Genomic DNA, 57671 nt, shown 5'->3' on the forward strand with positions numbered 1-57671 from the left:
CAGCATAAATGTCGGTACAAAAATAGGTGCAACAAGAGACCACAGTGCAGATCCACTGATTATAAATAAACTTAAAATAGCTACTAGCAATACAAATAAAACAACCGCAAAGACATTTGTTAGTTTAATAGCCGTTAATATATCTGCTAAATGTACTGCCATCCAAGTAGCAATATTTGTCCAGTTAAAATATCCGATAAACTGACCAATAATGAAGATCAATACAATATAGCTCGATAAATCACGAATAGCCTCAGCCATAATATTTGGAACGTCAGCTACCTGAGTAATTTTCTTAACCGAAACACCATATGTAATCCCTACTACCAAAAAGAAAGCAAATAGAATCGGTACTATACCAGATAAAAATGGTGAACGTAAAATTGTCCCATCGTCATTAAGTAGAGGAGAATTTGGAATAAACATTAGAACAAGTATCGCACCGACAAAGAGGATTGTTGCAATACCAGTATTACGTAAAGCACGGTTCTCTAAAGGTGATAATTCATGCAAATCTGCCTTCTTCTCACCGTTGTATGGCCCTAATCGCGGTTCTACGATTTTGTCGGTAACAAGTGCTCCTAGAAATGCTAGTAAAAACGTTGAAGCACTCATAAAGAACCAGTTATCTAATGGTGACACAATCATTGTTTCATCAATTGTTTTTGCAATTTCCGTTGTAATTCCAGATAATAACGCATCTGTACCTGCTACTAGAATATTAGCTGTAAAGCCTATACCAGCACCAGCTAGTCCAGCAGCTAAACCGGCAAGAGGATGTCTGCCCAAGGATAGAAATACTAATGCTGCTAAAGGAGGAATAACTACAAAAGCTGCATCTGAAGCAATATTTCCTAAAATTCCAATGAAAACGACCATAAATGTAACGATTCGTTTAGGTGTTTTAACAATCGCCTTTGTCATTAAAGCCGAAAACAGTCCTACCTTTTCAGATAAGCCAATACCTAGCATCATTGTTAGTACTAAGCCTAATGGTGCAAAGCCAGTAAAGTTTGTCAAAGTATTAGCCAAAATGTAGCGAATACCATCTTTTGAAAGTAAATTATTAACTGTTACTGTTTCTCCTGTATTAGGATGAATAACAGAAGCTTGCATAGTACCTAAAATAAATGAAATTACTACCAAAATCAGTGTAAGATACAAAAAGAGCATAAATGGATGTGGCAGCTTATTACCGATTTTTTCAACGGTATTTAGAAATTTGTTGAAAGCTCCATTGTTTTCAACTTCAATTTCGGGATTATTTTTCATAATCTATATTTCCCCCTTTATTATTTTCGGACAATTTATTACAATGTCTTAAAATAAATATTAAAAAATTAAGAAAATTTACACAATGGTAAATAAGGAGGGTTTTATATGTATAAAATTTGCGTCTTTTCAACTAATCTATCTTTTCAATGGGTAAAAAACTGTGAAAATATTAAAATTGATAATATTAATCTGCAAATCTTCATTTATGAGGACCTAAGACATTTAGAGAAACTATTTCTAGACAATATAAAAACTTATGATGGTGTTATATTCAGTGGACAGATTCCTTACCTACATATTCAAAAACATTTAAGTGAATATTTCACGTCAATTCCTTGTGCTTTTTTTGATATTACCGAACGAGATTTTTACTATAAAATAGCAGAGCTACAATATAAGCACCCAGATTTCTCGTTCAAGCATTGTATGATTGACTTTCTTTATAAAGAAAATAACTATTTAAGCCTGGAAGAACTGCTTTTACCAGAGGATTTTCCCCATCTTCTAAGTGAGAGCATTGAAGTTTTTGGGTTACCAAATGCTTATGACGTTGTCTATAATGCCCATGCAAAGCTATGGAAGGAACAAAAAATTCGGTTCTCACTTACTCGTTTAACCAATTTGTATACGTATTTTGAAGATGAAACTATTCAGCCTATACTAGTAACCCCTACTGTAGACAGCATGGAGATTACCATTTTAGAGGTAATGAAGGAGATTGAAGTGGCTAACCTATTAAATAGCCAGGCTGTTGCTGGTTATCTTGAATTTTCGATGTCTCAAAATGATCCAGCTGAAATTGAATATCGACAAATTGCCCTTTATAAATCAATTTTAGATTTTAACCGAAAGCTAGGGACATCGTTAATAACATATAGAAGTGCTATTCACTACGAGCTAATAACGAATTATAGTGATTTTCTGATGATTACAAATAACCAAGAAAAATGTTCTTTAGTTGAGTTTTTAAGAGATGAGCTTTCTTTTAAGGTGAAAATTGGATGGGGTATCGGAAAAACATTACAAGAGGCTAGGTTCCAGGCAGAGAAGGCCGCAGCCTACTGTACAGGCTCTTTAACAGAATCCTATATTTTAACAAAGGAAAATCACTTAATTGGGCCATTGGATGGTAATTCTTCTATATCGGTAAAAGAATTTCAAAATGATAAGCTGATAACCATTGCTAATGAAACGAATATTTCCTTGCTTCATTTACAGAAGATTTATGGGTTAATATACAAACTAAAAAAGGATACATTAACCGCCGAGGAGCTAAGTATTCACCTATCGATATCTGTACGTACAGCAAGCAGAATACTAAAACGGCTAGAAGAATTTAATTATGCCTCCTCCCTTTTAAACAAAGTGACAAAAGCTAAAGGTCGTCCAAGTAAATCCTACAAATTAGAACTCTAACATTAGTAAGTGCTAGGTAACATCGATTTGCTAACTCCGTAAAACAATAAACCCTAAACAAAGAAGTTTTTCGCTTTCTGTTTAGGGTTTTTTATTATTATGTAAAACGTACTTTGTTAATGTGTTCTTTTGTAAGAAAACTTTTATATTTTGTTATTCTATGCTCTGCCTTCTCTTTCAGCCTTCAGCTGCTCTAAAAATCCTACCATGAATGTGTGACGTTTTTCAGCCATTTCCTTCCCTTTTTCAGTTGTCATTAAATTCTTTAATAATAGAAGCTTTTCATAGAAATGCGTCACAGAAGCTGTACTTTTCGAACGGTAGTCATCTTCAGACATTTCAAATCTTACTTCCTCATTATCATCATAGAGCTTACGACCCTTAGCCCCACCATAAGCAAATGTACGAGCGATACCTACCGCACCGATGGCATCCAAACGATCGGCATCACGAACAATTTTCGCTTCAATCGATTTAGCTGCAACTTCATTTCCCCCGTTGAACGACACACTTTCAATAATCTCCTTGATATGCTGCTTTTGATTAGCTGAAAGGTTTAACGAGTTAAGTAGCGTTTCTTCATTTTCTTTAGAATCAGTATATTTTTTATCGCTTACATCATGTAAAAGTACCGCAATTCGAACAATTTCCGGATCTGCTTTTGGCTCTGTTTCTAAAATACTCTCTGCATTTTGAAGAACCCTTTCAATATGCTGAAAATCATGACTCGCATCAAACTGATCATAGATTTTCTGTACTGCTTCTTTAAGTTGATTAATCATATTCATCACTCCTATTTCTTCTATTATAAATAGATTGAATTGAAGTTGCGAGTTTTGGGTTTGCTTGCGAGTTTTGTACATTTACTTGCGACTTCACTACACTTACTTGCGACTTTCACAACTTTACACTACACTCACTTACGACTCGCCATTTCACTTTCCAAAACTATTTCATCTGAACGAGTATTATATTGGGACGAGCCACAATATGATAGTAAAAAGGAGTTTTAAAGGGGAGATTATGTATGTATAAGAATGAAGTTGGTGGATTTGTGCTGAGGCTTGTTTTAGGTGGGATTTTTTTACTCCACGGCATTGTGAAATTTAAGGAGGGTATCTCTGAAACCATTACTAGATTTCATGAATATGGAATACCCTACGCAGAAATCGTAGGATTTGGGGTAGCCGGCATAGAAGTGCTCGGGGGCTTCTTTTTGATAATCGGCTTTTCGGTTCGATTTGTTTCCTTCCTATTAATTTCTGTCATGGCGGGGGCAATTGTATTTGTTCACTTTGAAGATGGCTTTTTAAATGGCTATGAGTTTAATGTCGCATTAATTGCAATGGCACTTTACTTACTATTTGCTGGAAGTAATATGATGTCACTGGATCAGCTATTTAATGCAAGTGAAAAGAGCTCGAAAGGGAAAATTCAATTCCGCGGCTAATATAAATTGGAGAATTAGCCGTCCGAATTGTACCGACATAAAGAATGCGACCTCGCAACCAAATATAACAAACAAAAAACTGCAGCTCTAATTGTATGGAACAATTAAACTGCAGTTCTTTTATTATTTAACTAGCTCTAATTCAACAGGAACAAATTCCTCTACTGTTTCACCATTTAAATAGGCAACAGCTGTATCGATTGCTGCTTTCCCGATTTCATCTGGCTTTTGAGCAACTGTTGCCGCTAGTTTGCCTTCTTCTACCTTAGCTAGAGCATCGTCGGTTGCATCAAAACCAATGACCTTGATATTCTTACCGCTAGCTTCAATTGCTTCTAACGCACCTAACGCCATCTCGTCATTTTGTGCAAATACACCTTGAATTTGTGGATTGGCCTGAAGCATATTTTCCATTACTGTTAAGCCTTCTCCTCGGTCAAAGTTTGCTGTTAAGCTTGAAACGATTTCCACTTTGCCATCGACTGCCGTCAAGAAGCCTTCCCCACGATCACGTGCTGCTGAAGAGCCTGCAACCCCTTCTAGCATTGCCACTTTAGCACCTTCACCTACTAATTCAAGTAGATATTCTCCAGCTAAAACGCCACCTGCTACATTATCTGAAGCAATATGTGAGACTACTTCACCACTTTCAGCAGAACGGTCAACTGTAATTACAGGGATCCCAGCTGAGTTTGCCGCCTCAACGGCAGAACCAACTGCTGAAGAGTCTACAGGATTTATAAGAATCAAATCGACACCCTGTTGGATTAAATCCTCTATGTCAGAGGCTTGTTTTGATGCATCATCCTGGGCATCTACGATTGAAATCCCTACACCTTGCTCCTGTGCATTCGTTTTTGCGCCCTCACTTAATGTTACAAAGAATGGATTGTTTAATGTAGAAATCGAAAAACCAATTTTAAATGACACTTTTTCATTTGCAGCATCATCCTTTGCATTTTCTAAAAATGGAGATTCCATAGAACATGCGGAAAGGACTAACGCGACAAGTGCAACAAATAATATCGTAAGCTTTTTCATATTTTGTACTCCTTAAGCAGTTTTTTTGCGATCCATCAAGACAGCGATTAAAATAACAATCCCTTTTACAACCTGTTGCCAGAATGAAGAAACTCCTATTAAGTTCATTCCGTTATTTAAAACACCAATGATTAACGCACCGATTAATGTTCCAATAATCCAACCCTTACCACCATTCAAGCTAGTACCACCTAACACAACAGCAGCAATAGCGTCTAATTCATAAGACTGTCCTGCTGTAGGTTGAGCTGAATTTAGTCGAGAAGTTAAGATTAAGGCTGCAAGAGAAGCTAGTAACCCTGTAATTGCATAAACAGCAATCTTAACTCGATCTGTATTAATGCCTGAAAGCTTTGCTGCTTCTTCATTTCCACCGACCGCGTAAACACGGCGACCAAATGTTGTTTTTTGTAGGATGAAATACAAAACGATAAACGCAATGACCATTGTCACAACTGGTACTGGGAACCCAAGGAAGTAACCCTTACCAAATAATTGGAATGAGTAATGATTCCCAAGATCAGAAATTGGTCGACCGTCGGTAAACACTAAAGTCAAACCTCGATAAATTGTCATTGTTGCAAGTGTAGCAATAAATGGAGCTACCTTACCTTTTGTAATAATTACACCATTAATAGCACCTAAAATTAAACCGATGATTAATGAAATCCCTATTGTTAAGAATGGGTCCATTCCACTTGAAAGTAAGCTTGCTGCAATAGCACCAGTTAAAGCTAGTGTTGAACCGACGGATAAATCAATTCCACCTGTTAAGATAACAAACGTCATACCAAAGGCAATAATTGCACTAATGGAAACCTGGCGTAAGACATTGAATATATTTGCGATTGATAAAAAACTTGGATTTAATATGGATACGATAATGATTAATAAAATTAAACCGAATAGTGGTCCAAGCTTAGAGACTAATTCCTTTGATTTATAATTAGACAACTTGTTCTCCCCCTGTTGCATATTGCATAATGACTTCCTGTGTCATATGCTCTTTGTTTACTTCGCCTGTTAATTTTCCTTCTTGCATAACAATTACACGGTCTGCCATGCCAATTACTTCAGGTAACTCTGAAGAAATCATCAATATTGCCACTCCCGATTCAGCTAATTGGTTAATAATATGATAGATTTCTTTCTTAGCGCCGATATCCACTCCACGAGTTGGTTCATCCAAGATCAAAATCTCCGGTTCTGTGCCAAGCCATTTGGCGATAACTACCTTTTGTTGATTCCCACCACTTAAGGATTTTGCGCTTTGCTCCGGACCAGAAGTTCGTATCTTTAGGTCTTTAATATATTTTGCAACCATCGAATTCTCGTGTTCCTTCTTCATAATTCCAGAAGACGAACATTTTTCAAGGTTGGCAAGTGAAATATTATCTTTAATAGAGAAATCAAGAACCAACCCTTCAGTTTTACGATCTTCTGTGACAAAGCCGATTCCGTGCTTCATAGCATCAATTGGTGACTTAACGTTAATCTTCTTGCCATCTATGAAAATCTCACCATTGCTTAGCTTTCGATAGCCAAAAATTGTTTGAGCAACCTCAGTTCGTCCTGAACCCATTAAACCAGCTACACCAAGAACCTCTCCTTTTTTCAGCTTAAAAGAGATGTCTTGGAACAAACCGTTCACTGTCAGGTTCCTAACTTCTAATTTCGTCTCGCCAATTTTACAGTTTCTTTCTGGGAAGCGTTCCCCTAGCTCACGTCCAACCATCATCGCTACGATTTCATCAAAATTCGTTTCAGGAATATTACGTACGCCCACATATTGACCATCTCTTAAAATTGTAATGCGGTCACAAATTGCAAAGATTTCTTCCATTCTATGTGAGATATAAACAAAGGAAATCCCCTTTGCTTTTAGCTCATTTACTGTTTTAAATAACGTTTCGATTTCTCGATCCGTTAAAGCGGCTGTCGGTTCATCCATTACGATATATTTCGCATCACTTGCTATAGCTTTAGCAATCTCGATAATTTGCTGTTTACCAACTGATAGGTCACCCGTACGCGTTCGTGGATTAATAGTAAGACCTAATTTCGATAGAAGCTTTATTGCTTCCTTTTCCATTTGACGCGTTTTTAATATCCCTGTCTTGCCATATGTAAGTTCTTTGCCAAGAAATAAATTTTGTGCAACTGTTAAATCTGGTAGCATATTTAGCTCCTGATGGATAACAACAATACCGAGCTTTTCTGCATCCTTTGGTGATTTAAATTGAACTGTTTCTCCATCTACCATGATTTCTCCAGCATCCTTAGTATAAATACCGCTTAGAATTTTCATCATTGTAGATTTACCTGCACCATTTTCGCCCATTAGCGCATGGATTTCACCCTTTGCTAATTCAAACTGAACATTTTCTAGTACGACGTTTCCATTAAATGCTTTAGATATGCCTGACATTTGAATCATGCAACTTCACCTACTTTTATAGTTTCTAAAAAATGACACCACTTTGTAAAATCACGTTTGCATATGGTGTAGTTTCACCAGTACGGATAATAAGCTTTGTTTGCTTTGTAAGCTCTTTAAATTCTTCATGAGTGACATACTTGATATTTGGTAAGCTCTCTTTTAATTTATAGGCAACCTGATCATTCTTTGTTTCTATTTCTTCAGCTATTACAGCTGCCTCTACAACTAAATCCTCTAAAACTACCTCTAGAATGGATATAAATGATGGTTCACCTAGCTTATATGCAAGGTCAATACATGGAATTCCATCTGGGATTGGTAGACCACAATCTGCAATGACAATTCGATCAGTATGACCTAATTTCGCAAAACGTCCTGCTAATTCCCGATTTAAAATACCATGCTTTTTCATTTCAAGCCCTCCAAGCGTTCATTCACTTTTTCAATTTGTGGCATGCCACCTTGAGCACCAAATTTCTCTACTGATAGAGAGGCTGCGATATTCGCAAATTGAACAGCTGCTTCAATTGTTTTACCAGCAGTAATTGCATGAGCAAAAGCACCGTTAAACGTATCACCAGCACCTGTTGTATCCAATGCTTTTGTCTTATAGCCAGGAACATTTACTAGTTTTGTACCATCAAAGTAAGCTGCCCCTTCACCACCAAGTGTTACAATAAGCTTATTTGGATATTGTTTTAATACCGTCTCATAATCTGTGCCAAAGATTTGTTCACATTCCGTTTCATTAGGCGTTAAGTATGTCACTTTTTCAATCCACTCAGGCTTATAATTTGCTGCTGGAGCTGGGTTTAATAAAACAGGAATCGATAATTTTACACAAACATCCAAAACAAAATCGATCGTTTCGACGGGTATTTCTAGTTGGAGTATTACTAAGCTACTTTGCTTGATTAAGTCCATATGGCGTTCAATCATTTGTTGATCTAAATCGAAGTTTGCACCTGGTACCACAATAATTCGATTATCATTATCGTGTAATAGAATATTAGCTATCCCTGTAGAATTGTTTGTTTTCTCAATGCCACCTACATTGATATTTTCATTTTTCAAATTAAAATATAACTCATTTCCAAAGGCATCTTGGCCGACTGCACCAACCATTTGAACCTGACTGCCAAGCCTTGCTGCTGCTACTGCCTGATTTGCCCCTTTACCTCCTGGAATCGTAGTAAATAGGTTGCCTAGTACTGTTTCCCCTTGCTTTGGAAAAACATCTGTGCGAATCGCTATATCCATGTTAATACTGCCAATTACAGTAATCATTCACTTCTTTCCTTTCTTGTCGTTTCTCTTATTATGAGCTCAGGATCAATACAAATAGATTCTTGGGCTAATTTTTGACCTTCAATTTGTTTAATCAGTAGCTCTGCTGCCGTCTGCCCTAATAAATAAATGTTTTGTGCAACGGTCGTCAAACTTGGCGTCACTACATTACCGACTTGTATTCCATCAAACCCTACTATTTGTATGTCCTCTGGAATACGAAGTTTTAAACGATGGGCTGCTTTTAATGCACCTATTGCAGAAGCATCACTACAAGCAAATATCCCATCTATAGAAGGATTCGCCTTTAAGTAGTCATATAATATCTTTTCAGCTATTTCAAAATCATATGGACTTTCTATAATGTGGGCATCTACTCCATTTCGGTGGAGAGCTGCTTTGAAGCCTTCAATTCTCGTTTGAGAGGATGTCATGTTTTTAGGTCCACTTATACATAGTAGATTTTTTGCTCCACATTCCAGCAAATAACTTGTTGCAAGTTCTGCACCCTTCTGATTGTTCGTTGTCACTGTTGCGACTTTCGAATCGATTGGTCTATCCAATGCAACAATCGGTAATTTTACATTTTGCCAATGATTTTCTTGTTCAATAATGGAGGTTAAAATAATTCCCGCTACATACTTTTTTGTGAGCTTTTCTAAATAATGTTTTTCTTTCATTGCATTTTCATCTGAATTACAAAGAATAACGGTATATCCGTATTCAAAGGCTGTGTCCTCCACTGCTCTTGCTAATTCAGGAAAGAATGGGTTTTTAATATCAGGAATAATTAGACCAATAATATCCGACTGTTTTGTTGAAAGGGAGCGCGCTACCTCACTCGGAACATAATTTAATTCTTTTATAGCATTCTCAATTGATTCTCGTGATTTCGTTCCTACATACCCGCTATCATTTAGAAATCTAGATACTGTAGCAACAGATACTTTAGCTAATTTTGCAACATCACTAATTGTAGCCATCGATTTCTCACTTTCAAAAAATAATTAGTCATTGTGGTATCGGTTACACATTGCTTAAAAAATAAAAAACGCTATATGTAATCGGTTCCACATTTCTCGTAATTTATATTATAAATAACTTATTAATACCTACTATTTGCGTTTCTACTTCTTATTTACCCAAAAGCTATGAAATTACTCAATTATGTTTTACTTAAACAAACAATAGCTTTCAAAACTTTTTATAGTATGTCACATTTTATTTAATTAAGCTATACTTAAATTGCAATTTCGATATAAATTCACAAATTCCATATAAAAATATTGATAGATTAGCATATCTTTCTATTTTTAATCGAAAGTAGTGCTAAAGTGATAGACATTATGCCATACTGCTGTGCTATAATCATAGTTACAAAGTAGTGATAATCTATTATTTTTTGGATTTTTAGGAATGAAAGGAGATGTTAATGTGAAGAAAATTTTCAAACTATTCAAATTAGATTCAATTCGCAAAAAAATATTAGTAAGCTTTGCTATAATTGTTTCCTTTACAGCAATTTATGGTGTTTTATCTTACATAATTAATACCTCCTTGATGAACTCATCTAAAGAGATTATTGAAGAAAAGCTGGTTATATTAAATGCCGAAAATGCACTTGCTGAATCTATAAATGTTCGTGCATCTGCAGCCAGAGCCTACGTTTTAAAGGGTGATGAAGCCTATAAGGACATGTATTACGAATACAGTAAACAGGCCGATGAAAGCATGGCAATTATTGAGAAAAGTGGACATTTCGGTTTGCTACAAAATGCTAACTTTACTGCAGCAAACTGGAGCAAATTTATCGAAGAACGCGTCTTTGCAGAGTATGATGCGGGAAATATTGAAGACGCTAGATTCAATATAACAATGAGAGATTCAGATGTTGAAAGTATTCGCTCACAATTTGAAGCAGTCGCACAACAAACAGAAAATCAGATTATCGAAATTGGACATATGATGATTGAGGATACAGAAAATGCAAAATTATTACTTATAATTATGTCAGTAATAATTATCGTCGTTGCCATTATCACACAAGTCGTTCTTTCCTCACTGGTCTCAAAACCAGTTGTACGATTAATGAAGCAAATGCATAGAATTTCAGGTGGGCAATTGGATGTCGAACCCTTGCCGATAAAAACTAAGGACGAATTTGGAAAACTTGCTGAATCAACAAATAATATGACAGATCAGTTAAAAGCGATCATTGGTCAAATACAGCAGGTTTCTTCGAATGTTGAGAATAGTAGTATGAGTTTAAAATTATCAGCGGCTGAGGTTACTGAAGGAACTCATCAAACAGCCGTTACTGTTAGTCAAATTGCTGAAGGCACAGAAGAACAAGCGTCGAGTACGATGGAGCTTAGAAGTACTATGACAGCCTTCTCTGGTCAAATTGAAGAAGCAAATAATAATAGTCAACAGGTTTATCAGCATTCTGAGGTTGTAAGAGATATGACGGAAAATGGTCGTCAGCTTATGACTGATACAACCACTCAAATTGAAAGAATTAATGCTATCGTTAAAACAGCCGTAACAAAAGTAGAAAACTTAAATAATCAATCAAAGCAAATTACAAATCTTGTAAAAGTAATTACTGATATTGCTGATCAGACTAATTTATTGGCTTTAAATGCTGCGATTGAAGCTGCAAGAGCCGGCGAGCATGGGAAAAGCTTTGCAGTAGTGGCTGACGAGGTGAGAAAATTGGCTGAGCAAGTTTCTTTAAGTGTTTCAAATATCTCAACTATTGTAACGAGTATCCAAAAAGAAACAAATGAAGTTACAACCTCTTTAATGGCTGGTTATAACGAGGTTATAAAAGGCTCTGAACAAACTAATCTATCAAAGGAAACCTTTGAAAAAATATCGCTGGCGATTACTGATATGGTATCAAATATTCAAACGGTAGCCTTAAACCTGACAAATATATCACAACAAACACAAAGTATTGATACGTCAATTGAAACAATTGCTAGTGTTTCCGAGCAATCTGCTGCAAGCTCTGAAGAAGCAGCTGCCACGGTTGAAGAAGTCGCCTCCTCTATGGAGCAAGTCTCTTCTAATGCTGATGAGCTAGCAGCTAATGCTGAACAGCTAAATGACCTTGTAAAGCAATTTAAAATTTAGTTTCAAGGTATATTATTATGTAAACAAAAATTAGTCCCCTCTTAAAAAACCTGTAGATGAAACACTTTTATAGTGCCGATTCTACAGGTTTATTTTATTGCTTTCTTGTTTTGTATTATTTACTAGAACTCTTTTTAACTAGCATATAACTTACTAGAATAATAAGAACTACTACAATCGCAAAAATTGAAATGGGTATCGTCATTGACTGATCACGAAGGGCATTTCCGCCTTTTATCTCCTCCCCCTTACCGACTTCTACAGAAGGCTTTTGTCCCTCCCCTAATGAATTCAAATCAGCTGCTTCACTCAATAAAGTCGTCTTCGAACAAAGACTAGCTCTCTTTTTTCCACCCTCATTATTGCCATAAACTAAAAATTCTTCATCTATCGTAAAATTAAATCCACAGCTTGCCGATTCACGCTCGGTAAAAATTAGAGCTTCTGTTTCACTTAAACCCTTCCAAGTATTCGAAACCTCAAAGCGTATTTCTAGTAAATCCGCTGAAGACTGCAAAAATAGACTCTTATTGTTATCCTTGATATCTAAAACCTTACCCGAAAATACAAAGTCACTTCTATTCATTTCTTCCTCTGCACTTCCTGGTTGACTACAAGAGCATGCAAAGCTGGAAGTCGTAGAAAGATTCACTACAAAAGGAAATATTAAAAGAAAAGCTATTAACAATTTTATTTTCATGATGTAATCCTCCTTTATTTATTCGACTAAAAAATGGAAATAAAGTTACATTTGAAATTGGGTAATTATAAAAAAAGAAACTACCCAATTGGATAGTTTTAAATAAAATATGCTTATTATTTGTTAGATAGATATAATTTTAGAATTTGACAATCATTCTTTTTGTCAACTGACGGATGAGCCATAAACAGATAGAAAGTATTAGCAGAATCGCTACAATTGAAATGACAATCGGGATTTCAATTTCGTCGACAAAACCTGGAACATTCAAGCCTAGGCTTATGGATAGTAAAATATCTTCTACTTGAACTACAATAAATCCAAGAATAATGAATAATAACCCTACAATCACACCGAATCGACTAAATGCAGCACCAATTAACCAACCAACAACGTAATAAGTAAAGATATTTATAGCAAAAACTAAAATTGCAGCTATCCAGTTCGAGCTCAGCTCAATATATGGTGTAAAGATAACAGAAGTAATTATATCCGCTACAATATGATTATCTGCCTCATGAAGTGGATTTTCAAAAGACTCTAGATTAATAAGTAAATTGAACAAATTAATGACCAATTGTATAGCTCCTGTAATAACTGCGCTTATTATTGGTAAAACCAGGGCAAGCCCGATTGTTCCAATAATTGTACCTTTGAAATAATCCTTTCTTGTTATACCATTGCTCACATAATGTGGTATAAATCCAACAGCTGAAATGATTCCAATAACAAGCATGAAGATATTAGATGCTATAAAAGTAGCTGTAAAAAAAGTGTTAACCTCATTCCCATTGAAATAGGACGTTATCATCTTTATAATTTGAACAATTAGCATGACGCCTAAAAAACCTGACGCCCATGTCCCTTGTAAAAAAAACATATCACTTGCAACTTTTGGATAATTTCTTGGTTGCTTCATTTTATTCCTCCCCCTCTGTTAAATGGATGAACAATTCTTGTAAAGAAATGGGACCAACTTCAAGCCCTTTAGCCTGTGCAGCTTTTCGCTCAGCATCGCTTAGTTCCCCATATATCATGACTGATTTTGTATTTCCTAATTGTTTTGTATTGAGCTGGTTCATCGATTGTACAAATGAATCTACATCCTCTGCTGGACCCGTAATAGATGCCCCTTTGGTAACAAGTGATTCGTATTCTTCTTGAAGAACAAGCTCACCTATATTTACAATCAATACTTCATCAAACAAATAATCCATTTCGGATACAAGGTGAGTTGACATAATAATAATACGGGGATGTTCAGACTGGTCTTCTAGTAGCTCTTGATAAAAAATTTCTCTTGTAGGTGCATCCATCCCATTATAGGCCTCATCGAAAATAGTAATTGGTGCGCGGCTCGCCAAGCCAATCGTTACACTTACTGCGGACTGCATTCCTTTTGAAAATTGCTTTAATGGTTTATCCATCGGTAGTTTGAATCTTTGGATTAGATGGTTGGCATAATCGAAATCAAAATACGGACGATATCTGTTCACATTTTCCAAAGTATTTTTAAGGTTATCTGTTTCATCCTTATAATCCTTGTTGAACACAAAGTTGACATGCTGCATCAGCTTTGCATTTTCAAAGGGATCTTCTCCCTCAATGGAAATAGAACCACTAGAGGGCTCACGGAATGAGGCCAATAGAGATAATAAGGTTGTTTTCCCTGCACCGTTTCTCCCTAATAATCCATAGATTTTGTTTTCATTTATAGTAAAAGTAATATCCTTTAAGGCATATCGGTTTTTAAATTTAACGGACACGTTATTCACTTCTATACGCAACGTTATACACTTCCTTTACATTTTTTGATTAGTTCAAATAGCTCTTGGTCGGTAATCCCCAACTTATTCGCTTCCTGTACAAGTCCCACTACGAAGTTTTCCAGAAAAGTATCTTTTCGATTTTGAATTAGCCTCTCTCTTGCCCCTTCTGCCACAAACATTCCAATTCCTCTTCTCTTAAAAAGGATTCCTTCTTCTACCAATTGATTGACGCCTTTTGAAACGGTTGCATGATTGATTTTATAAAAATTCACAAGCTGTGTTGTTGAGGGTGCTTGCTCCCCTTCTTTTAACTGATTGTCTACAATTTGATCTTCAATTCTTTCGCGAATTTGAAGATAAATCGGTTTATCCTGCTCAAACAAATTACTCAATCGTATCACCACTTTTCGATTTGTACTTTCATGGTTTTATAGTTAAACGGTTATACACTTATGTATATAACCATAACAGCATATGCTGTACTCGTCAATTAATGACCAAGAATTTGTATAAAAAAATGCCCTAAAAAGCTGCAATGCAGCCTTTTAAGGCATTTAAATTTTATGTTAAGTTAATTGCTGTTCAGCATATTTTCGATATAAATCGTGGGATTCCGTTAATTCAGCATGAGTTCCCATTCCAGTAATTTGTCCTTTTTCTATAAAGATGATTTTGTCCGCATCCACAATTGTAGAAAGTCTGTGGGCAATGACAAATGTTGTGCGTCCCTCCATTAACCGAGATAGTGCTTGCTGGACAACACTTTCTGATTGACTGTCCAGACTTGCAGTTGCTTCATCCATTAGAAGAATTTTAGGATCCCGTAAGAAGGCACGTGCTATAGCAATTCTTTGCTTTTGACCGCCTGAGAGCTTAACACCGCGTTCCCCCACTTCAGTATCAAGATCGTTCGCGAAGGAGCGAATAAATTCATCTGCATATGCCATTTTGGCAACTTCCCATAGGCGTTCATCAGAAATCTCTTCACTTAAGCCATAGCACAGATTGTCGCGAATCGTTCCAGACATCATGGCACTTTCCTGTGATACATAACCAATTTGACTTCTCCATGAAGATAAGGAAATTTCATTGATAGGTGTATCCCCAACCTTTATAACTCCCTCTGATGGAATATAATAACGTTCAAGCATAGCAAATAAGGTAGTTTTCCCTCCTCCACTAGGACCTGCAAAGGCTATCATCTCACCTGGTTTAGCTTCAAAGGATACATTTTTAATAACAGGTTCGTCTTCGTTGTAGGCATAAGATACATTCATAACCCGAATTATTTCGTTTTTAATATCCTTTTCGATTCCCTCTTGCCCATCCTCTAGAGGCATTTCTAAAATATTAATAATTCGCTCTGTTGCCCCTTTCGCTTTTTGGAGCTGTGTAAAGAACATTGCAAAGGATGTTATTGGGAAAATAATTTGGAACAGATATAATAGGAAGGCAACAAGGGATCCAGTGGACATCGTACCTTCTGCTACACGTATACCGCCATAGCCAATGATCATTACAATTACAAACATGACTACTGTATACATAAAGGGTCCGATTAAAGCAAAAATCTTCGCTTCCTTAAGACCAAACTTTAAGAGCGAGCTGATGCCCGTCTTCCCTTTTTGTTCTTCAAACTTTTCTGCATTAGATGATTTCATCAGTCTAATTTCACTAATTGTTTGTTGAATATTACCCGAAAATGTAGCTGTTTCATCCTGCAAACCTTTTGAAATTTTCGCCATTTTTGAGCCAAGTGGAACCATAATAACTACAGTAACCGGCACAGATATAAGCATGATTAAAGTCATTTTCCAATCCATGATAAATAAGATAATGACTGCCCCAATAATTGAAATTAGCCCTGAGATAAATTGCGGGAAATGCTGTGAGATTAAATCTTTCACAATTCCTGTATCATTGACAACGCGGCTAACCGATTCTCCACTTTGCTGAGTATCAAAATACGAAACTGGCAATCTAATCATTTTAAGCCACATTTTTTCACGCATATTAGCTACTACCTTTTGTCCTACAAAGGCTAGTAAATATGTAGAAACACCATCGATGACAGCCTGTAAGATGAAGACTCCTACGATAAGAATGATTAATGTAGTGCTAACAGTTGAAAGCGAAAATCCATCGACAAAATCTCTTGTCAATATAGGAATAGTTAGACCGACAATTGTTGTAATGAGGCTAAATATTAACCCAAAAGTAAGTGCAACTTTAGGAATGCCGATAGAAAATATCAAAGATAAAAATGGTTTAAGACTATTATTTTGTTTGTCCATTTTTTAATGCTCCTAAATTTATATTTTGGTATCTTTATACAGGAAAAACTTTCATTTCTATCATACAACATAAATAGGTATTTCTTATCAGAATTACTCCACTAAAATTTTCTCTTATAATAATAAAACGAACTCCCTCTTAACTTTTAGTATCTTAAGAGGGAGTTCTAAAGTTTTTTAGATTCTATTTAGAATAATCCGAGTGCTTGTCCATCTTCTGTTACGTCCATACGTAGAGCTGCTGGTTCCTTTGGTAAGCCTGGCATTGTCATAATGTCACCAGTCAAACAAACAAGGAAGCCTGCACCTAATTTAGGAATCACTTCTCGTACAATGATTGTAAATCCTTGCGGGCGACCTAACTGCTTTGGATTGTCTGATAATGAATATTGGGTTTTAGCCATACAAATCGGTAAATCATCCCAATCGAATTGCTCGATTTGAGCCATCTGTTTTTTCGCTTGATCTGTAAATTGTACTCCTTCACCACCATAGACCCTTTGAACAACTGCATTAATTTTTTCTTCAATAGAGTCAGTCGTCTTATATAATGGCGCGAAGTTTTGCGGCTCCTCGAGTATCTCAAGCACCTGTTGAGCAAGCTCAAGCCCTCCTTTACCGCCTTCCTCCCATACATTTGTACGTGAAATTCTTACATTATTTGCATGAGCCCAGTTTAAAATAGTAATCAGCTCTGCTTCTGAATCCGTAACAAAACGGTTCAATGCAACGACAGGTTCGATTCCAAATTCACGTATCGTCTGAATATGTTTTTCTAGATTCGGAATTCCATTTATTAAAGCCTCAACGTTTTCTTCGGATAAATTAGTCTTTGTTACGCCACCGTGCATTTTTAGCGCACGAATCGTTGTAACAACAACTACAGCATCCGGTGCAAAACCACCCTGACGTGCCTTAATATTCATAAATTTCTCTGCACCTAAATCCGCCCCAAAACCAGCTTCAGTAACAACGATATCAGCTAGGTTTCGTGCAGTTTGTGTTGCAATAATAGAGTTACAGCCATGAGCTATGTTAGCAAATGGTCCTCCATGAATAAGAGCTGGTGTACCTTCTATTGTTTGTACTAAATTTGGTTTAAAAGCATCCTTTAGCAATAAAGTTAGAGCTCCTTCAACCTTTAAATCACGAACAAATACAGGCTCCTTCATGTAGGTGTAACCAATTACGATATTTGCAAGACGTTCTTTCAGGTTTTCAAGGCTTGTCGCTAAACAGAAAATTGCCATAATTTCAGAGGCTACTGTAATATCAAATCCATCTTCTCTTGGTACCCCCTGCATAGGTCCACCTAACCCTACTACAATGTTACGAAGAGAACGGTCGTTTATATCTAATACGCGTTTCCATATAATTCTTCTTGGGTCAATTTGGAGCTCATTGCCCTGATGTATATGATTGTCGATAAGAGCTGCTAGTGCATTATTTGCAGAAGTAATTGCATGTAAATCACCAGTAAAATGCAGGTTTATTTCCTCCATAGGGACTACCTGTGAATACCCTCCACCTGTTGCACCGCCCTTAACGCCCATTACCGGTCCTAATGAAGGCTCACGTAATGCCACAATTACTTTCTGGTCGAGTTGCTTTAACGCATCAGACAACCCAACTGTAATAGTTGACTTTCCTTCACCTGCTGGAGTGGGACTTGTAGCTGTAACAAGCACGACTTTTCCTAATGCACTTCCGGAAATTTTAGTTGTATCAATTTTGGCTTTATATCTGCCATATTGTTCAATTGCATCAAGTGGAATTTGAGCAGACTCTGCAATTTCCGTAATTAGCTTCATCTCTGCTTGACTCGCAATTTGTAAATCCGTTAATTTTTTAGTCGTTGTCATATTCGCTGCCTACTTTCTCTCTACGTCTAAATTTATTATAAACTTTTTATGACAAACAAAAAGGGCTGTTATACTTGCAGAAATGTCAAAATGTTGACACTATTATTACAATCATGTATATTTTAATTCGTAATAGCTCCATATTAATAAATGCCATACTAACGATATAGGAGGAGAACGCCTCTATGCACCAAGGAAAAGTGAAATGGTTCAATAATGAAAAGGGCTATGGTTTTATTGAATGCAACGACGGTGAAGATGTTTTCGTTCACTTCACTGGCATACAAGAAGAAGGATTTCGTACGTTAGATGAGGGACAAGATGTATCATTTGATATTGTCGAAGGTAATCGCGGTCCCCAAGCGTCAAATGTTGTTAAACTATAAGTTGGTGCCAGTCAGACAAGCAAGTAAGACTGGTTTTTTTATTTAAATTTTCGTAATAATAATGACAGCAATGAAGTATCGAAAAGCCGATACTTCATTTTTATATTTATGCTGTAAAAATTGCTGGTAAATGAGGGCTTGGCAATAGCATGTACATAAACAGATACATTTGTGGTCAAATTACATTTTTCTAATCATTCACTGGGACATAACCTGCTTTTTCAACTAATTCTTGTCCTTGGGGTGATACTATCCAGTCGATTAGTTTTTCTACATTTGGATTTTTTGAACCCGCTGTCACTATATAGAATTCCGAAGCAATTGGATAGCTATTATTACGAATATTTTCCTTAGTGGGAGCAACCCCATCAATTTCAAGTAATTTGATCTTGTTATTTTGGACCATTTCAGTTGAATAAAATCTAAAAGTATAGCCTATTGCATTCTTAAAATTTTTATACTGAGAGACCTCACTAATGATACCCCCCATTGCAGATGCGATATCGTCTGTAGGTGCTTCCATTATTGGCGTTTCTCCCATAAAGGACTGTAAAGCTGACTGTGAACCACTATCCTCCGGTCTTTGAAAAGCACGAATACTATCGTTCCCGCCTCCAACCTCATTCCAATTAGTGATTTCACCGGAATATATTCCTTTTAACTGCTCACTTGATAATCCCTCGATATCATTCTTTTTATTCACAAAAAATACGAAGGCTTCCCTACCAATTGGAGTCAGCTTCAAATCTAACCCTAGTGATTCCGCTCGATTCAATTGTGATTTAGATGGTGCTGCGACGAAAATCATATCCACCTTTCCTTCGAATAAATTGGTGTAAGCATTAGGAGTTGTCGTGACAATGATTTCACTGCTATGTAAATCGTATTCTTTTTCTGGATAAGTAGCCTGTGCAATTGCTGAATACAAAGGGTACAAGGCAGTTGCACCATCAATTCTAGGCAAATTTTCTTTCATGGTGAATGTAGAAGGCTCACTTAAGGTAGCAGCCTTTGAATCCTTTGAAAATGGCATATAATCATAAATATCAACCTCGGAATCTACTGTTGCTAATAGCTTTGTATACCCCACTTCTATTGGTTTAATAGATGTAATACCAATTGCAGCAAAGGCGACTATGAAGAAAACTAGCTTACCTTTTTTCTTTTTGAATAAGTGAAAGGCATTAAACACATACGTTATAAACAATACAAAAGCGATTGCAAAAATTAGTGCTATATAATGCATTTCCCCCATTAGCAAGGTAAAGAATGCAGCTAGTCCTGAAAAAAACAACAGTGAAATAAATACAAAAATAGACATAAAAACTCGCTCGGAAATTGAATTGTTTTCCAAATGAAAACCTCCTTTTACATAATTCGCTTCTTATAATAAGCAGCCCCTGCTCTCACAATAACATTTTTTCCCAAGCAATTCCTCCTTTGTTTAAATATTTTGAAAGACTATGTATCTTCTTCCTAACAATCTCATAATTATGGTATAGGCATAGGAAGGAAGCATCCTTACTTTCCCATGCCCACTATACATATAAGGAGAACTTACTTGAGATCAAAAAAACTCTATAAATATTATCTTAAAGATTTACTGACAAAAATTCCTTGGATTATTGCAGGTGCTTTTATGGCTGCTATAAGTCTTGAAGTCATCCTTGTTCCCAATGGATTGATCGACGGCGGAATTACAGGTATTTCAATTATGCTTTCGAAAGGTTTAGGTTTATCATTAAGCACGCTTATCTTCTTACTTAATATTCCTTTTATTTACTTGGGCTATAAACGATTAGGTAAACGTTTCGCTTTCTGTACGATGTTAGGCATTATTTCGTTGACTGTCTCAACAGGCCTTTTAGATGCATTTCCTCCTTTTCTTCATGGAAATTCCTTTTTGTTAATCTTTATCGGTGCTATTTTACTTGGACTGGGCATAGGAATTGTACTTCGAAATGGTGGAGCGATAGATGGGACAGACGTGCTTGCAATTCTGATTTCTAGAAGAACCTCTTATTCAGTGGGAGAATCTATTTTCATAATCAACATTTTTATATTCATGGTAGCCTTTCTTCTGTTCGGTCTGATGGGTGCAATTGTTTCAATCATCACTTACTTTATTGCAACAATTGTTGTCGATGTAGTGAGGACTTAAATTTTTTCAGAAGGCTGAGAATACCTTTTGATTGGTAAATTCAAAAATGGCTTTGTTCCTTTTTTAACTATTAAATGTAGAACGTGTTCTATTTCCTCTCTAGACCTTTCTTCAAGAATTGGCATGATTTCAGCTATTATTTGTTTTCGCTCTTGTTCAGTAAGACCGTATTTGTTCTCAATGCTATTCATGAATTATCACACTTCCCACTTACTTTTTTTAATACAAGATTGATTTTCCGTTCAACCTGCCCTTTCAGAACTTCCCCAGTGTACTGAAAGGGTATAATGTTACCGCGAAAATTAAAGCTATAGAAACATTCATTTCGATTGAAGCATTGATAATTTTCGTAGGCTACACCCCTCTTATAAAGAGATTTTGATACATGGTTAAATTCGTCCTTTAAAATTTCTAATTGCTGTGTACAAAAGTTAAGATAAGGACGTTTTACCTTAAAGGATTCAAATAATCTCTGATCATGCTTCACAGATTTAATGGCCAATTCTAAGATTACATACAAATGAATCATTGATTTTATTTCATTTGGTAAATCCATGCTGTTCACTTACCTTCCTCTAGTTCATTTTCTTATTAAATACATTATACGAACAAATGTTCTATAATTCAACATTAAAAAGAGCATGTTTTGAATCTTACTCAAAACATGCTCTACTTCAATTACTTTTCACTTTCGAAAATATATTTCGTTCCTTCTATAACGGCATCCTGCTCTTTGGCTGCACCCGATATAACTACTTGTGAAATTTTATCACTATCAGCTGATTGTTTAAATGTAAATAAACAATTGGGTATATTTAATGTTTTAGAAGTGCCTCTCTCTTTGACATCTAAACCAAAAGCTATAGCCCATTCTGTTGCTATCGATAAATCCTTTACCTCGAACTCAATTTCTTTCAATTTAACATTACCAAGTGTATGCGGTTTAATCGCCCCTGACTCGACAAGATCGTTATAGCGAGCCTCATCCTCTCCGTCCCATTGAATGATAAATGGGAATTCAAGAGCTTGTCCTTCTTTACCAAAATGAAGAAGCTTCCAACTCAAAACTGACCCATCTGGACGCGTTCTCGAAAATTCTTCAGGTCCGTAAATGTCATAGCCTAAGGATTTAAGGCTTTCTGCATCCTTCTCGATAGAATTTGTTCTTAAAGCTAGTCGTACTACGCCATTTTGATAGTTTTTATTTTTATATGTTTCATGTAATGTGTATGGCTCAAGAGCAGATTTCTCAAACAAAGGTTCATCATAAATACCGATAAACTCAATATACGATAAGCCAAAATAACATAATGAATTATACGTTCCCCACATTTCATGCTTACCACCATTAACAGTATGCAAGCCAAGCTCACTTGTTGAAGCAACGAGCTGCTCAGGTCTTCCTACAAAATGAACAAGATGATCTAATAGATACACAGTCTCCCCCCTTGAATTCATGCATTACACTTTTCCACATAAAAAAGAACAGCTAAAATCCCGTTTGTTCGACTTTATTTATTCGTTAATATTTCTACCAGCATGTTTGCTGTTTTTTCTTTTCCTTCCACTTGTACTATTTCTCCATTTTTAGAAACAATAAAATGTGGCTCGTCCATCCCGTAGAGTGATTTTGAACTATTGGCAACCATAAATTCTGCCTTTGCTGAATCCATTCGCAATTTAGCACGACTAATCAAATAATCGATATCATCAGTCGCCTCTAGCTTAAAGCCTATTAAGGTTGTATCAGGTGACCATCCTTTAATCTGCCCTAATACTTTTGGAGCTTTTTTAAAATGAATGATTGGTGGCTCATCTGAAGGCATTTTACCCTTTTCCTCCATAAGATTTCCCTGTGTGTCATATACCTTATCAATAATCCAATCAGAGCCAGCTGCAGCCATTATGACAAAATCAACAAATTCCTTTTGGACGATTGATTGAATTTTGGAGCCCAGATCCTCAATTCCCTCAAATACTACTAATTGCATTTTGGATGCATTTTCTGGAAGCTTCGCAAAATAGCCATGTAGGTAAATCACCTCGGCACCAGCAGCTAAGGCAGCCTCTGCAAGAAAGCAGCCCATCGCCCCTTTAGACAAATTCGTATGGCCTCGCACATTATCCCATTTTTCCAATGTACCGCCACTTGTTATTAAAACCTTTTTACCATTTAATGTTTTCACTGTAATCACCTATTTTATCTCGATAAATTCATTATCACCATTATATATTAATAATTACAAATAAAGTTATCATTAAGATTAAAAAGTATAAAATCCCTCAAAATCTATTAATGCTAGTTTTCTTCTGAAACTGCAACAGTCCTAAATTAGTAAAATCCAAATCTATTAAATATACTTTTTTATGTCTATTTTCAATTCTCAAATCATATATTTAAATATATTTCCGATATTTCAAATAGTTTAAAATAAACTATTATTTCCCATCCAATTATAAAGCCGTTATTATTATAATTGGATAGTAATATCGAATTAGCTTATTCTATTAAACATTCAACTAGAATTATTGAGAAGGAAGTGTTGTTCATGATAGGACGAAATGACCCTTGCCTATGTGGAAGTGGGAAAAAATACAAAAAATGTTGTGAAGGAAAACAGCAGGTTACGACTGAACAAGTATTTTTAGACGAAATCGAAAGCGTACTTCAGACATTTTATAACGTCTATCCTGAGAAGAAAGATGTTAAAGATTACCTTGATATAGTCAGTGAATGGTCGCCAAAGCTGGAAACGCACTTACAACGCGAACTAATTGAAGCGGTAGCACTTGACGACTTTTTCTTCCATAAACGTATGGATATCTGGGAAAATTATATAAAGCGAACAATGAAGAAAATGCTCCGTCCAAAAATGGTTGAGTTATTGAATAGCTGGTACCGACCAAGTTTATTTATCGGTGAGGTTGTGGAAATTGAAGAAAAGTATTTTAAGGCTGTCCATGCTTTAACAAAGGAAGAGCTTTATATTCGTCGTGAATCAAATCGCGTAATTCCTGAGGGGATGCAAGTATTTTCTTTCTTACTTCCTGATGAATCTGATAAAGAAAATCATTTCTTAGCAGTATCAACTTTGATTTTCTTCCCAACAAATTACAAGCAAGCCTTTGAAAACTTTGCAAGTCAATTCGATGGTACAGGCTCAGTAGCTGAGTATCTACAAAAGAATCATTTGAATTTCTGGGTTGGTCTTGTAAATTCAGGCTACAGTGGTGAAGAGTATTCATCCTTTGAAATTGAGGTTGTTGATTTGGCGAAGCAATTCTTGGAGGAAAAATCTATAGAAGCGCCAGAATTACTTGTAAAGCTTGAGGATTACTTAGTTGAGAAAAAACCAAAAGCACGAAAACCAGCTGCAATCGCTGCAGGTGCAATCCGTTATGCTCAAGAAAATGATCTACTGAATGGAGTAACCTTCACAATTAAAGAAATTGCTGAAAGCTTTGGTGTTTCCTCTTCATCTCTAAACAAATACTATCAAGAGCTTTTAGAATATGATGCTGTTTTAGTTTAAAAATTTAACCCTCTCAATTGATCCTTTGAGAGGGCTTTTCTTGTTTTTACATAGAAAAAAAGAGGCACATGTGATAACATATGCCTCTTTTTTATCCCTACTTAATAGGGAGTAGAAGAATCTCTACTATGGTAACCAACCAAATATATTGTTAACCCTTATTGGGTTTTTCATTCATAAGAAAGCACTATTCCTCATACTTAATCGATTAAGCTTATGAGCGGTAGTACTTACAAAAAATATATTATCAAGAAGTAATGTTGAAATCAAATAAATATCAAAAAATGAATACTTTTTCTATAGCTTTTCACACAAATACTACATTCATCATTTTAAAACAAAATCTATTTATAGGTATTAAGCATTATAACTTTACCTTTTTTCATATATTTTTAACAATTCTTGCCCTAGAAACTGTAACTGTTCCCCAACAGAACAATGTTCGATGCAAAATCTGTGTGCACCTGATTTACCTCGTTTTTTTCGTAAATCCCCTTTTATAGGACAGTCGTTGCAATAAGTGTCTGTCAATTCATCAATATCCTTGATTACTGTATTTTTATTCACAATACTCCCCCTTTACACGAGCATTCCCCTATTTTACTATTTCTATTTTTCATTTGTCAAAATGATCACCCTGTGGCTTGAAATACTTATTTTTTATTCAATAAGATATAATATGGTTAAATTGAAATAATTCATTCGAAAAAGTGGGGATCTTATTGTTAGAAGTTTATATTGATGGTGCAAGCGCTGGTAATCCAGGACCAAGTGGAATTGGGATATTTATAAAAGGTGAAGGTCATCACATTAAAATTAGTGAGTATATTGGAGAAACAAACAATCATATCGCTGAATTTATCGCTCTCAATCGTGCATTAGAAGAAGTAAACAAAATCGGTTCTTCTCTAATCTCGATGCGCTCTGATTCTAAAATCGTTGTTGCATCTATTGAAAAACAATATGTGAAAAACGAAGAATATAAGCCATACTTAGAAAAGGCACTTCAGCTGATTGAATCCAATGATATGTTTTTTATAAAATGGATACCAGATAGTCAAAACAAAGCTGCAGATGCTTTGGCAAGAGAGGCTATTCTAAAAGGAAAGTAACTTTTGCACTTCATCCTACCATCCGCTTTAAAATGTTATATTGGTATATGCTATGCAAATCACACCTAATTGTATAAGGCAAATAAAATGGAATGTCGTAAAGCATAAACAAAATTGGTTCTAACAGTTGTAGTCAATCATTAATGATACAAACATTTATAATGAAGTGTACTTTAAAAGTAAAAGACAGTAAATAAACTCTAAATTTCAAAGAGTTTATCTACTGTCTTATTTGTAAGTTAGGAAGAAATACCTTAGTTAGGTGCCACTCCACTGTGCAGCAACTAACTTATGATGGCCACCTTGCTGTTTCACTATATGGTCCAATTGTGGAAAAAGAAAAAATCCTGCGTATATAAAAACACAGGATTTCTAAATAATTTATTATAATCTAACGAGGTAGCATCTTCTTTTTATCTAATTTATAGCTGGCCATCAATGAATTATTTATGCTCTACATTTACTCGTTTAACAAAGAAAGCAAGAACCAAACCAATTAAAGCTACAATAATAGCAAAAGTAAATGATCTATGTAACCCTTCTGTAAATGCGATTAGAGGATTTAACGGGTTCACTGCGTCCACAGGATTGCTCAGATAAGCATTTGTTCCCGACGCTAATAATGAAATAGCAATCGCAGTACCAATTGCTCCAGATACTTGCTGTAACGTATTCATAATGGCTGTTCCATGTGGATACAGCTCAGGAGGCAATTGATTTAATCCATTTGTTTGAGCTGGCATCATTATCATGGAAACACCAATCATTAACACAATTAGTAGTCCAATAATGAAACCTTTTGAAGTCTCAATGTCAATTGTAGTGAAACCAATTAAAGCTGCCATAATTAATACAAATCCAGGAATAACTAGCCATTTAGGGCCAAATTTATCGAACAACCCACCCATAATTGGAGATAGCAAACCATTTATTATACCACCAGGCAGCAAAAGTAATCCTGCTGTAAAGGTACTAAGTGCAAGTACAGTCTGTAAGTAAAGTGGTAGTAGGATCATAGAAGAAAGCAAGATCATCATCACGATGACTAAAAGAATTAAACCAATTACAAACATTGGGTATTTAAATGCTCTTAAATCCATGATTGGATGCTTCATTGTTAACTGACGAATGGTAAATAGTAACAAGCCTAGAACACCAGCTACTAGAGCAATGATTACTTCAAGGCTTCCCCAGCCTCCACCTTCTCCAGCACTACTAAATCCATACACTATTCCTCCAAATCCTATAGTCGATAATAGAATAGATAGGATATCAATTTTTGGCTTTGTTGGTGTAGTAACATTCTGCATATAGTAACTACCAAATACAATGGCTACTCCTAACAACGGTAAAGAAATCCAGAAAATCCAGTGCCAGCTTAATGTTTTAAGAATCAGACCAGAGATAGTTGGTCCTATTGCTGGCGCAAAGCTGATAACCAGACCCATTAATCCCATGATCTTACCACGATTTTGCGGTGGAATTAGGACAAGAATTGTATTAAACATAAGAGGTAGTAAAAGTGCTGTCCCAACAGCCTGAACTACACGAGCAATCATTAGCACAGCAAAAGTAGGTGCGATGGCCGCTATGAACGTACCGATAATAGAAAAAATAAGAGAAGCTATAAATAACTGTCTAGTTGAAAACCATTGTAAAATCATACCAGATACCGGTACCAAAATACCCAGCGTTAACAGATAACCGGTTGTTAACCACTGTACGGTAGTTTCCTTTATTCCAAAATCAATAATAAGACTATTTAATGCCATATTTAACGCTGTTTCACTGAAAAGACCAACAAAACCGGCTATTAAGAAGGACACGATAATAGGTACAGTTCTTATATTATTCTTTTCAATGGTTGACCCATTGTTTGCGGATATATCTATGTTCATTTTTGTTTTTTCCCCTTTTATTGTTATAGAAATTTATAAAAGAAATACTAGTTTTTTAGAAATGTAGCGTCATAAACCGTAAGAACACTGAATCATTCCCATCAAAAAGAAGGCAAATTTGAAAGATGCTTAATCAAAATTGCCCTCCATTTTACGCCAACCATTCGCTTGGCAGGATTTTCATAATATAATTTTTGGGAATGCTTGTCAACACCATTGTTATAGTGTGTTCAACCCTTATTTTAGTTGCTTGAATTAATTCATCTGTGGCTTCATAAATTTAACAGCTAATTAGCGTTCTCCTTTTCCAAAAATAGAGCAAAGCACAAAGCAAATCTATGTATCCAATTTATAACATCCCTTAGAGTTTAACATAGATAAATGGGTTTTATGAAATATTCTAACTCTATTTCTGTGTGCTAGCTTAGATTAGTTGGCCCTTCTCAATTCAATATTCATAAATTCGCCAAGTCCTGTAATATTAAACATTCTCATTATTCGTTTAGATAGTAGTAATTTCAAACCAACCTTCTCTTTAATTAGTCTTTTATAGAGAGCAACAATTACTCCAAGACCACTACTATCCATATAAGTCACATTAGACAAATCTAGCTCTATTAACATGCCCTCTGTCAAAACAATCATTTCTAATTCATTTATTAATATAGGGGCTGTATGAATATCGATTTCACCTTCGATAAACCCTTTTAATATATTTTCAGCTTCATGACACTGTATACTTAGTCTCATAAATCCACCTCCATAATAGCTAATTTACTAATACCCCCTTTCGATAGAACTAAACCTTTTTAACTACTTTCGAACAATTCCAATAATACTAAACTCCCTTTTCACTTTATAATCCAACTGATTTCAATTTCAATCTTTCTAGTTTGGTGTTATTAAATACAATAAAAGCACTTTCCTTCTTTTCATGGAAAGTGCTTAAAAGCTCTATAAGATTAGTCAGATTTAATGGAGTAAATATAAATAGAACTCCCACAAAACAGGAAGTTCTATTAAAAAAATTAATTTGGTGATTCAATTGTGTTAGAAAGTTCTACCTTGTAAAGTAAAGCTCCGATTGCACCTGTAAATCCACAGTCGTTCAAGAATATGGGTGTATGCTTTTTTAAAATTGTATAGTTAGCAATAACCTGTTTTAAGTGCTCGTTATTTGTTAAGGTTGAGCCAATATAAATGATACTTTCACATCTTTTTTCTTCTGCAAATTGAATGCTCAAGGTCGTAATAACCTCACCGACTAAACCTTGAATCGTTGCTAAAAGGTCATTCGTTTCGTGTTTTTTCTCTTTAAGGATGTTAACGTTTCCAAAATTGCTTGCTGTTAAATGCCCTTCGATCGGCGGCTCCATCCCTTTAAATATATCCTTAACGAATAAATCAATTCCTTCTCGGCTTCCAATAGATGCGTTAGCAGTAATTTCATCAAAATCTGAAATTCCAGTTACAATCGTTGAAAGTCCTGTTAGTGTACCTCCACCGACGCCTGTTCCACCAACACGCATATGACTATCCCCATCCATGTAGTGAATGGATGTTCCTGTACCAATGTTCGTAATAACGGACTGTTCAATGTTATGGCCATTTTTCTCCAGCAAATACTTAACACCTTTAAAGGTAGCTTCAAACTCTACTAAATATTGAATTGACTTCATTGTTTTTAATACATCTAAAAGCTGTTTTGTTCGCCCACCTGTTAAACCGATTTCTTCTATATGTGGATGACCTTCAATCCAGGCCTTTACCTGTGAAAAATCATTTGAAGGAAATACAACAAAATCCATTTCATTTTGCTCATTTATATAAGCTATTTTAGTTAAAGTTCCCCCAGCATCAATACCTATTACATTTTGCATAACCGTTCTCCTTTGACCTGCAATAACTTGCAGAAACGCCCAATTCTTTGGATTGAAGCTGCAAGCTAATGCCTGTTAGTTCAACTGACCCTGCAAATAAAAGAATATCAATTTGCTTGGTAGCTGGACTGTATCCCTCACTAAACTTTAACTTTCTTTGATTTATCGTGCAATTATTTTATCTTAAAATATAATTAACTAATATACCAGAAGAATCATACCTCACGTATCCTTTAGTAAAGATTAGCTAATACTAAATATGTATCTCTTCTTTTTTAAAGAGAAGCCTTTTCTCGAATTCACTTACGATATGTGGTTCATATTTTTTTAGTAAAGTGTAAAGTTTATTTTCGTAAGATGGAATTGTTAGGCTATTCAAGGTGAATTCATTTACAGCTTCTTCTGTCTGTAAAATTTGCTGTAATGTCATGGCTTCTGTCTTAGGGAAAACTGCACGATGTAAACGGTTAATCTTTGATAGCTGTTTAAGACCACTTCGAGTAATAAGTACTTTGGTTTCGACATCAGCAATTATATTCTTTATAAAGACTTCTACCTCACTACTTGAATGTATAATAGTACGTTGCACTGTCTCAGTTACACCTTCAGTTATTTCACGTTGTTCTTCTATTGTTTCATAGGCTAATTGTTTATTAATCGATTGAACAGATTGAATGTTAACAGTACCAGCTGGAGTGATTTCACCTACAATATAAGTCAGGAATAAATCGTAAACTTCCTCCTGCTGTCTAAATTCGCTTAGAACAAGACCAAATTCGTTTGTTTGTTGTTTTTCAATTAACTGTTCCCCATTAATTTCTTTGAATATATTAAACAGACTTATAGCATCAGCTAATGCACGATGCTGTATATCTACTTCAATGTTATAAGTTTCTAATAATTTTAGTAGACTTGGCTGCTCTTTCTGTTTGTTTTCAATCATATATTTTTGCTGGAAATCTACGAAGGGATATAGGAAGCTTGTATCCAAGTCATATCGCACTAATTCGTCTTCTAGCACTTTACGGTCAAATTCACCAAAGGCAACTAAGATTGTATCTCCCGCACACCACTTCATAAAGTGTGGCATCACTTCTTTTATGGAGGGAGCTCTTAATAATTCTTCAGTTGAAATCCCTGTTAATTTTTGAATATGAGCATTTAATTTTCGAAATTTATATGGTTGAATAAGCTGCGAAAACTCTTCAGTTGTTCCATCTGGTAACCATTTTATGGCCCCGATTTCAATAATGTTCTGTTTACCACGTATCAATGTAGCCTCTACGTCGATAAATATGTATGTGTATTTACGCACCATCATTCCACCTTAACTGTTGAAACAGGTCTCTACCTGTCTTATTGTAAAAACTAAGAAGTCGCATTTAAATGTAATTTAAGAATAATTTACATTCTATTAATCTAATTGTAACATTACCGAAAAATAATGACATGTGTATGTCATAAAACACATTATATCACTCATTTTCAATAGAATATACACCCATAATCTGTCGATATATCCTTCTATCAATTCCTTAAGAGTTGAAATGGATTTATAAAAAGTTAGATTATCTATTTTTCATTTTAAGGAATTTAAGGTACCATTATATAGATGGATTTTATGAACGAAAGGAAATTCAAAATGTCTGATAAAGAACTCCAAAAAGATGCAATGCGAGTATTAAAAGAAACTAGCCGTACATTTTATATTCCGATTACATTCTTGCAAAAAGAGCTAAAGGCTGCAGTTGCTAATGCCTATTTAATGATGAGAGCTATCGATGAAATTGAAGATAACGAGCATCCTGAAGTTACAGGTGAGTTAAAGCATACGATTTTAAATGATGTAAGTGAGCTTTTAAAGGAAGAACAATTTAACGAACAAAAGTATTTTGAAATTATAAAACCTGTACAAGAATATTTAACAGAAGTTACATTACGTCTGGCAGATTGGATTGCCCTTCTTCCACCAGGTTCTGAAAAAATCGTTAAGACTTCTACAAGTGAGATGGCTGAAGGTATGGGGAAATGGGCGAAGAATGATTTCAAGGTCCATACAAAAGAAGATCTAGACGAGTACACTTACTATGTCGCTGGGTTAGTTGGGGTAATGCTGTCAGAGCTATGGGAATGGAATGCAGGCGTTAAAACTGATCGCGAGTTAGCTATTAGCTATGGTCGAGGACTTCAATTAGTAAATATTTTACGCAACCAGGAAGAGGATTACCGTGAACGTGGTGTAAGCTTTGTGCCAGAAGGCTGGACAAGGAATGACCTATTTGCTTATGCAGAGGAAAATTTAGAAAAAGCTGATTTATACATGAAGGATATTAATAAACGTACGATCATGCTATTCTGCCGACTACCTCTTGCTTTAGCACATAAGACATTAAAATCTCTAAAAGAAGGCAAAGAAAAAATGTCTCGTGCCGAGGTAGAAAAAACTGTAGAAGAAATTCAAGCAGACTAGATAGGAAATGGAGAGGTTTCTAATATACATGAGACCTCTCCATTCTTTCTGTTATGCAGTTGGTATTTCCTCTTTAAATACTTGCACATTGTTTCTACCACTTCTCTTAGCTTCATAAAGAGCATGGTCAGCATTTCTTAACGCTTCTTTAAACACCTCTCCCTGCTCTACAGGTGTAATTAGAATAGGAGAAATCCCAAAGCTGGCCGTTACTCTAATGTTATTGTTATCAATCCTTATAAGCGTTTCTGTGATACTAGTTCTAATTGTATTTGCTAATTCCATTGCATCTTTCGAATCTAGTGCAGGTAAAAGAATAATAAACTCTTCCCCCCCATAGCGGCCAATCGAATCCTCTGGTCGAATGCTAAATTTTACTAAATTGGCTATTTCGGATAAGACGATATCCCCCGCCTCATGTCCATATGTATCATTAATCATTTTAAAATGATCTATATCAAACATTATCAACGAAGCGTTTTTTTCTTTTTTTATAATCGATTCTAAAATGTTAACAGATTGTTCCATAAAAAATCTTCTATTGCAAACCTTTGTTAAACCATCATAATTTGCTAGTATTCTGAGCTGTTTCTGCATCTCTACTGTTTCAGTAATGTTGACAAAGGTAATAATATTGCTTATAGCAGTACCCTTTCTATTCACAACTTGTGAAAACCGCACTTGATAATGCTCGCTTTTATTTCCATCAATACGCTCATATTCGCACTCTTTCCCACGTGAAATAAGCTCGGCAAGCCTGACATGCTCTTGTGCAAGCGCCAGCTGAATACCCTTACCAATAGAAAAAGAATTGAATGATGGAATTATACGAAGGATTGCCCTATTAAAGTCGACGATACGGTCATTTTGATCTAAAACGATCACTCCCTCATGCATATTATCAAATACCCTTTCTCTTGCCATAGGTACGACATTAAACATTTTAAATGTAAAAAGTGCTATCCCATGAAGAATAAACGAGACACTCATAGAAACTGGCCCTAAATCTATTCCGTATGGACTCAAATTATTTAAATAAAAGGAATTTGCTAAAATGGGGACAAATAATCCTGCAACCATTGTTAAAAGCTGAATTCGAAACTGAAGTAGCGATTTTTTCAGCTGTAACAGCAAGACAATTATACTAATTGAAAGACATAAGAATAAATAAATAGAATGCAAATAGAAAAAGGGACCATATTCTAAATCAATAATTGGAAAAGGAGCTTCAACTAATAACCCAACAGTTACATAATATAAATGATGAAGTTCATTTGTATGATGCATAAAGGTAGTTATTAATGGGACGCCAAACAAAAGAAATACATGCCTTTGTCTTAGCTTAATGCCCACATACTCAAAGCACATCAATAATATAAAGCCCGGTATAAAAGGCATCACGATATACTCAATTCCAAGCCAAAACCTAATTTCCTTGAGCGTGGTACTTGTTAATTCAAAAGCGTAGGAAAAGGTGAATATAGCTGATAATAACGTAACAATTGTATAATGTCGGGCACCTGGTGCGTTTTTAAGCTTAAAATATGAAAAGATTGAAAAAAATAAGCTTAAAACACCTGCCAGGATTATTAGTAGTCTATAAAAATATAACTCATCGACCATTTATATTCTCCAAACTAGATAAAATCAATTTTCTTTTATTATATAACTCATTTCCAGAGGCTGACTAGTAATTTTTTCCTTATAAATATACCCTTCACATTATACTTTCTTCTTTAAAAATTCCTGCCTTTGCTCTTCCGGTACCATATTACCACCTGTTGACCAGATTAAGTGAGTAGCATTCTCCGGATTTACGATATTTTGCTCAAAATAGGACATGCCTTCGTTGAATAATGCGATTGGACCAAACACAGCTGCATGGGCTGACGGCTCCATAAAAATTTGCTCCTCTTCCCATATAGCTCTCATACTTTTAAACAAAAAGGAGTCTTCTACTGTATAACAGCCACTTAGAATTGGCTCCATCATCTTACCAACAAATTTAGAGGCTCTACCTACAGCAAGTCCATCTGCTTCTGTTTGATTTGTTAAACCTAGATCGGCTACTGAAATTTCGTCATGGAGGCCGGTCATCATCCCGAGCAGCATACATGGAGATTCAGTTGGTTCTCCAAAGAAAAGATGAACATTGTCCCCATAAATCTTCTTTAAACCATAAGAAACGCCTCCAGGACCTCCCCCTACACCACACGGCAAATAGACGAATAAAGGATGGTCGGCGTCGACGATTATATTTGCATCGTGTAACTGTTTTTTTAGTCTTAGAGCTGCTACTGCATAGCCTGCAAAAAGTGCCTTGGAATTTTCATCATCAATAAAATGGCACATCGGATTCAGCGCAGCTTGTTTTCTACCTTCTTCAACCGCTTTACTATAGTCAGATGAGTATTCAATTACTTCAACACCTTTTTCACGTAGCAGCTGTTTTTTCCATGCTTTTGCATCACTGGACATATGAACTGTTACTTGAAAGCCTAGCTTTGCCCCCATAATCCCTATACTTAACCCTAAATTCCCAGTTGAGCCGACTGCTAATTTATAGCGATTAAAAAATTGATGGAAGGAGTCTTCATTTAACCTTGCATAGTCATCCTGATAGTCGAGTAAGTTATTTTCAATCGCAAGCTCCTCTGCATACTTGAGCACTTCATAGATTCCGCCTCTAGCCTTTATAGAGCCTGAAATCGGTAAATCATGATCGCATTTCAGTAGCAGCTTACCGGCAAAATTCGAATTACATCTTGCTTCAATCCATTTACTCATCGCGGGTATCTCTCGGATATTAGATTCAATTATCCCTTTTGAAGCTACAGTCTCAGGAAAAGCTACTCTTATATAGGACGAAAAACGATTTAGTCTTTGCTCAGCCTCTAAGACTTCCTTAAAGCTAAACTCAGCTTCAAGAGCAGGATTCTTTCCCTTATTTTCGTTCAACCATAAAACAGTTTTTAATGATTGGAGATCTTCTAGTAAAGGGAATTCTTGAAGAAGTTTATTTACCGAAATATTTTCAGCCATTTTAATTCTCCGCCTTTGCTTTAGTTGATACTGCTTTTTCACAAATTTGTTGAAAGGATTTTTCAAAGGAAAGATTATTTTGTGCTGTACGTTTTTTAGGGCCCTTCGTACGTCCCCCAGCTCTTCGTATTTTGGCACTTTCATATCGAAAAGCAAGCAATTGGTCAATATTATCGGATGACATCTCTCTACCATTTTGATCGACAACAAATGCGCCTTTTGCTAAACACATCGCTGCAAGTCCATAGTCCTGTGTAATGACAATATCATATTTGTTAATCGCATTTACTAGCTTAAAATCAACTGAATCAGCCCCTTTAGGAACCATAACTGTTATTGCATTTTCTCTTTCAATTCGGTGTGATGTATCGCAAAACAAGGTTGATTTAATGTCGTACCCTCTTGAAATCGAAAGAGCTAAATCTATGACCGGACATGCATCTGCATCAATTAGTAATTGTAAAATAAATTTTTCCTCCTTTATAAAGGATTTTTTCTGCGTTTTGTTGAATGTCTTCATCTCTAATTTTAATAATGATTTTTGAAAAAGTCATTTATTTCATAATCAAATATAAAGTTTAGAATTTTCTATCAATGGATGTTCATTTTCAGATAAATATGATACAATTTATTTCGAATATCGGAATTAATGGAGGGAAAAGAATGCAAAAAAGAAGCGAAGTAAAAGTTGAAGAAACTTGGGATTTAACTCCTTTATTTGAATCAGAGCAGCTTTTTGAAGAAGCAATTGAAGCATTATTAACAAAAGCGAGTGACATCGAGCAAGAATTCAAAGGGAAAATTAAGAGTGCTCAGGATGCTGTTAATGTGATTACAGCCTATCAAACACTTTATGAAGCACTTATTCCTGTCGGCACGTATTCAAGCCTATCATTAAGTGAAGATCAAACAAATGATGAGTCGCAATTGCGTTCAGCAAAAGTTGGCCAAAACTTCTCAAAAATTAGTGCCCAGCTTTCATTTATTACAAGTGAACTACTGTTACTAGATGAAGCTGTTTTAACAGAAGCAAAAGGCCTAGCACCACAATTTGAGCACTACATCGATAACTTAATTAAAAAGAAGCCTTACCAATTGCATCCTGAGGCTGAAAAAGCATTAGCTGCTTTCGGTACGACTTTCGATGCCCCTTATGGACTTTATAACACTACAAAATTAGTAGATATTAAGTTTGATAATTTCGAAGTGAATGGCCAAAGCTTCCCTCTTAGCTATAACTCATTCGAGGGTGATTGGGAATTAGAAAGCGATACGGAGATCCGACGTGCCGCATTTGCTGCCTTCTCAAACAAACTACGTGACTATCAAAACACTACAGCTAAAACGTATGATACACATTTAAAAATTGAAAAAACAGATTCTGATCTACGTGGCTATGATTCTATTTTCGATTCCCTGCTATTTGACCAAGAGGTAGATCGCGAGCTTTATAATCGTCAAATCGATTTAATTACCAAAGAATTAGCTCCGCATATGCGTCGCTATGCTAAGCTTTTACAAAAAGAGCATGGCCTAGATAAAATAACTTTTGCTGATTTAAAGATTTCACTAGATCCAACTTATGAGCCAAAAATTTCAATTGAAGAATCTCGTAAGTATATGAACGATGGTTTATCAATCCTTGGTGAAGATTACCAAAACATGCTGGACCGTTCATTTGAAGAGCGTTGGATTGACTTCGCTCAAAACGAAGGAAAATCAACTGGTGCCTTTTGTTCTAGTCCCTATGGAAAGCATCCATATATCTTAATTTCTTGGACAAGCCGTATGAATGAAGTATTTGTACTTGCTCACGAATTAGGGCATGCGGGTCATTTCTATATAGCTCAAAAAGAGCAAAATATCTTTAACTCAAGACCATCTCTATACTTCATCGAAGCACCATCTACTATGAATGAGATGTTAATGGCGAATCACCTATTATCCAACTCGAGTGATGCACGCTTCAAGCGTTGGGTAATTTCAACAATTATCGCTCGTACTTATTACCATAACTTTGTTACACATTTGTTAGAGGCAGCTTACCAGCGTAAAGTCTATGAAATCATTGATGGCGGCGGAAGTGTAAATGCTTCTATCCTAAATAAGCTAAAACGCGAAGTATTAGAAGACTTCTGGGGTGACACTGTTGAAATCACAGAAGGTGCAGAGTTAACTTGGATGCGTCAGCCTCACTATTACATGGGCTTATATCCATATACGTATTCAGCTGGTTTAACAATCGCAACTCAAGTATCACAACGTATTCTTAACGAAGGCGAGCCAGCAGTACAGGATTGGCTTAAAGTTCTAAAGGCAGGCGGAACAAAATCTCCTGTTGAATTAGCTAAAATGGCTGGTGTAGATATTACAACAGAAAAACCATTAAAAGATACAATTGCTTATATTGGTTCATTAATCGACCAATTAGAGGCATTATCTGAAGAACTAGCAGTGGAAAATGTTTAATTTATAATTATGGAAAGGTGTCTCGACTAACTAGTTAAGACACCTTTTTTTGATCCATTTATAAAAAATAGGGCTATTACATTTTATTTTGATGGACTAGATTGGACGTATCAATTCTCCTCTAGCTTCTACTATTAAATCACAACTTCATCCTCCATCAATTGTGGATATAAATCTGAAACACCAGACTGAACCGCAGCATTCCCCACCGCTTTTGCTACTGCTAACGCTACCCTTTCATCCATCGCTTTTGGAATGATGTATTCTTCAGAAAGCTCTTGTTCAGATACGAGGGATGCGATTGCTTCTACAGCTGCCTGTTTCATCTCCTCGTTAATATCCGTAGCTCTTACCTCTAGCGCCCCTTTAAAGATTCCTGGGAAAGCTAATACATTATTTACTTGGTTTGGATAGTCTGAACGGCCAGTACCAATAATTCGTACACCCCATTTTTTCGCATTTTCATATGTGATTTCTGGATTTGGATTAGCTAAAGCAAACACGATTGGATCGCTGTTCATAGAGTCAATATGTTCTTTTGTTAACAGATTAGCTACAGATACACCGATGAACACATCTGCCCCTACAAGTGCCTCGCCTAGATCTCCTTGTAATTTGTTAGGGTTCGTTAAATGAGCAATATTTTCTTTATGAGGATTCATCCCTTTTTCTCTACCACTATATATAATGCCGGTTGAATCACACATCACAATATTTTTAAAACCACGTTGAAGCAGTATTCGTAGAATTGCTATTCCAGCTGCCCCTGCCCCATTAATGACAATTTTAGTGTTTTCATTGTCTTTCTTAACGATTTTTAACGCGTTTTGTAACCCTGCTCCTACTACAATTGCCGTCCCATGCTGATCATCATGAAATACAGGGATATTACATTCTCTACGTAAACGTTCCTCTATCTCAAAGCATCGTGGTGCAGAGATATCTTCTAGATTAATGGCACCAAATGCTGGTGAGATAATTTTTACTGTTCGAACAATTTCGTCGATATCCTTTGTGTCTAAACAAATAGGAACAGCATCTACATTACTAAATCGTTTTAATAATAAGGCTTTGCCTTCCATTACTGGAAGTGCTGCCTCAGGACCAATATCTCCTAAGCCTAATACTGCCGTACCATCAGTTACAACTGCAACAAGGTTCCCTTTAACCGTGTAATCATAGACATGAGAACGATTTTTTTCAATTTCTAGACAGGGTGCAGCAACTCCTGGTGAATAAGCTAAACTCAAATCATATGAGTCTACTAAGGAAACTTTTGAAACTATCTCCAATTTCCCTTTGTGCTGACCATGCATTTCAATCGATTTTTTCATTATATCCATAATACCCACCCTATCTGTTAGAATTTTCTAAAAACTTTATATTTCAGAATGATAGAGCTTTAATCCGTTAAAGTCAAATGGAAATATTGAATAAAACAGCTATAAAGTTAATAAAAACAGAAATTTTTATCATTTTTTATATTTCGAAATTATAATTTATATATCGTTATAATGAAGTGAAATTTTATTAGAATAGTATAAGATTCTAATTCAGTTTTTCAAATCGCTATTTACCTAAGTAAATTCATGTGAAGAACTACACGTATTGTTTTATTGAGGGTAATATGAAATATTTCACAATGTCATTTGCTCATTTTTTCACACACCATAAAAAATTTTTTTTAAAAAAAATGCTACATACATATATAATGTACATAGCATTCTTTCATTTTTTTCAACTTCGGTTAGTTCAATCTGTTGGTCTAAAAATTGGTATGGTACATAAACTTTAAATCGTTGCAGGATTTTGTTTAAAATAAATTAATCGGTTGCTTTATTTCATCGATAATTGATGTCACAATATGAATCGAATCCCATTCACCACTAGATAGCTTTGTTATTGGATATTTGCGAGGAAAAATAGTGTCATGAATTTGTTGTGGGGATAACCCCTCTTGATGATGTTCTATCACTTGCTGCTGAATATGGAGTAAATAATCTCTTTTATTTTCTAAGCTTTTTCTGCCATCCTTTATATACCCAGCATGACTGCAAAACATCTCATCAAATTCATAAGTTAAGAGATGCTCTATGGAACGAATTATCGTTGGAATACTTTCTTCTCTTAATACTACCTTCGTTTTTGTTTGAACATAGAGATCCCCAGAGAAAAGCTGTCCTGTTTCTTTATTAAGAAATGCTAGATGGTCTTTTGCATGGCCGGGCGTTTCGATTACATCCCAATCACCAGTACGTGAGGAGAAGCTTGAGCCTATTGTTTTAGCTTTAAACGGCTTTCTTTTTCCCCAAAACACTTTCCTATAAAGCGGATAATCAGGATTTCGCTCACAATCTTGTACTGACATGTCATGTATGAATATTGGTATCTCTCGTGTTTGCTGTAAAATGGATGCACAGCCAGAATGATCTTCATGAATATGTGTTAACACAACCTGGTCAATATCCGCTCCAAGCAAAAATGGTTCAAAATATTTACTAAGCGACTTAGAGCCCGTATCAATTAAAACACCGTCTATCATATAACAATAAACATTAAGAGATACCTTCCCCAACTTCACCATTCCGTTCGCATAGGTGACATTTTGATGACTCCCAAAATCTATAGATTTTTTTAGTAGCATATATTCCGCTCCTTTGAATGATGATTCATTCATTTTTTGATAGGAAAGAAACGTATAACTGTTACATTATACGTTTCTCTAATTGACTATTTAGGTTTGCCTACTTCAATCTCATACTGAGTAATCCAGTCACTATAACTTCCTACATAAAGCTTTAAATTCTCGTAGCCTGAATCAGCTAGAATTGCATATAAAGGAGATGCTGTTACACCTGAACCACAATACACAATAATTTCTTCATCTTTCTTCAATTCGGTAAGGAGTTGTTCATTCGCATGTAGCTGAGTACCCTGCTTTAGCTGTTCCCAATCGAAGTTCTTGGCTGTTGGGATATGTCCTGCTACTTTATCAATAGGCTCGTTTTCGCCACGATATCTTTCCGCTGAACGAGCGTCTAATAGAAGCCCTGTTTGAGCACCATCGACAATCCCTTTTACATCTGCTCGACTGGAATAGATTGATTCATTCCACTGTAATGTCAGATTGGTAGCTGGATAAGTTAGCTCTTCATCAGTGACAGTAAGTCCAGCTTGTTCTAACGCTTCTAATCCACCATTTACAATATAAACCTTTGGGAAGCCTGCATATTTTAACATCCACCAAGCACGAGCAGCAAAGGGCGCCCCACCCTGGTCATAAATATAAATATCATCCTCATAACTTAATCCGCAACGTTCAAATAACTGCTGTAGCTGTTCTTTTGAAGGCATTGGATGACGCCCTTCTGTTTTAGCCATATCAGATAAGTCTTTTTCTAAATCCCAAAAGACTGCACCTTGAATATGTCCATTCTGAAAGGCTTGTTTTCCCCAATCCCGATTCTGTAAATTAAAACGAGTATCAATGAAACGACCGGCCTTTACAGCTTCTGCTGCAACGAACACTTTCCCCATTTATTTTACCTCCGATTTTTGTAAATCATTGTAGATAGATTTCCACACCTCTAAGCGATTTACCTCTTCCAGAAGTAACTTTTCTGTTTCAATTTGTTTCAATGCTTGTTTTAATAAGTAGTTATTCAAGTTTTGAGATTCTTGTTCAACCAATTCCATGGCCCAGCCTGAAATCTTCTCTTTTTCTACATCAACATAGATTTGAGCATCTGGCTTTGTTAACTCTTCTAATGCTAGTTTAAGATTTTCTTTTTCATTTTTCTCAAAGAATGATTTTGTGTTTTTGAAATAAGATTTAACCGAAGCATATTTCTTTTCATCCTCGAATGGTCCTTTAAAGTCTAGTAGCTTTGGCTCTTCAGGCTCAAAGGTAATGAACGAGAAGCTTGGATTTAATTCTTTTAACGTACGCACCTCATCCTTAAAGCGCTCAACAATTTTCTTTTGGATAAATTGCGCTAAACGGAAATTCGTTACACGCAGTTCTTGTGCAAAGTCAAATCTTAATGCACTAACCGTTTCCTTTAAAGCTTGCTCAAGTGCAGCTTGAACCGGCATAGACGAGAAAGTTGATGGATTATAGTTTTCTCTAAAGAAATCCGGATAACGATAATAAACTCGCTGCATCACGTAGTAAAGAAGCTCATCCAATTCCTGCTTCATATCACTCTTTACCATGTTAGTTGACGTACTGCTATACGTTTTTTGAACATGCTGTTCTAAATCAGCCAACTCTTTTAAACGCTCGTCTTTACGTTTTAAATTCTCTTCCGTTTGATTTATCAAATCAGAAAGACGTGTATGTGTTTTCTCAACTTCTTCATGTAATGCTTGAACAGCTATTGCAGCAAGCTCTTCATTTAAGAAGTGGTGGAAGGATTTTTCAAAAGGCTCCATACCGGAATCCAATGAATTACCTTCTACCTTTTCACGTAACGCTAAGAGACTTGAAACCCCGAATAATTTTGGGAAACGAATACCAAATCGTTGTAATTCGGTTTTCACATAGTTTTTAACATCTTCTTCCTCATCAGGTGTCGATGCTAGGTCAATAGCATTTACGATAAAGAACATTTTGTCTAATTCAAACGCATCCTTGACACGACCTAACTGAATTAAAAATTCACGGTCGGCTTTGGCAAAGGCATGGTTATAATAAGTGATAAATAAAATCGCATCTGCATTTCGAATGTAATCGAAGGCAACCCCAGTATGACGGGCATTGATGGAATCAGCTCCTGGTGTATCAACTAATGTAACACCCATTCTTGTGATTGGGCTATCATAATAGAAATCAATATTATCGACAAAGCATGAGCGACTCTCTTCTGCTACAAATCGTTCAAACTCAGAACGTTCTACTCGAATTGTTTGCCCAAGCTGAGCTTCATAGGCTTTAAATCCTTGACTAAATGCACGGATAAAGGATTTATGAACATTTAAGCGTTCATCCTTTAATTGAACAGCCAGCCCCTCATCAGCACGTTCAAATGCTTCTTGTAGAGATTGAACTTTTAGACCAATTGCCTCATAAGAGTCTTTAATATCCTCTAATAACTGCTCTCTAGTTTTTAGTTGAACATCAGCCGTTTCATGTGGATGATCTTTTGTTACCGGGCGAATTTTATTAATAGCTGCTGTTGTTGGGTTTGGAGAGACTGGTAAAACGTTCGACCCCATTAATGCATTAGAGAAACTCGATTTCCCAGCACTGAATGCACCGAACAAAGCAATTGTAAAATCCTTTTGCTGCAGTCGCTCTACTTTTTTCTGTAAAAATTGTGCGACTTCTTCAAAGCCATCAACTTTCTTAACGGCATTAGCAGTACGAATCGCCGCTTCTATTATATCATCACCCTTTTGATGGTTAGTTGATACTTGTTGAATTTGGCTTGAATCTTCCTCTACTTCAGCTTCTTTTTTCACAAGCATAGACTCTTCAAATGGTCGAATTTCATTTAAAGCTTGCTCGAAATCGTCATGCCATTGTTCGAATTGCTGTTTAGCGCCTGAACGCGTATCCTTTGCAGCTGTAACGATTTCTTTTTCAGCACTCAATTTAAAGTGATTTAGCTTTTCAATCGATTGAATAGCATCCACTTTTTCTTTTAATACTTTTAGTTTTGCTTGAACAGGTGTGGATAAGCTTTGAGAAGCCTCATTTAATACAGTCTCCTGTTGATCCTTCCATTCATCTGTTGCTTCTATAAAGTAGCGTTTCGTAGCTTCAGCAACACGATTGGCAAAGTTTAATAAAGCATCTGCTGTTAGAAGTGCTCCCTGCTTTATTTGACCCTCTATTAAAGAAAAAGGCACATCAAATTGAAGCCCATCAATAACATTAGCTCGCTCGTCAGTTAAGACTCCAACCTCTTTCAAGGATTGCTTCATTAAATTCTTTAAGTGACCAATGATTTGGGATTGTAAAATTACTTTATATTGCTCAAAAACGTCTTCGATACGGCGTTTCTTTTCTTCCTCTGTTTTCTTTTTAGCAGAGAATAAACCTCCGACTTTAAAGCCTTCCTGTGTACTTTCAAGATATGCACGCAGTTTTTCACGGAAATCTGCTGGAATGATTGCCGCGTTATCCAACAATTCCTTGCGGCGCTCCTTGAAAGTATCATTCCAATTCTCATTTGAGAATAACTCGGTTTGTAGGTTTAGCTTTTCAAATTGCTCTAAGATATCCTGGCGATTTTCCCACTCTTCGGTGCTTAAAACATTTTCATAATCAGAAAGTAAGGTTTCTTTTTCTTCCTCTAAATAAGTAAGATGCTCATTTTGTAGCTTACGCAAAGTATTTTCAGCTGTAAGGATTAGCTGCTCCTGCCAATCGTTCATGGAATCCATCACAATTTTCTTCACTGTATCAAAGTCATTATGAGGGTGGTCAAAATCTCTTAGAGACGTGAAAAAGATTCCCTTTGGTTCAACACCCCATGCTGCAAAGGATTGCTGTACAGAGTTTTTAAATGCATCAAAGGATAGCTCATTATCTTTGTGCTTATCAATTTGGTTTACAATTAAGTATACGTTCGGATTGTATTTCATTAATTGCTTTGTAAATTGAAAGTTTAACTCTGATTGAACGTGGTTGTAATCCATCGTATAAAAAACGACATCAGCAATGTGAAGAGCTGATTCAGTAGACATCGCATGAGCATCATCTGTAGAATCAACACCAGGTGTATCCATTACTGTAACACCTAAAGGAAGCGAGGATCCACTGTGTCCAATTTCAATTTGGGACACAAGCTCACCATTTTTACTTAGCTCCTTTACCGTTTTAAAATCATAGCCAGCTTCAAACTTAACAGGCTTCTCATGATGCATATAAACAATGGCATAATCTTCTTCTGATTTATGCACCTTTACTATGTTTGCACTCGTTGGAATCGGACTTGCAGCTAAGATGTCCTCTCCAGATAATGCATTGATCATACTCGACTTACCTGCAGAGAAATGCCCAGCAAAGCCAATTACATATTCTTTTTGTAATAGTTTTCGAGCAAATAAATGAAGCTTCTCCATTCGTTCTGTATCTTCATTGTTTTTGTAAATTATGTATTGTATCGCAGATTGCTGTAATAATTCCTGTAATTTGTCTTCAAAAGAACCCATGCAACTAAATACCCCTTTGCCTCATTTTTGTCACAATTATATACTATTTTGATTAAATAATAAAATGAGAGAAAAAGAAAGCTTGTAGGAGAATATTTTTTTAATATATTAAAGAAAGATTTTGGAGAATCTAGGAGATTAGTGGATGAGAGTTGTTTCTTTAGGATTTAATAGTTTTCTTCACTACATAAGTACCAATACCAGCATATATTACGATTGTTGCCCCAACAAAAATATAAACCATTATCTCTCCTCCTATAATGAGAATCATTTTCATCCATTATAATGCATAATAAAAACCCCCACAACTTTTATGTGAACGGGTACATTGGTATAGGGTGGTATTATTTTACATGTACTAATGGACTAGTATCATGGTAAGATGGAAAAAAAGTTTAAAAAGGGGTGATTCTATGAAAAATTCACAGCATATACAAACCATCCTAAATGGTTCAATTAATTCTTTGAAAAGCATTCTTCCAATGGAATTAAATATTCAATCCCCTTCAGTCTTAACGGAACCCTTCATTCAAAAAGAAATGGGCGTTTTAATCGGACTAATAGGAGATATCAAGGGAAGAATTATCATCGACAGTACTGCATCCTCCTTCAGTGCCATTGGAGCGAAAATGTTTGGCATGCCTATTGAAGGTGAAATGCTTGAATCCTTTGCTGGAGAACTGGGCAATATGTTTGCTGGTAACCTGTGTACACATGTAGGACAACAAGCACTAAATGTCGATATTACTCCTCCAACTGTTATGGTGGGTAACACAAAACTTTTCGGTTTTGAGAAAGCTTTTAAACTACCGACAATTATCGACGAAGTGGGCACTCTTACAATTCTATTCACAATAGATGAAGAATAATCCTCCCTTACATAAGAAAACTAACCGAAAATTTTTGGTACATAATAAGGGCATACTTACAAGAACACGCTGATCTATATAGATCGGCGTGTTTTTTTGTTTGTTGAAAGCTACTGGTTAGGATATACTGCGATTCCCGTTTTAGGGTGTAATGATTCTGATTCTTGCAGTCTCCTCTACTCTCTCTAACTAATCATTTTTTTAAGCTATAGAGCCCCTAATAGGTATTTCATGAAAAAAATAGTAAAAACCGACCAGTAAATAATACCTTCACATTAAGTTCACATTTAGGTGTGATATGTGTGATTTTTATCACAGCGTGGGCAATCGATTTTTTATATGATTTGTTTGTAAATTACTTAACTACTTTATTTCTTCACTTAGGGGGGAGAGTTATGGCAAACCATAAAAAGACGCCAGATGATAATTTAAAAGGTACACTATATGCAACTTTTGGCATCGGAATTATCATCATAATCGTTTGGGCACTTTGCTTTAATTTATTCATTGATCGTTTCTAAATCATCTTAAAACAATTCCTAGGAGGGAACATCCATGCACATACACAAGTATGAGAAATGGTGGCTTGTATTTGGTACAGCAACACTCATTTCGTTTCTAATAATAATCGGTGTGAGCGCATTCCATGCAGGCGCACATCCAAACAATTCAAAATGGACAATTGACTATGAAAAAGTTGATGAAATTGCTCCATTCGACAACCCAGGCGTTCATAAGGTTGAAGACAAGGACTGGGATTATGAAGTAGTTTTAGTCGCTTCTGCCTTTAGCTATAATCCAATGGAAATCAAGGTTCCTAAAGGCTCAAAGGTTCGTTTCATTGCTACAACTAAAGACGTTATTCATGGATTTGAGGTTGCAGGTACTAATATTAATATGATGCTAGAGCCTGGCTACGTATCAGAGCTTGTGACTACAGTTGATAAGGTTGGCGAATTTGTAATTGTATGTAATGAGTATTGTGGCGTTGGTCACGCAATGATGTATTCTACGTTAAAGGTGGTGGACGCTGATGACAACAGCAATCACTAGTAAAGAAGTTAAACAAACAAACTTACCAAAAGAAAAAACTTCTATTCTAAAAGATAAATTTATTCAAGTAGATCGTAAGGATGCTAAATTAGCTTTAGCACATATGTATGTCGCATTTACTGCCCTATTAGTTGGTGGTCTTGCAGGCCTTTTACAAGTATTTGTTCGTTCTGGTGCTTTTGAGCTGCCATTTGGCATTGGTTATTATCAAGTTTTAACTGTACACGGTGTTCTATTAGGACTTATTCTTACAACTTATTTCATTCTAGGATTCCAATTGGCTGCAGTAAGTCGTACAGCTGGACCCCTTTCTAATACACAACGTAAATTAGGCTGGATTGGTTTCTGGTTAATGGTCGTTGGTACTATTGCAGCTGCAACAATGGTACTTTTAAATGAAGCTTCTGTGCTTTACACATTCTATGCCCCACTACAAGCACACTGGATTTTTTATGCTGGTCTTGCTCTAGTAGTTGTTGGTTCATGGATTGAAGGATTTGCACAAATTATGCGCTATGCTCAGTGGCGTAAGGAAAACAAGGGCCAAACTTCTCCACTATTAGCATTCATGGCTGTTGTAAATAACTTGATGTGGTTTGTAGCTTCTCTTGGAGTTGCAGTTGAAGTATTATTCCAATTACTTCCTTGGTCTTTAGGTTTCGTTGAACGTATTGATGTATTATTATCTCGTACTTTGTTCTGGTATTTTGGTCACGCACTAGTATACTTCTGGCTATTACCTGCCTATATGATTTGGTACGTTGTTATTCCTAAGGTCATCAGTGGTAAGCTATTCTCTGATGCACTAGCTAGACTCTCATTTATGTTATTCTTATTATTCTCAGTTCCTGTTGGTGTCCATCACCAATTAACTGAGCCTGGTATTGATGGTTTCTGGAAATTCTTACAAGTAGTCTTAACATTCTTTGTTATCGTGCCTTCACTTATGACTGCCTTCTCGATGTTTGCTACATTTGAATTACGTGGACGCGAATTAGGTGGAAAAGGTGTATTAGGCTGGTTTAGACAATTACCTTGGAAGGATAGTCGCTTCTTAGTACCATTTATCGGTATGGTTGCCTTCATCCCTGGTGGTGCTGGTGGTATAGTCAATGCTTCCTATCAAATGAACCAATTAATTCATAATACAATTTGGGTTACAGGTCACTTCCATTTAACAGTTGCTACTGCGGTAGTATTAACATACTTTGGAGCTGCATTCTGGCTTATCCCCCACTTAACTGGGCGTAAGCTAACTAGTAAAATGAATAGCCTTGCCAATACATCTGGTATTCTATGGGCCGTTGGTATGTTCATAATGTCTGGGGCAATGCATCTTGCGGGATTACTTGGGGCACCTCGCCGTTCTGAATACTCTACTTATGGAGGATCTGAGCAGGCTGCTGAATGGATTACTTATCAGTTTGCACAAGCAATCGGTGGTACAATTCTATTCATCTCAATTCTACTAATTATTGGTGTTGTTATTAACCTAATCTGGTTTGCACCTAAAGGAGAAGAAGAATTCCCAATTGCAGAGGCTGCTGCTGGAGGCGGTAAAACACCAGCGATTTTAGAGAACTTCAAGGTTTGGGGCGTTATCTTAGTTGCATTAATCTTGATTGCTTATACATTCCCAATTTTCGATATCATCAGCAATTCTCCTGCTGGCTCAAAAGGCTTTAAATTCTGGTAAAAAATCAACCTCTCCCCTTTTTTAGGGTGAGAGGTTATATTATTGTCTTGTAACTTAAGAGAAAAATTTCATTACCCCTACACTTAGCTGTGGTAATAAATACAGGAGAACCACATCTAATACCATAATGAGGATGAACGGTAATACCGGTCGAATCATTTTTTCTGGTAGCACATTACCCACCTTCGATGCAACGAACAGACTCAATCCAACAGGTGGAGTAAGAAGACCAATCGCTAAATTTATAATCATCAACACACCAAAGTGAACTGGGTCAATTCCTACTGCTGTAACGATTGGCAATAAAATTGGTGTTAAAATAATTATTGCTGAAATTTCGTCGATAAACATACCAACAATTAATAAGAAAATAATAACCACCAGCATGACAACAAAAGGATGAAGATTGAACTCAGAAATAATCGAAGCGATTTCATGTGGCAATCTTTCTATTGTTATATAGAATCCAAAGAAAGAAGCCGATGCAATAATTATTGATAAAGTTGAAACCACTACTACTGTATCTAGCAATATCTTTTTCATGATTGCCGATGTAATTTTTTTGTAGACAAATTTACCGATGACAAAGCCATATACAACGGCTATTACAGAAGCTTCTGTCGGTGTAAAAATCCCACTATAGATTCCGCCTAAAATAATAAGTGGCATTAATATTGCTAAAAATGAGCTTAGTCCACTGCGTACTGTTCTTTTAAATTCAAACTTTTCATCGCTTTTAATATTATTCTTTAAAGAATAAATATACACCCAGACCATTAATGATACCCCTACAAAAATACCAGGAATAATACCAGCAATGAATAAATCACTTACTGAAACTCCGGCACTTACAGCAAACATGACCATTGGAACACTTGGAGGAATAATTACTCCTGTCGTCCCTCCTGCTGCCTGTACACTAGCCGAAAATTCTCTACTGTAGCCAACCTTTACCATTGAAGGAATCATTAACGCCCCAACAGCTGCTGTAGTCGCGACAGCTGATCCCGAAAGTGCCGCAAAAAACATACAGGCAACAATCGATACATGAGCAAGACCACCTCTAAAATGCCCTACTAGACTCGAGGCAAACTCTACTATCTTATCAGAAATCCCACCATGCTCCATAATTTTCCCAGCTAAAATGAAGAAGGGAGCTGCAAGTAGCGGGAAGGAATCCAGCGTAGTAAACATTCGATGAGGTAATGTACTCAACTCAATACTACCAGTTAAAAATACGATAATTACAGTAGACAAACCAAGCGCCACTGCAATTGGCACATTAATTATGAATAAGACAAGCAACAGGATAAACAGGAGAATACTCATTTACTCACCTCATTACTGCCTACTATATTTTTATATACTAATAAATCAATAATGTTCAGGATTTGTAGCAACGCACCAATTGGAATAGCTAAGTACACTAATCCCATTGGCAAATGTAAGGCAGGTGATTTATTCATTAAGTTTTCTAAAACCAACTCACCACCAGTGGTAATAAGAATGATTGCAAAAATGATTGCAATGACCGTACCTATAATTTTAATCGCTCGATTTAGGGTCGGTTTTAATTTATTTACAAATACCTCGATACTAATATGCGCGCCATATTGATAAGCAAACCCGCTAGATATAAAAGATACCCACACCAGCATGTAACGTGCAGCTTCCTCTGTCCAAGAAAATGAATAATTTAAAACTTCTCTCATGACAATTTGCAGGAATACAAGAAAAACCATTATAACCAATAAAAGCATGGCAATATACTGAGAATACCGATTCAAACCGTGAACAAATTTATGATACATAATTGGTGTCCTCCCACACTTATGGATAAAGGTCCCTCAATTTAAGGGACCTAGAGCTTTAACGACTTTCTTTTATAATCGAGATAAATTCACTAAATTTAGCTTCGTGCTTATCATAGACGGGCTGAACAGCTTCTTTAAATGATCCTAGATCTATATCTTCAGCTTCAATAATGTTAACCCCATTTTCCTTCATCAGCTTTTCAGCACTAGCTTCATATTCCGGATAAATCGTATCATGATAGTAATCTCTTCCATCTATAATCATCGAATCAAATTTAGATTTTAAGTCATCCGATAAAGCGTTGTACTTATCTAGATTCATGACAATTACACCTGCTCGGTAGCTAATCCCGACCTTTGATAGATGCTTGTTAACCTCGTAGATTTTCCCACCCGTCATTGTTACATTTAGTGGATCAGTACCATCCACTACTCCCTGTTGGATAGATGTGTACAATTCAGGATAAGGAATTGGAACGGGATCAGCTCCTAATGCACGGAACGTATCCATAAAGATTTCGTTTTCCAGTGTACGCAGCTTTAAACCTTTCACATCATTCAATGTATAAATATCTCTTTTATTATTGGAAATGTTAGCAATGCCATAGTCAAAGAACGTTAGTAATTTTATGCCCTTTTCTTCTGCTTTTGCCTTTAATTTATCCCCTACTTCCCCCTGCAGGATTTCTCTAGCATGCTCGAAATCTTCAAAAAGAAAAGGCATATCTAAAAAGGCAACTTCCTGTACAAAGTTAGATAAGGCCCCACTTGTAACGATAGCCATATCGATTGTGCCTGAACGAACCTGCTCAACCATTTCTACCTCTCCACCTAATTGAGCACCTGGGAAGACCTCCAATGTAATCTGTTCAGAAGTAAAAGCCTTAATATCATCAGCCATTTTATTTGACAGTAAGCCGGCTGGATCAGTCTCTGGAGCAGCATGTCCCAAACGATAAACAATTTCATCCCCACTTGCATTCTCGTTGCCTTCCTTGTTTCCACAAGCCCCCATTAGCAAAGAAAGACAGCATACAACAAACAACAAGATTATCGATTGTTTTTTCAAATAACTACACCCCTTTTTTAAATGCAATTTTATCCGCAAGACGAACAAATTATTTCCCCTAATTTTCATCCTAGTTGTATTGTTTTCTAATTCTACGCGTGAAAGCGCTTTAATTCACCACTAAAAACTATGTAAGTTCGGGGGAAAATTCGTTATCTATTGATGAAGGAGCTATATTAGGATAATTAAGTTGATATTCAGCAACGGTTTTCAGTTATGGAAGGTTATATGGAGGGGACTTGCTACAGGTCGTATAATAAACAGGCTTTCATCCACCCGCTTTAACTAATAGCTAATTCTTCCCAGTACACGCAAAAAAGCAAAAGCCTAATAACAAGGCTTTTGCTTAAAGTTTTATACTGGTTGAACTGGTAATATATTTACAAATGTTGATTTATATTGGACTTCGTTTTCATTCATGAAGATATGAATCTCCCCATGGTCATTCGATGTACGGATTAGGCGTCCGATTCCTTGTTGAAGTCGAAGCTGCATGAATGGTAATTCCACTTCTTCAAAAGGATTTTCGGAGAATACTCTTTTTGCATCGAATAACGGATCCTGTGGAGGGAATGGCAAATCGTAAATGATTACACGTGTTAGGGCTTCTTCTGGTAAGTCTAACCCCTCCCATAGGTGATAAGAGCAAAGTGTTTTCACTGCTCCATCCTGGAAATCACGTACGATTGCCGATAGCTCACGATCACCTTCAAAGGCCATAGTTAATTTAGACATCATTGGTAATTTTGCTTTAAAGTTCAGCATGGATTGCTTTGATTTAAATAAAATTAACGTTTGCTGCTGTCCATCTTTTAGTAGCTTCTCTGCCTTAGAGGCTTTTTCTTCTTGCTTAACTTCATGTAAATGCACCTTCATTACTTCATCATAATCGAATGGTGATGGCACACTAAATGATTGATACTTTTTAATTCCTAAACTATATGCAATATAAGAGAAATCTTTGTTAACAGATAATGTAGCCGATGAGAATACGATTGGCGTCTTTTTAGAGAATAGTTTCTCCTCTAAAACGTCCGTTATTAGTCGTGGCATGATGACTAATGTCTCCTCACCATCAGTTTCCTCTAGCCAGTCAACTGCATCTCCCTGGGCAACGAAAATACGAATCGCTGCTTGATATTGTTCTAGAAACTCTTCTGCCATATTTAGCTCGTATTCTGGAATCATATATAATTCAGATTCAAAAACAAACTCTTCTAACAGTCGTTCTACATCAACAAGCAATTGTTTCCCTATAGTAAGAAGTCGATCTGATTTTTTAATCGTTTTTCTTTCTTCTTCAGAAGGGACAACATCATCTCGTAATTGGTCAAAGAATAATTCATGATGCTCCTGTAATGTTTCCATTGCATAGAGAGTTTTTTCACGTACACCATCAACCATTAGACGTTCTAATAAGTTAACGATTGTATAGCTTTGAACTTTAACTGTCATCGCATTTTGAGCCGCATATTCCAATAAATGACCTTCATCTAGCACCATCATCGATACTTCTGGTAGTAGAGGCAATTGACCTTCACGTTCACGAGATTCTTTAGTAGCTAAATGCTCCATAAGGAAATCCTGTGAACAAATGATTAAATCAGAAGAGCCACGATAATGTGAACGATGTAATGTTTGACCACAGCGATTACGCATATCACAAACAGAACATTGCATAATGGCATTGTAATTGACTCTTTGCCAATCCTCATCACTAATAGCGGAGTAATCACTTCTTGCTCCATAAGGACTTACTGTAAGCATCGACCCTTGTGCATAAACGCCATCTGGAATTGTCATGGCAATATCATCAATCCATTCTTCGGTTACAACTTTTTCAGTTTCCTCGAAGCGTTTTAAGCATAAGTATTGATTTCTTGATTTAGCTAAACGAACATCAATTGTTAAACCAAGATGCTCTGTTAATTTATAGATATCGCCGCCCTCTTTAACGAGCTGATCGATTAATGTTTCATCTGCACATGCAATTAACGCAGGACGACCTGTATATCGTGCATAAGAAATTGCAGGTAGCAAATAGGCAATGGTTTTACCTGTTCCTACACCTGCTTCTGCGAATAGTACATTTTTTTCTTTTAGTGCCTGTTCAATTTGGTATGCCATAAAGATTTGTTCATCTCGGCATTCGAATCCCTTTTCAGGTAATTCATCATATAAAACATCGCCCATCCAATCACCAAGTGAATCGAAAAAGGAACGATCCTTTGAAAGCTCAAACGGTAAAGACTGTCTCATTCTTTTAATCTCCTTCATTGAAATGCGCAAGATACTAGCTCATTGTAAAAAGAATTGGCACCTGCAGATAAACGCTGTTCGTAATCAAGACAACTAAACGGAAGGAGTAATCCCCCTTCCGTTAAAGCTTACAAATTAGTTATCGCGTTTTGATTTTTGACCCCAATATTGATAAAGGTCTGTACGGATAAAGCCATTAAATAGTTTACGCTTCTTTGTTGCTTTTTGACCATACAATTCTTCGAAATTTTCCATAGAAGAAAGCATATAAACGGACCATGTAGGATAATCCCTCATAACCTGTCCAAAATCACGGATTACTTTTTCAATCGCTTCTATTTCACCAATACGTTCTCCATATGGTGGGTTTGAAATAATTACACCATCTGTAAGACGAGTTGTAAAGTCCGTTGCTTGCATTTGTTTAAATGTAATGATATCGCCAAATCCAGCTTCTAAAGCGTTCTCCTGAGAAATAGAAATCATTCGATGATCGATATCTGAACCGATAATTTCAAGCGGCTCATCATACTTCGCTAAATCATCAGCTTCATTGCGAGCATCATCCCAGATTTTCGCCTTCATCCAAGACCATTCCTCAGATATAAATTCACGGTTATAGCCTGGGGCAATATTCTGTCCAATCATCGCTGCTTCTAATGGAATCGTTCCTGATCCACAAAATACATCAACAAGTGGTCTACTTGAACTCCATTTTGAAACCTTTATAAGAGCTGCCGCTAACGTTTCTTTTAACGGCGCTTCCCCTTGTGTTTGTCGATAGCCGCGCTTATGTAAGCCAGCACCGGAAGTGTCTATTGTTAAAGTTGCTACATCTTTAAGAATGGATACTTCAATTTTATAAGTAGCGCCAGATTCATCTAAAAAGCCTAGACGCTTATAGTGAATTTTCATGCGTTCAACAATGGCTTTCTTAACGATTGCCTGACAATCTGGAACACTATATAGTTTTGATTTAACAGACTTACCAGAAACAGGGAACGCTGCATCTACAGGTAAGTATTTTTCCCAGTCAATTGATTTTGTACTTTCGAAGAGCTGATCGAATGTATGCGCAGGAAATGACCCTACAACGATTTTTACACGGTCAGCAACACGTAGCCAAAGATTACATCTAGCAATAGCTGTCTCGTCACCTTCGAAATATACTTTCCCGTTTTCTACACGTGTCTCATATCCTAATTCTTGTACTTCTTGCGCAACAATTGACTCTAGTCCCATTGCTGCTGTTGCTACTAATTGGTATTTTGTCATGATTCAATTTCTCCTTGGTGTTCATATTCCCAAAATTGAAGGAATTCGATTAGCTCCTCTATAGGAACCGGTTTACTATAATAATATCCTTGGATAAAATCACAGCCCATTCGGCTTAACTGGTTCAACTGCTGAATGCTTTCTACTCCTTCAGCAATTACCTGCATGTTTAACCGATGTGCCATCTGTATAATTGCATCAACAATTGCCTGTTTATCTGCAAGGTTTACAATATGCTGTATAAAGCTTTTATCTATTTTTAAATAATCTACTGGGAAACGGACTAAATAACTTAGAGATGAATAGCCAGTACCAAAATCATCTATTGAGATTTTGAAGCCAAGTTGCTTCAAGCGAACGAGCTTGCTGATTGTATCTGCATCATTATTCATAACCGTTCTTTCCGTAACTTCAATCTCAAAATTATGGGCTGATGTATTATTTCGTTCCAGAATAATCTGAATGGACTCCAAGAAATTAGTTTGCTGGAAGTGTATACTTGAAATATTAATGGAAATTGGCAGCTTAGAATAGCCTGCTTTTCTCAGAATGCTCAATTCCTCACAGGCTTTTTCGATAATTACTTCGCTTATCGGTATGATCAACCCTGTTTCTTCAGCATATGGGATAAATTCAGCAGGTGAAACAAAACCCAGTTTTTCACTATTCCATCGTACCAAAGCTTCAAAGCCGATAATTTTGTTTTCTCTAACATTCACCTTTGGCTGGAAATACAATTCAAAATCATGATTGTCAATAGCCTTTCTAAGTTCGGAATCTAATAAAATTAGACGATTTGCATCAGTATTTAATTCGTCAAAGTAAAATGAAAAACGATTTCTTCCTGATTGTTTCGCATAATACATTGCTTTGTCCGCTCGGTTTAAAAGCTCTTCGGTTGTATCTCCATCATGCGGATAAATACTAATTCCTATACTCGTAGAAACAAAAATTTCCTGGTTATTTATTTTTACAGGCTTTTCAATCTCTTTAATGATTTGCTCGGCGAATTTAGCTGCTTCACGAGGGTGACGAAGTTCTGTCAAAGTAAGTACAAATTCATCTCCACCGTATCTGGCTACGATATCCTTTGCACCTAATAATCTTTTCAAGCGATTCGCCACATCTACTAGAAGATAATCACCGATTTCATGACCTAACGTATCATTTACCTGTTTAAACCGGTCTAAGTCTAAGAAGAAAATAGCATGCTGCTCTTCCTCATGTCTCGAGTCTTCATTTAAAAGCAGGTTCATTTTTTCCAAATAGCTAAAACGATTATTTACATCTGTCAATGAATCTGTTAGTGCTCTTTTTTCTAGCTGTTCTTCTACTCTTTTTCGTTCGGATAAATCTGTAAAAATTCCGCAGTAGTTGGTTACATTATCGTTTTCATCTTTCATTACCATAATGGATAGCCATTCGGGATAAATTTCTCCAGACTTTCTTTTATTCCAGATTTCGCCCTGCCAATTACCTTCTTTACTGAGAATTGCCCACATTTCTTTATAAAAGTCATGATTATGTATACCTGATTGTAAAACTTGTGGTCCTTTCCCGACGACCTCTTCTTTCTTATAACCAGTAACAGATTCAAAAGCATTATTCACAAATAAAATTCTCATTTGTGAGTCAGTGACCATTATACCTTCTTGTATGTTTTCAAATACCCTTAATAACAGGCTAGTAGTATGTAGTAAATTTCCATTATTCATGTTCAATTTCAAATTATTTAATAATTCCCTCATAATTGACTCTCCCATTCACTAAAAGAAAAGCTCTCCAATTTGAATGGAGAGCCTCTTATGTGACTTTAGTAAACTCAATTTGAATTTACCTGAATAACTTTTTATTTGTATGAAAGTATTTGTATTAATAATCATAGAAATTCATAAGCCATGTTTTGTTCCCGGGTACTCAAGCGGCGTTAGCCTCGTACGTATCGGGTAGTAATCATCTATCTACGAGAATTAGGCTTCTCGTCCCTCCATCCGTTCAATTCCTTTTGGAGAGTGCCCCTACCATAATTTGGGTTTCTCACTCGTGGGGTTTACCTCGTTCCACCTTTATTGTTTCCAATAAAGCTCCGTCACTGTGGCACTTTCAGGAAGTGTCAACCATATCGAAACCGACTTAGGTTTTCCTTCCGCCGTCAAGGTGAATCACCTTGCCTTACCTTATTTTTTCAGTAAGCACGAACACTACGGTCATCTCAGAGCCGTGTGAGCATGGACTTTCCTCTACAATAAATTGCAGCGATTACTCGAATTTGACTATGATAGTTAATACTATACTAAAAAATCATCAAAATAACAACATTTTATTATATTTTGGCATAAATTCGTCTTAGTTTTAACAGCATACAGACTATTAACTCATTACAAGCTTACTCGAATAATTTACTGCCAAAAACATGCTTCTCTAAATTTGAAAGACGTTTTAAAATATCAAAATTAGTATTTCCCACAGCTGGAGGAGGTGAGACTTGTGTTCTTCTAGCTGTATTATTTTCTAACTCTTCTTTTAATCGGTTATTTTCTGAACGTAATTCTTCGACAATTTTTTCAAAAGCATCATAATCTTCCATAATTTGATCTAAAAATTGGTCTACTTGGTCAACACTGTAACCTTTCATCGCCTTTTTAAATTCTTTTTCTAATATGATTTTTGAATTTAATTTAATTTCCATTCACATCGCCCTTCCATCCCATACAGTACATAACCCAATTATATCATATGAATGTCATAAAAGGCATTTAAAGTAACTATTTCTTAGAAAACTTGGCTAATCGAAAAGACCTTTATTTGTGATTAACCGAAGTTGCACTTTGAAGTTATAAATGCTTCTACTT

Annotated in this window: 51 protein-coding genes and 1 other RNA gene (1 of these 52 cut by a window edge); 13 read left to right on the forward strand and 39 right to left on the reverse strand. The window is 36.0% G+C overall.

Annotated features, from left to right (window positions below):
- Positions 1-1272, reverse strand: partial view of an AbgT family transporter gene (locus tag BJ095_RS07515; protein ID WP_107934451.1) — the 5' portion only. The gene continues 261 nt to the left of window position 1, outside the view; 1272 of the gene's 1533 nt are visible here — the first part of the coding sequence; it begins with the start codon at positions 1270-1272; its stop codon lies beyond the left edge, outside the window.
- Positions 1273-1380: 108 nt separating this feature from the next.
- On the opposite strand from BJ095_RS07515, the gene BJ095_RS07520 reads away from it, so the two are divergent.
- Positions 1381-2691, forward strand: a complete 1311-nt coding sequence (locus BJ095_RS07520) for a helix-turn-helix domain-containing protein (RefSeq protein ID WP_107934449.1) — start codon at positions 1381-1383, stop codon at positions 2689-2691.
- 158 nt (positions 2692-2849) lie between these two features.
- Here the strand turns inward: BJ095_RS07520 and BJ095_RS07525 are convergent, their stop codons facing one another.
- Positions 2850-3479 (reverse strand): HD domain-containing protein, encoded by a 630-nt coding sequence (locus BJ095_RS07525; RefSeq protein WP_107934447.1) that lies wholly within the window; start codon positions 3477-3479, stop codon positions 2850-2852.
- Positions 3480-3718: 239 nt separating this feature from the next.
- Here BJ095_RS07525 and BJ095_RS07530 point away from each other — a divergent pair, with 239 nt between their 5' ends.
- Positions 3719-4141, forward strand: coding sequence for a DoxX family protein (locus BJ095_RS07530; RefSeq protein ID WP_107934445.1), 423 nt, complete (start codon positions 3719-3721; stop codon positions 4139-4141).
- Between the two features lie 123 nt (positions 4142-4264).
- Here the strand turns inward: BJ095_RS07530 and rbsB are convergent, their stop codons facing one another.
- Genes rbsB through BJ095_RS07560 form a run of 6 tightly spaced genes read right to left on the reverse strand, consistent with a single transcriptional unit; the run spans position 4265 to position 9892 of the window.
- Complete coding sequence (gene rbsB / locus BJ095_RS07535; protein WP_107934443.1) at positions 4265-5182, reverse strand: ribose ABC transporter substrate-binding protein RbsB; 918 nt, start codon at positions 5180-5182, stop codon at positions 4265-4267.
- Positions 5183-5194: 12 nt separating this feature from the next.
- Positions 5195-6136, reverse strand: coding sequence for a ribose ABC transporter permease (gene rbsC / locus BJ095_RS07540; RefSeq protein WP_235867605.1), 942 nt, complete (start codon positions 6134-6136; stop codon positions 5195-5197).
- Positions 6129-7619, reverse strand: a complete 1491-nt coding sequence (locus tag BJ095_RS07545) for a sugar ABC transporter ATP-binding protein (protein WP_107934439.1) — start codon at positions 7617-7619, stop codon at positions 6129-6131. Before BJ095_RS07545 ends, rbsC begins: the two co-directional genes overlap by 8 nt.
- Positions 7620-7644: 25 nt before the next feature.
- Positions 7645-8034 carry a D-ribose pyranase gene (gene rbsD, locus BJ095_RS07550; RefSeq protein WP_107934437.1) on the reverse strand — a complete coding sequence of 130 codons (390 nt, stop codon included), beginning with the start codon at positions 8032-8034 and terminating at the stop codon, positions 7645-7647.
- Positions 8031-8909, reverse strand: a complete 879-nt coding sequence (gene rbsK, locus BJ095_RS07555; protein WP_107934435.1) for a ribokinase — start codon at positions 8907-8909, stop codon at positions 8031-8033. Before rbsK ends, rbsD begins: the two co-directional genes overlap by 4 nt.
- Entirely contained in the window at positions 8906-9892 is a 987-nt protein-coding gene (locus BJ095_RS07560; RefSeq protein WP_107934434.1) for a LacI family DNA-binding transcriptional regulator, read from the reverse strand. Before BJ095_RS07560 ends, rbsK begins: the two co-directional genes overlap by 4 nt.
- A gap of 451 nt (positions 9893-10343) precedes the next feature.
- Between BJ095_RS07560 and BJ095_RS07565 the strand changes: the two genes are divergently transcribed.
- Positions 10344-12047 carry a methyl-accepting chemotaxis protein gene (locus BJ095_RS07565; RefSeq protein ID WP_181417990.1) on the forward strand — a complete coding sequence of 568 codons (1704 nt, stop codon included), beginning with the start codon at positions 10344-10346 and terminating at the stop codon, positions 12045-12047.
- 115 nt (positions 12048-12162) lie between these two features.
- Here the strand turns inward: BJ095_RS07565 and BJ095_RS07570 are convergent, their stop codons facing one another.
- The 6 genes from BJ095_RS07570 to BJ095_RS07595 all read right to left on the reverse strand — a co-directional run bounded on the left by BJ095_RS07570 (position 12163) and on the right by BJ095_RS07595 (position 18672).
- Complete coding sequence (locus tag BJ095_RS07570) at positions 12163-12747, reverse strand: hypothetical protein (RefSeq protein WP_107934430.1); 585 nt, start codon at positions 12745-12747, stop codon at positions 12163-12165.
- Positions 12748-12886: 139 nt separating this feature from the next.
- Positions 12887-13666: a hypothetical protein gene (locus BJ095_RS07575; RefSeq protein ID WP_107934428.1), complete on the reverse strand. Its 780-nt coding sequence runs from the start codon at positions 13664-13666 to the stop codon at positions 12887-12889.
- A 1-nt stretch (position 13667) separates the two neighbouring features.
- The gene (locus BJ095_RS07580) at positions 13668-14540 is read right to left on the reverse strand and encodes an ATP-binding cassette domain-containing protein (protein WP_107934426.1); all 873 of its coding nucleotides are present in this window, start codon (positions 14538-14540) and stop codon (positions 13668-13670) included.
- On the reverse strand, positions 14537-14908 hold the full coding sequence (locus BJ095_RS07585) for a GntR family transcriptional regulator (protein ID WP_107934425.1): 372 nt from the start codon (positions 14906-14908) through the stop codon (positions 14537-14539). Before BJ095_RS07585 ends, BJ095_RS07580 begins: the two co-directional genes overlap by 4 nt.
- Positions 14909-15082: 174 nt before the next feature.
- Positions 15083-16810, reverse strand: a complete 1728-nt coding sequence (locus tag BJ095_RS07590; RefSeq protein ID WP_107934423.1) for an ABC transporter ATP-binding protein — start codon at positions 16808-16810, stop codon at positions 15083-15085.
- 188 nt (positions 16811-16998) lie between these two features.
- Positions 16999-18672 (reverse strand): formate--tetrahydrofolate ligase, encoded by a 1674-nt coding sequence (locus BJ095_RS07595; RefSeq protein ID WP_107934421.1) that lies wholly within the window; start codon positions 18670-18672, stop codon positions 16999-17001.
- A 185-nt stretch (positions 18673-18857) separates the two neighbouring features.
- On the opposite strand from BJ095_RS07595, the gene BJ095_RS07600 reads away from it, so the two are divergent.
- On the forward strand, positions 18858-19058 hold the full coding sequence (locus tag BJ095_RS07600) for a cold-shock protein (protein WP_107934419.1): 201 nt from the start codon (positions 18858-18860) through the stop codon (positions 19056-19058).
- A gap of 190 nt (positions 19059-19248) precedes the next feature.
- Here the strand turns inward: BJ095_RS07600 and BJ095_RS07605 are convergent, their stop codons facing one another.
- Entirely contained in the window at positions 19249-20412 is a 1164-nt protein-coding gene (locus BJ095_RS07605; RefSeq protein WP_107934417.1) for a substrate-binding domain-containing protein, read from the reverse strand.
- A gap of 207 nt (positions 20413-20619) precedes the next feature.
- On the opposite strand from BJ095_RS07605, the gene BJ095_RS07610 reads away from it, so the two are divergent.
- Entirely contained in the window at positions 20620-21219 is a 600-nt protein-coding gene (locus BJ095_RS07610; RefSeq protein ID WP_181417991.1) for a YitT family protein, read from the forward strand.
- On the opposite strand, the gene BJ095_RS07615 is transcribed toward BJ095_RS07610, so the two are convergent.
- The 4 genes from BJ095_RS07615 to BJ095_RS07630 all read right to left on the reverse strand — a co-directional run bounded on the left by BJ095_RS07615 (position 21216) and on the right by BJ095_RS07630 (position 23405).
- On the reverse strand, positions 21216-21410 hold the full coding sequence (locus tag BJ095_RS07615) for a hypothetical protein (RefSeq protein ID WP_107934413.1): 195 nt from the start codon (positions 21408-21410) through the stop codon (positions 21216-21218). The two genes, BJ095_RS07610 and BJ095_RS07615, sit on opposite strands and share 4 nt — an antisense overlap.
- Positions 21407-21775, reverse strand: a complete 369-nt coding sequence (locus tag BJ095_RS07620) for a hypothetical protein (protein ID WP_107934411.1) — start codon at positions 21773-21775, stop codon at positions 21407-21409. The genes BJ095_RS07615 and BJ095_RS07620 overlap by 4 nt, the downstream gene beginning before the upstream one ends.
- Before the next feature lie 122 nt (positions 21776-21897).
- Positions 21898-22656, reverse strand: coding sequence for a VOC family protein (locus tag BJ095_RS07625; RefSeq protein ID WP_181417992.1), 759 nt, complete (start codon positions 22654-22656; stop codon positions 21898-21900).
- Between the two features lie 74 nt (positions 22657-22730).
- Positions 22731-23405 (reverse strand): phosphopantothenoylcysteine decarboxylase domain-containing protein, encoded by a 675-nt coding sequence (locus tag BJ095_RS07630; protein ID WP_107934407.1) that lies wholly within the window; start codon positions 23403-23405, stop codon positions 22731-22733.
- Positions 23406-23768: 363 nt separating this feature from the next.
- Between BJ095_RS07630 and BJ095_RS07635 the strand changes: the two genes are divergently transcribed.
- Complete coding sequence (locus BJ095_RS07635; protein ID WP_107934406.1) at positions 23769-24752, forward strand: SEC-C metal-binding domain-containing protein; 984 nt, start codon at positions 23769-23771, stop codon at positions 24750-24752.
- Between the two features lie 372 nt (positions 24753-25124).
- On the opposite strand, the gene BJ095_RS07640 is transcribed toward BJ095_RS07635, so the two are convergent.
- Positions 25125-25319, reverse strand: a complete 195-nt coding sequence (locus tag BJ095_RS07640) for a zinc-finger domain-containing protein (protein WP_107934404.1) — start codon at positions 25317-25319, stop codon at positions 25125-25127.
- A gap of 155 nt (positions 25320-25474) precedes the next feature.
- Here BJ095_RS07640 and BJ095_RS07645 point away from each other — a divergent pair, with 155 nt between their 5' ends.
- Complete coding sequence (locus BJ095_RS07645) at positions 25475-25864, forward strand: RNase H family protein (RefSeq protein WP_107934402.1); 390 nt, start codon at positions 25475-25477, stop codon at positions 25862-25864.
- A 443-nt stretch (positions 25865-26307) separates the two neighbouring features.
- Here BJ095_RS07645 and BJ095_RS07650 read toward each other — a convergent pair whose 3' ends face one another.
- The 4 genes from BJ095_RS07650 to BJ095_RS07665 form a co-directional block, all read right to left on the reverse strand.
- Entirely contained in the window at positions 26308-27762 is a 1455-nt protein-coding gene (locus BJ095_RS07650) for a DHA2 family efflux MFS transporter permease subunit (RefSeq protein WP_107934400.1), read from the reverse strand.
- Positions 27763-28191: 429 nt separating this feature from the next.
- A complete protein-coding gene (locus tag BJ095_RS07655) occupies positions 28192-28512 on the reverse strand; it encodes an STAS domain-containing protein (protein WP_107934398.1) in 321 nt (106 codons plus the stop codon).
- 278 nt (positions 28513-28790) lie between these two features.
- Entirely contained in the window at positions 28791-29642 is an 852-nt protein-coding gene (coaW, locus tag BJ095_RS07660; RefSeq protein WP_107934396.1) for a type II pantothenate kinase, read from the reverse strand.
- Between the two features lie 253 nt (positions 29643-29895).
- Positions 29896-30957: a 3'-5' exonuclease gene (locus BJ095_RS07665; RefSeq protein ID WP_181417993.1), complete on the reverse strand. Its 1062-nt coding sequence runs from the start codon at positions 30955-30957 to the stop codon at positions 29896-29898.
- 327 nt (positions 30958-31284) lie between these two features.
- Here BJ095_RS07665 and BJ095_RS07670 point away from each other — a divergent pair, with 327 nt between their 5' ends.
- Complete coding sequence (locus BJ095_RS07670; RefSeq protein WP_107934392.1) at positions 31285-32112, forward strand: squalene/phytoene synthase family protein; 828 nt, start codon at positions 31285-31287, stop codon at positions 32110-32112.
- A 51-nt stretch (positions 32113-32163) separates the two neighbouring features.
- Here the strand turns inward: BJ095_RS07670 and BJ095_RS07675 are convergent, their stop codons facing one another.
- The 3 genes from BJ095_RS07675 to BJ095_RS07685 form a co-directional block, all read right to left on the reverse strand.
- A complete protein-coding gene (locus BJ095_RS07675; RefSeq protein ID WP_107934390.1) occupies positions 32164-33735 on the reverse strand; it encodes a histidine kinase N-terminal 7TM domain-containing diguanylate cyclase in 1572 nt (523 codons plus the stop codon).
- 99 nt (positions 33736-33834) lie between these two features.
- Positions 33835-35154: a D-serine ammonia-lyase gene (locus BJ095_RS07680; protein ID WP_107934388.1), complete on the reverse strand. Its 1320-nt coding sequence runs from the start codon at positions 35152-35154 to the stop codon at positions 33835-33837.
- Between the two features lies 1 nt (position 35155).
- A complete protein-coding gene (locus BJ095_RS07685; protein WP_107934387.1) occupies positions 35156-35674 on the reverse strand; it encodes a YaiI/YqxD family protein in 519 nt (172 codons plus the stop codon).
- A 143-nt stretch (positions 35675-35817) separates the two neighbouring features.
- Between BJ095_RS07685 and pepF the strand changes: the two genes are divergently transcribed.
- Entirely contained in the window at positions 35818-37623 is a 1806-nt protein-coding gene (gene pepF, locus BJ095_RS07690) for an oligoendopeptidase F (protein WP_107934385.1), read from the forward strand.
- Positions 37624-37757: 134 nt separating this feature from the next.
- Here pepF and BJ095_RS07695 read toward each other — a convergent pair whose 3' ends face one another.
- From BJ095_RS07695 to BJ095_RS07710, 4 genes are all read right to left on the reverse strand, one after another.
- Positions 37758-38966, reverse strand: coding sequence for an NAD(P)-dependent malic enzyme (locus BJ095_RS07695; RefSeq protein ID WP_107934383.1), 1209 nt, complete (start codon positions 38964-38966; stop codon positions 37758-37760).
- A gap of 470 nt (positions 38967-39436) precedes the next feature.
- Entirely contained in the window at positions 39437-40267 is an 831-nt protein-coding gene (locus tag BJ095_RS07700; protein WP_107934381.1) for an MBL fold metallo-hydrolase, read from the reverse strand.
- Positions 40268-40353: 86 nt separating this feature from the next.
- A complete protein-coding gene (locus BJ095_RS07705) occupies positions 40354-41160 on the reverse strand; it encodes a sulfurtransferase (protein WP_107934379.1) in 807 nt (268 codons plus the stop codon).
- On the reverse strand, positions 41161-44784 hold the full coding sequence (locus tag BJ095_RS07710; RefSeq protein WP_107934377.1) for a dynamin family protein: 3624 nt from the start codon (positions 44782-44784) through the stop codon (positions 41161-41163).
- 413 nt (positions 44785-45197) lie between these two features.
- On the opposite strand from BJ095_RS07710, the gene BJ095_RS07715 reads away from it, so the two are divergent.
- The 4 genes from BJ095_RS07715 to BJ095_RS07725 all read left to right on the forward strand — a co-directional run bounded on the left by BJ095_RS07715 (position 45198) and on the right by BJ095_RS07725 (position 48402).
- Positions 45198-45653: a chemotaxis protein CheX gene (locus BJ095_RS07715; RefSeq protein ID WP_107934375.1), complete on the forward strand. Its 456-nt coding sequence runs from the start codon at positions 45198-45200 to the stop codon at positions 45651-45653.
- Positions 45654-46048: 395 nt separating this feature from the next.
- Positions 46049-46174, forward strand: a complete 126-nt coding sequence (locus tag BJ095_RS19370; protein WP_268968872.1) for a hypothetical protein — start codon at positions 46049-46051, stop codon at positions 46172-46174.
- 34 nt (positions 46175-46208) lie between these two features.
- Positions 46209-46706, forward strand: a complete 498-nt coding sequence (locus BJ095_RS07720; protein ID WP_107934373.1) for a cytochrome c oxidase subunit II — start codon at positions 46209-46211, stop codon at positions 46704-46706.
- Positions 46687-48402 carry a b(o/a)3-type cytochrome-c oxidase subunit 1 gene (locus BJ095_RS07725; RefSeq protein WP_107934372.1) on the forward strand — a complete coding sequence of 572 codons (1716 nt, stop codon included), beginning with the start codon at positions 46687-46689 and terminating at the stop codon, positions 48400-48402. The genes BJ095_RS07720 and BJ095_RS07725 overlap by 20 nt, the downstream gene beginning before the upstream one ends.
- Before the next feature lie 54 nt (positions 48403-48456).
- Here BJ095_RS07725 and BJ095_RS07730 read toward each other — a convergent pair whose 3' ends face one another.
- The 8 genes from BJ095_RS07730 to gpsB form a co-directional block, all read right to left on the reverse strand.
- Entirely contained in the window at positions 48457-49731 is a 1275-nt protein-coding gene (locus tag BJ095_RS07730) for a TRAP transporter large permease (RefSeq protein ID WP_107934370.1), read from the reverse strand.
- Positions 49728-50213 carry a TRAP transporter small permease gene (locus BJ095_RS07735; protein ID WP_107934368.1) on the reverse strand — a complete coding sequence of 162 codons (486 nt, stop codon included), beginning with the start codon at positions 50211-50213 and terminating at the stop codon, positions 49728-49730. Before BJ095_RS07735 ends, BJ095_RS07730 begins: the two co-directional genes overlap by 4 nt.
- A gap of 58 nt (positions 50214-50271) precedes the next feature.
- Positions 50272-51285, reverse strand: coding sequence for a TRAP transporter substrate-binding protein (locus BJ095_RS07740; protein ID WP_181417994.1), 1014 nt, complete (start codon positions 51283-51285; stop codon positions 50272-50274).
- 354 nt (positions 51286-51639) lie between these two features.
- Positions 51640-53544: an ATP-dependent DNA helicase gene (locus BJ095_RS07745; protein WP_107934364.1), complete on the reverse strand. Its 1905-nt coding sequence runs from the start codon at positions 53542-53544 to the stop codon at positions 51640-51642.
- Between the two features lie 135 nt (positions 53545-53679).
- The gene (locus tag BJ095_RS07750; RefSeq protein WP_107934362.1) at positions 53680-54819 is read right to left on the reverse strand and encodes a THUMP domain-containing class I SAM-dependent RNA methyltransferase; all 1140 of its coding nucleotides are present in this window, start codon (positions 54817-54819) and stop codon (positions 53680-53682) included.
- A complete protein-coding gene (locus BJ095_RS07755) occupies positions 54816-56567 on the reverse strand; it encodes a putative bifunctional diguanylate cyclase/phosphodiesterase (RefSeq protein WP_107934361.1) in 1752 nt (583 codons plus the stop codon). Before BJ095_RS07755 ends, BJ095_RS07750 begins: the two co-directional genes overlap by 4 nt.
- A 140-nt stretch (positions 56568-56707) precedes the next feature.
- An RNA gene (rnpB, locus tag BJ095_RS07760) (RNase P RNA component class B) lies at positions 56708-57090 on the reverse strand.
- A gap of 115 nt (positions 57091-57205) precedes the next feature.
- The gene (gpsB, locus tag BJ095_RS07765) at positions 57206-57508 is read right to left on the reverse strand and encodes a cell division regulator GpsB (RefSeq protein WP_107934359.1); all 303 of its coding nucleotides are present in this window, start codon (positions 57506-57508) and stop codon (positions 57206-57208) included.
- Positions 57509-57671 lie beyond the last annotated feature (163 nt).

Origin of the sequence: Ureibacillus chungkukjangi, assembly GCF_003217295.1 — a bacterium.
GTDB lineage: Bacteria > Bacillota > Bacilli > Bacillales_A > Planococcaceae > Ureibacillus > Ureibacillus chungkukjangi.

What these genes read in the sequence shown, in the direction of transcription:
- BJ095_RS07520 (WP_107934449.1), top strand. Translation starts at nt 1,381, where the DNA reads ATGTATAAAATTTGCGTCTTTTCAACTAATCTATCTTTTCAATGGGTA.
- BJ095_RS07525 (WP_107934447.1), bottom strand. Translation starts at nt 3,479, where the DNA reads ATGAATATGATTAATCAACTTAAAGAAGCAGTACAGAAAATCTATGAT.
- BJ095_RS07530 (WP_107934445.1), top strand. Translation starts at nt 3,719, where the DNA reads ATGTATAAGAATGAAGTTGGTGGATTTGTGCTGAGGCTTGTTTTAGGT.
- rbsB (WP_107934443.1), bottom strand. Translation starts at nt 5,182, where the DNA reads ATGAAAAAGCTTACGATATTATTTGTTGCACTTGTCGCGTTAGTCCTT.
- BJ095_RS07545 (WP_107934439.1), bottom strand. Translation starts at nt 7,619, where the DNA reads ATGATTCAAATGTCAGGCATATCTAAAGCATTTAATGGAAACGTCGTA.
- rbsD (WP_107934437.1), bottom strand. Translation starts at nt 8,034, where the DNA reads ATGAAAAAGCATGGTATTTTAAATCGGGAATTAGCAGGACGTTTTGCG.
- rbsK (WP_107934435.1), bottom strand. Translation starts at nt 8,909, where the DNA reads ATGATTACTGTAATTGGCAGTATTAACATGGATATAGCGATTCGCACA.
- BJ095_RS07560 (WP_107934434.1), bottom strand. Translation starts at nt 9,892, where the DNA reads ATGGCTACAATTAGTGATGTTGCAAAATTAGCTAAAGTATCTGTTGCT.
- BJ095_RS07570 (WP_107934430.1), bottom strand. Translation starts at nt 12,747, where the DNA reads ATGAAAATAAAATTGTTAATAGCTTTTCTTTTAATATTTCCTTTTGTA.
- BJ095_RS07575 (WP_107934428.1), bottom strand. Translation starts at nt 13,666, where the DNA reads ATGAAGCAACCAAGAAATTATCCAAAAGTTGCAAGTGATATGTTTTTT.
- BJ095_RS07590 (WP_107934423.1), bottom strand. Translation starts at nt 16,810, where the DNA reads ATGGACAAACAAAATAATAGTCTTAAACCATTTTTATCTTTGATATTT.
- BJ095_RS07595 (WP_107934421.1), bottom strand. Translation starts at nt 18,672, where the DNA reads ATGACAACGACTAAAAAATTAACGGATTTACAAATTGCGAGTCAAGCA.
- BJ095_RS07600 (WP_107934419.1), top strand. Translation starts at nt 18,858, where the DNA reads ATGCACCAAGGAAAAGTGAAATGGTTCAATAATGAAAAGGGCTATGGT.
- BJ095_RS07615 (WP_107934413.1), bottom strand. Translation starts at nt 21,410, where the DNA reads ATGAATAGCATTGAGAACAAATACGGTCTTACTGAACAAGAGCGAAAA.
- BJ095_RS07620 (WP_107934411.1), bottom strand. Translation starts at nt 21,775, where the DNA reads ATGGATTTACCAAATGAAATAAAATCAATGATTCATTTGTATGTAATC.
- BJ095_RS07635 (WP_107934406.1), top strand. Translation starts at nt 23,769, where the DNA reads ATGATAGGACGAAATGACCCTTGCCTATGTGGAAGTGGGAAAAAATAC.
- BJ095_RS07650 (WP_107934400.1), bottom strand. Translation starts at nt 27,762, where the DNA reads ATGAACATAGATATATCCGCAAACAATGGGTCAACCATTGAAAAGAAT.
- BJ095_RS07655 (WP_107934398.1), bottom strand. Translation starts at nt 28,512, where the DNA reads ATGAGACTAAGTATACAGTGTCATGAAGCTGAAAATATATTAAAAGGG.
- coaW (WP_107934396.1), bottom strand. Translation starts at nt 29,642, where the DNA reads ATGCAAAATGTAATAGGTATTGATGCTGGGGGAACTTTAACTAAAATA.
- BJ095_RS07670 (WP_107934392.1), top strand. Translation starts at nt 31,285, where the DNA reads ATGTCTGATAAAGAACTCCAAAAAGATGCAATGCGAGTATTAAAAGAA.
- BJ095_RS07675 (WP_107934390.1), bottom strand. Translation starts at nt 33,735, where the DNA reads ATGGTCGATGAGTTATATTTTTATAGACTACTAATAATCCTGGCAGGT.
- BJ095_RS07680 (WP_107934388.1), bottom strand. Translation starts at nt 35,154, where the DNA reads ATGGCTGAAAATATTTCGGTAAATAAACTTCTTCAAGAATTCCCTTTA.
- BJ095_RS07685 (WP_107934387.1), bottom strand. Translation starts at nt 35,674, where the DNA reads ATGAAGACATTCAACAAAACGCAGAAAAAATCCTTTATAAAGGAGGAA.
- pepF (WP_107934385.1), top strand. Translation starts at nt 35,818, where the DNA reads ATGCAAAAAAGAAGCGAAGTAAAAGTTGAAGAAACTTGGGATTTAACT.
- BJ095_RS07695 (WP_107934383.1), bottom strand. Translation starts at nt 38,966, where the DNA reads ATGGATATAATGAAAAAATCGATTGAAATGCATGGTCAGCACAAAGGG.
- BJ095_RS07700 (WP_107934381.1), bottom strand. Translation starts at nt 40,267, where the DNA reads ATGCTACTAAAAAAATCTATAGATTTTGGGAGTCATCAAAATGTCACC.
- BJ095_RS07705 (WP_107934379.1), bottom strand. Translation starts at nt 41,160, where the DNA reads ATGGGGAAAGTGTTCGTTGCAGCAGAAGCTGTAAAGGCCGGTCGTTTC.
- BJ095_RS07710 (WP_107934377.1), bottom strand. Translation starts at nt 44,784, where the DNA reads ATGGGTTCTTTTGAAGACAAATTACAGGAATTATTACAGCAATCTGCG.
- BJ095_RS07715 (WP_107934375.1), top strand. Translation starts at nt 45,198, where the DNA reads ATGAAAAATTCACAGCATATACAAACCATCCTAAATGGTTCAATTAAT.
- BJ095_RS19370 (WP_268968872.1), top strand. Translation starts at nt 46,049, where the DNA reads ATGGCAAACCATAAAAAGACGCCAGATGATAATTTAAAAGGTACACTA.
- BJ095_RS07720 (WP_107934373.1), top strand. Translation starts at nt 46,209, where the DNA reads ATGCACATACACAAGTATGAGAAATGGTGGCTTGTATTTGGTACAGCA.
- BJ095_RS07725 (WP_107934372.1), top strand. Translation starts at nt 46,687, where the DNA reads ATGACAACAGCAATCACTAGTAAAGAAGTTAAACAAACAAACTTACCA.
- BJ095_RS07730 (WP_107934370.1), bottom strand. Translation starts at nt 49,731, where the DNA reads ATGAGTATTCTCCTGTTTATCCTGTTGCTTGTCTTATTCATAATTAAT.
- BJ095_RS07735 (WP_107934368.1), bottom strand. Translation starts at nt 50,213, where the DNA reads ATGTATCATAAATTTGTTCACGGTTTGAATCGGTATTCTCAGTATATT.
- BJ095_RS07745 (WP_107934364.1), bottom strand. Translation starts at nt 53,544, where the DNA reads ATGAGACAGTCTTTACCGTTTGAGCTTTCAAAGGATCGTTCCTTTTTC.
- BJ095_RS07750 (WP_107934362.1), bottom strand. Translation starts at nt 54,819, where the DNA reads ATGACAAAATACCAATTAGTAGCAACAGCAGCAATGGGACTAGAGTCA.
- BJ095_RS07755 (WP_107934361.1), bottom strand. Translation starts at nt 56,567, where the DNA reads ATGAGGGAATTATTAAATAATTTGAAATTGAACATGAATAATGGAAAT.
- gpsB (WP_107934359.1), bottom strand. Translation starts at nt 57,508, where the DNA reads ATGGAAATTAAATTAAATTCAAAAATCATATTAGAAAAAGAATTTAAA.